This window comes from Salmonella sp. SJTUF15591 (assembly GCF_043356435.1).
Lineage (GTDB): Bacteria > Pseudomonadota > Gammaproteobacteria > Enterobacterales > Enterobacteriaceae > Salmonella > Salmonella enterica.
This window is the reverse complement of the sequence record NZ_JBEUJO010000005.1, coordinates 53636-111306: the sequence shown is the minus strand read 5'-3', so window position 1 is coordinate 111306 and position 57671 is coordinate 53636. Positions and strand designations below refer to the sequence as shown.

General features: G+C 54.8%; 47 protein-coding genes (1 of these 47 cut by a window edge). 14 read left to right on the top strand and 33 right to left on the bottom strand.

Annotated elements, in window-relative coordinates; genetic code table 11:
• Nucleotides 1–61: 61 nt before the first annotated feature.
• The 13 genes from bamB to ABVM99_RS13120 form a co-directional block, all read right to left on the bottom strand.
• Entirely contained in the window at nucleotides 62–1240 is a 1179-nt protein-coding gene (bamB, locus tag ABVM99_RS13180) for an outer membrane protein assembly factor BamB (RefSeq protein WP_001177072.1), read from the bottom strand.
• A gap of 10 nt (nucleotides 1241–1250) precedes the next feature.
• Entirely contained in the window at nucleotides 1251–1871 is a 621-nt protein-coding gene (locus ABVM99_RS13175) for a YfgM family protein (protein WP_000409190.1), read from the bottom strand.
• 13 nt (nucleotides 1872–1884) lie between these two features.
• A complete protein-coding gene (gene hisS, locus ABVM99_RS13170; protein WP_023195324.1) occupies nucleotides 1885–3159 on the bottom strand; it encodes a histidine--tRNA ligase in 1275 nt (424 codons plus the stop codon).
• Nucleotides 3160–3269: 110 nt separating this feature from the next.
• Nucleotides 3270–4388, bottom strand: a complete 1119-nt coding sequence (gene ispG / locus ABVM99_RS13165) for a flavodoxin-dependent (E)-4-hydroxy-3-methylbut-2-enyl-diphosphate synthase (RefSeq protein ID WP_023195323.1) — start codon at nucleotides 4386–4388, stop codon at nucleotides 3270–3272.
• 26 nt (nucleotides 4389–4414) lie between these two features.
• Nucleotides 4415–5419, bottom strand: coding sequence for a cytoskeleton protein RodZ (gene rodZ / locus ABVM99_RS13160; protein ID WP_001090898.1), 1005 nt, complete (start codon nucleotides 5417–5419; stop codon nucleotides 4415–4417).
• A 291-nt stretch (nucleotides 5420–5710) separates the two neighbouring features.
• Nucleotides 5711–6877 (bottom strand): bifunctional tRNA (adenosine(37)-C2)-methyltransferase TrmG/ribosomal RNA large subunit methyltransferase RlmN, encoded by a 1167-nt coding sequence (locus ABVM99_RS13155; protein ID WP_000003206.1) that lies wholly within the window; start codon nucleotides 6875–6877, stop codon nucleotides 5711–5713.
• Between the two features lie 206 nt (nucleotides 6878–7083).
• Nucleotides 7084–7515, bottom strand: a complete 432-nt coding sequence (gene ndk / locus ABVM99_RS13150; protein WP_000963846.1) for a nucleoside-diphosphate kinase — start codon at nucleotides 7513–7515, stop codon at nucleotides 7084–7086.
• 120 nt (nucleotides 7516–7635) lie between these two features.
• Nucleotides 7636–8499 (bottom strand): 4Fe-4S binding protein, encoded by an 864-nt coding sequence (locus ABVM99_RS13145; protein WP_023181203.1) that lies wholly within the window; start codon nucleotides 8497–8499, stop codon nucleotides 7636–7638.
• Nucleotides 8499–9308, bottom strand: coding sequence for a dimethyl sulfoxide reductase anchor subunit family protein (locus ABVM99_RS13140; RefSeq protein ID WP_023195322.1), 810 nt, complete (start codon nucleotides 9306–9308; stop codon nucleotides 8499–8501). Before ABVM99_RS13140 ends, ABVM99_RS13145 begins: the two co-directional genes overlap by 1 nt.
• Entirely contained in the window at nucleotides 9301–9930 is a 630-nt protein-coding gene (locus tag ABVM99_RS13135; RefSeq protein WP_000077437.1) for a DMSO/selenate family reductase complex B subunit, read from the bottom strand. Before ABVM99_RS13135 ends, ABVM99_RS13140 begins: the two co-directional genes overlap by 8 nt.
• Nucleotides 9927–12305 carry a DMSO/selenate family reductase complex A subunit gene (locus ABVM99_RS13130; RefSeq protein WP_058799683.1) on the bottom strand — a complete coding sequence of 793 codons (2379 nt, stop codon included), beginning with the start codon at nucleotides 12303–12305 and terminating at the stop codon, nucleotides 9927–9929. The genes ABVM99_RS13135 and ABVM99_RS13130 overlap by 4 nt, the downstream gene beginning before the upstream one ends.
• Nucleotides 12306–12459: 154 nt before the next feature.
• Nucleotides 12460–14775 (bottom strand): peptidoglycan glycosyltransferase PbpC, encoded by a 2316-nt coding sequence (pbpC, locus tag ABVM99_RS13125; protein WP_052938317.1) that lies wholly within the window; start codon nucleotides 14773–14775, stop codon nucleotides 12460–12462.
• Nucleotides 14776–19710, bottom strand: a complete 4935-nt coding sequence (locus ABVM99_RS13120) for an alpha-2-macroglobulin (RefSeq protein ID WP_023195383.1) — start codon at nucleotides 19708–19710, stop codon at nucleotides 14776–14778.
• A gap of 208 nt (nucleotides 19711–19918) precedes the next feature.
• On the opposite strand from ABVM99_RS13120, the gene sseA reads away from it, so the two are divergent.
• The 3 genes from sseA (at nucleotide 19919) to timP (ending at nucleotide 22207) form a co-directional block, all read left to right on the top strand.
• Nucleotides 19919–20761, top strand: a complete 843-nt coding sequence (gene sseA / locus ABVM99_RS13115) for a 3-mercaptopyruvate sulfurtransferase (protein WP_000205246.1) — start codon at nucleotides 19919–19921, stop codon at nucleotides 20759–20761.
• Between the two features lie 245 nt (nucleotides 20762–21006).
• Complete coding sequence (locus tag ABVM99_RS13110; protein WP_023195384.1) at nucleotides 21007–21675, top strand: DUF5066 family protein; 669 nt, start codon at nucleotides 21007–21009, stop codon at nucleotides 21673–21675.
• A gap of 415 nt (nucleotides 21676–22090) precedes the next feature.
• Nucleotides 22091–22207 (top strand): small toxic inner membrane protein TimP, encoded by a 117-nt coding sequence (timP, locus tag ABVM99_RS13105; protein WP_242618368.1) that lies wholly within the window; start codon nucleotides 22091–22093, stop codon nucleotides 22205–22207.
• 36 nt (nucleotides 22208–22243) lie between these two features.
• On the opposite strand, the gene sseB is transcribed toward timP, so the two are convergent.
• The 11 genes from sseB to trmJ all read right to left on the bottom strand — a co-directional run bounded on the left by sseB (nucleotide 22244) and on the right by trmJ (nucleotide 31136).
• Nucleotides 22244–23020, bottom strand: a complete 777-nt coding sequence (sseB, locus tag ABVM99_RS13100; RefSeq protein ID WP_001662818.1) for an enhanced serine sensitivity protein SseB — start codon at nucleotides 23018–23020, stop codon at nucleotides 22244–22246.
• Between the two features lie 109 nt (nucleotides 23021–23129).
• Nucleotides 23130–24413: an aminopeptidase PepB gene (pepB, locus tag ABVM99_RS13095; protein ID WP_000133546.1), complete on the bottom strand. Its 1284-nt coding sequence runs from the start codon at nucleotides 24411–24413 to the stop codon at nucleotides 23130–23132.
• Between the two features lie 53 nt (nucleotides 24414–24466).
• A complete protein-coding gene (gene iscX, locus ABVM99_RS13090) occupies nucleotides 24467–24667 on the bottom strand; it encodes a Fe-S cluster assembly protein IscX (protein ID WP_000523621.1) in 201 nt (66 codons plus the stop codon).
• Nucleotides 24668–24678: 11 nt separating this feature from the next.
• Nucleotides 24679–25014, bottom strand: coding sequence for an ISC system 2Fe-2S type ferredoxin (fdx, locus tag ABVM99_RS13085; protein WP_001124466.1), 336 nt, complete (start codon nucleotides 25012–25014; stop codon nucleotides 24679–24681).
• Between the two features lies 1 nt (nucleotide 25015).
• Nucleotides 25016–26866, bottom strand: coding sequence for a Fe-S protein assembly chaperone HscA (hscA, locus tag ABVM99_RS13080; protein WP_001196652.1), 1851 nt, complete (start codon nucleotides 26864–26866; stop codon nucleotides 25016–25018).
• Nucleotides 26867–26878: 12 nt separating this feature from the next.
• Nucleotides 26879–27394, bottom strand: coding sequence for a co-chaperone HscB (gene hscB, locus ABVM99_RS13075; RefSeq protein ID WP_000384398.1), 516 nt, complete (start codon nucleotides 27392–27394; stop codon nucleotides 26879–26881).
• A gap of 195 nt (nucleotides 27395–27589) precedes the next feature.
• Entirely contained in the window at nucleotides 27590–27913 is a 324-nt protein-coding gene (gene iscA / locus ABVM99_RS13070; protein ID WP_000028952.1) for an iron-sulfur cluster assembly protein IscA, read from the bottom strand.
• A 28-nt stretch (nucleotides 27914–27941) separates the two neighbouring features.
• Complete coding sequence (gene iscU, locus ABVM99_RS13065) at nucleotides 27942–28328, bottom strand: Fe-S cluster assembly scaffold IscU (RefSeq protein ID WP_000331704.1); 387 nt, start codon at nucleotides 28326–28328, stop codon at nucleotides 27942–27944.
• A gap of 27 nt (nucleotides 28329–28355) precedes the next feature.
• Nucleotides 28356–29570, bottom strand: coding sequence for a cysteine desulfurase (gene iscS / locus ABVM99_RS13060; RefSeq protein ID WP_000775263.1), 1215 nt, complete (start codon nucleotides 29568–29570; stop codon nucleotides 28356–28358).
• 180 nt (nucleotides 29571–29750) lie between these two features.
• A complete protein-coding gene (gene iscR, locus ABVM99_RS13055) occupies nucleotides 29751–30245 on the bottom strand; it encodes a Fe-S cluster assembly transcriptional regulator IscR (protein ID WP_001241346.1) in 495 nt (164 codons plus the stop codon).
• Between the two features lie 159 nt (nucleotides 30246–30404).
• Nucleotides 30405–31136, bottom strand: coding sequence for a tRNA (cytosine(32)/uridine(32)-2'-O)-methyltransferase TrmJ (gene trmJ, locus ABVM99_RS13050; protein WP_000940032.1), 732 nt, complete (start codon nucleotides 31134–31136; stop codon nucleotides 30405–30407).
• A gap of 118 nt (nucleotides 31137–31254) precedes the next feature.
• Here trmJ and suhB point away from each other — a divergent pair, with 118 nt between their 5' ends.
• The 5 genes from suhB to asrC all read left to right on the top strand — a co-directional run bounded on the left by suhB (nucleotide 31255) and on the right by asrC (nucleotide 36152).
• On the top strand, nucleotides 31255–32058 hold the full coding sequence (gene suhB, locus ABVM99_RS13045) for an inositol-1-monophosphatase (RefSeq protein ID WP_000553467.1): 804 nt from the start codon (nucleotides 31255–31257) through the stop codon (nucleotides 32056–32058).
• 144 nt (nucleotides 32059–32202) lie between these two features.
• Nucleotides 32203–33081 (top strand): alpha/beta hydrolase, encoded by an 879-nt coding sequence (locus ABVM99_RS13040; RefSeq protein ID WP_000174944.1) that lies wholly within the window; start codon nucleotides 32203–32205, stop codon nucleotides 33079–33081.
• A gap of 181 nt (nucleotides 33082–33262) precedes the next feature.
• Nucleotides 33263–34306: an anaerobic sulfite reductase subunit AsrA gene (gene asrA / locus ABVM99_RS13035; RefSeq protein ID WP_000985209.1), complete on the top strand. Its 1044-nt coding sequence runs from the start codon at nucleotides 33263–33265 to the stop codon at nucleotides 34304–34306.
• Between the two features lie 3 nt (nucleotides 34307–34309).
• The gene (asrB, locus tag ABVM99_RS13030; RefSeq protein WP_000017587.1) at nucleotides 34310–35128 is read left to right on the top strand and encodes an anaerobic sulfite reductase subunit AsrB; all 819 of its coding nucleotides are present in this window, start codon (nucleotides 34310–34312) and stop codon (nucleotides 35126–35128) included.
• Nucleotides 35129–35138: 10 nt separating this feature from the next.
• On the top strand, nucleotides 35139–36152 hold the full coding sequence (asrC, locus tag ABVM99_RS13025) for a sulfite reductase subunit C (RefSeq protein ID WP_000020685.1): 1014 nt from the start codon (nucleotides 35139–35141) through the stop codon (nucleotides 36150–36152).
• Here the strand turns inward: asrC and ABVM99_RS13020 are convergent, their stop codons facing one another.
• Together ABVM99_RS13020 and ABVM99_RS13015 are read right to left on the bottom strand one after the other, a co-directional pair.
• On the bottom strand, nucleotides 36153–37139 hold the full coding sequence (locus ABVM99_RS13020) for a nickel/cobalt transporter (protein ID WP_023195386.1): 987 nt from the start codon (nucleotides 37137–37139) through the stop codon (nucleotides 36153–36155).
• On the bottom strand, nucleotides 37130–37768 hold the full coding sequence (locus ABVM99_RS13015; protein ID WP_023195387.1) for a DUF1007 family protein: 639 nt from the start codon (nucleotides 37766–37768) through the stop codon (nucleotides 37130–37132). The genes ABVM99_RS13020 and ABVM99_RS13015 overlap by 10 nt, the downstream gene beginning before the upstream one ends.
• A gap of 125 nt (nucleotides 37769–37893) precedes the next feature.
• Here ABVM99_RS13015 and csiE point away from each other — a divergent pair, with 125 nt between their 5' ends.
• Nucleotides 37894–39171 (top strand): stationary phase inducible protein CsiE, encoded by a 1278-nt coding sequence (gene csiE, locus ABVM99_RS13010; protein WP_000982963.1) that lies wholly within the window; start codon nucleotides 37894–37896, stop codon nucleotides 39169–39171.
• Here the strand turns inward: csiE and ABVM99_RS13005 are convergent.
• Together ABVM99_RS13005 and glyA are read right to left on the bottom strand one after the other, a co-directional pair.
• Nucleotides 39166–40305, bottom strand: coding sequence for a 3-phenylpropionate MFS transporter (locus ABVM99_RS13005; RefSeq protein ID WP_001173729.1), 1140 nt, complete (start codon nucleotides 40303–40305; stop codon nucleotides 39166–39168). The genes csiE and ABVM99_RS13005 overlap by 6 nt on opposite strands.
• Before the next feature lie 195 nt (nucleotides 40306–40500).
• Nucleotides 40501–41754, bottom strand: a complete 1254-nt coding sequence (gene glyA, locus ABVM99_RS13000) for a serine hydroxymethyltransferase (RefSeq protein ID WP_000919178.1) — start codon at nucleotides 41752–41754, stop codon at nucleotides 40501–40503.
• A gap of 324 nt (nucleotides 41755–42078) precedes the next feature.
• Here glyA and hmpA point away from each other — a divergent pair, with 324 nt between their 5' ends.
• The 5 genes from hmpA to dtpD all read left to right on the top strand — a co-directional run bounded on the left by hmpA (nucleotide 42079) and on the right by dtpD (nucleotide 50427).
• Complete coding sequence (gene hmpA, locus ABVM99_RS12995) at nucleotides 42079–43269, top strand: NO-inducible flavohemoprotein (protein WP_023195388.1); 1191 nt, start codon at nucleotides 42079–42081, stop codon at nucleotides 43267–43269.
• Between the two features lie 181 nt (nucleotides 43270–43450).
• On the top strand, nucleotides 43451–44992 hold the full coding sequence (gene cadC / locus ABVM99_RS12990) for a lysine decarboxylation/transport transcriptional activator CadC (RefSeq protein ID WP_023195389.1): 1542 nt from the start codon (nucleotides 43451–43453) through the stop codon (nucleotides 44990–44992).
• 360 nt (nucleotides 44993–45352) lie between these two features.
• The gene (gene cadB, locus ABVM99_RS12985; RefSeq protein ID WP_000100008.1) at nucleotides 45353–46684 is read left to right on the top strand and encodes a cadaverine/lysine antiporter; all 1332 of its coding nucleotides are present in this window, start codon (nucleotides 45353–45355) and stop codon (nucleotides 46682–46684) included.
• Nucleotides 46685–46766: 82 nt separating this feature from the next.
• Entirely contained in the window at nucleotides 46767–48911 is a 2145-nt protein-coding gene (gene cadA / locus ABVM99_RS12980; RefSeq protein WP_001100652.1) for a lysine decarboxylase CadA, read from the top strand.
• A 55-nt stretch (nucleotides 48912–48966) separates the two neighbouring features.
• Complete coding sequence (gene dtpD / locus ABVM99_RS12975) at nucleotides 48967–50427, top strand: dipeptide permease DtpD (RefSeq protein ID WP_000856793.1); 1461 nt, start codon at nucleotides 48967–48969, stop codon at nucleotides 50425–50427.
• 48 nt (nucleotides 50428–50475) lie between these two features.
• Here dtpD and glnB read toward each other — a convergent pair whose 3' ends face one another.
• The 5 genes from glnB to purL all read right to left on the bottom strand — a co-directional run.
• The gene (gene glnB, locus ABVM99_RS12970; RefSeq protein ID WP_000717694.1) at nucleotides 50476–50814 is read right to left on the bottom strand and encodes a nitrogen regulatory protein P-II; all 339 of its coding nucleotides are present in this window, start codon (nucleotides 50812–50814) and stop codon (nucleotides 50476–50478) included.
• Between the two features lie 76 nt (nucleotides 50815–50890).
• Complete coding sequence (gene glrR, locus ABVM99_RS12965; protein WP_024145489.1) at nucleotides 50891–52225, bottom strand: two-component system response regulator GlrR; 1335 nt, start codon at nucleotides 52223–52225, stop codon at nucleotides 50891–50893.
• Nucleotides 52225–52989: a two-component system QseEF-associated lipoprotein QseG gene (qseG, locus tag ABVM99_RS12960; protein ID WP_001054239.1), complete on the bottom strand. Its 765-nt coding sequence runs from the start codon at nucleotides 52987–52989 to the stop codon at nucleotides 52225–52227. Before qseG ends, glrR begins: the two co-directional genes overlap by 1 nt.
• 1 nt (nucleotide 52990) lies before the next feature.
• Nucleotides 52991–54421, bottom strand: coding sequence for a two component system sensor histidine kinase QseE/GlrK (qseE, locus tag ABVM99_RS12955; RefSeq protein ID WP_001670672.1), 1431 nt, complete (start codon nucleotides 54419–54421; stop codon nucleotides 52991–52993).
• Nucleotides 54422–55070: 649 nt separating this feature from the next.
• Nucleotides 55071–57671, bottom strand: partial view of a phosphoribosylformylglycinamidine synthase gene (gene purL, locus ABVM99_RS12950; RefSeq protein ID WP_052938316.1) — the 3' portion only. The gene runs 1287 nt beyond the window's last position; the window shows 2601 of its 3888 coding nt (coding positions 1288–3888); its start codon lies beyond the right edge, outside the window — the gene reads right to left on this strand; the stop codon is at nucleotides 55071–55073.

Sequence of the window (57671 nt, the reverse complement as noted above, 5' to 3'; positions counted from 1 at the left end):
TAAAAACAGGAAAACGGCCCCTACACCAGGAGCCGTTTTTTAAAACGCACAACCGTGACGATTAACGCGTAATCGCGTAGACCGTACCGTCTTTGGCCTGGATGAGCAGTTTACCATCCGCCACCGTCGGTTCGGTCAGAAAACCGGAACTGTCTACTTTTTGTTGGGCCACGAAACGCCCGTCATCAACATTAATCCAGTGCAGATAACCTTCGCTATCGCCGACGACTAAATCACCATTATACAGCACCGGGGAGGTCAGCAAACGGTGCAGCAGATCGCTTTGCGTCCACAGCGTTACGCCGCCGTCAGTGGTCAGCGCCAGCACGCGATCGTTCTGATCGACCAGGTAGATACGGTCGCCGTCGACGATAAAGTCATTGACCGAACCCAGCTCGCGTTTCCACATAATCTGACCACTGCGCAGATCCAGCGCCGTTAAGTTACCATTATACGCCAACGCGTAAACAACGCCGTTTACCACAACCGGCGTGGTATCAACGTCGCTCAGACGGTCAATTTCCGTTGGGCCTGTGGCCTGGGAGATACGCTGTTGCCAAATCATCTGGCCTTGTTGCATCAACACGGCGCTGACGCGGCCATTATCACCACCAACAATAGCCGCGCCGAACGCGGTTGCCGGCGCAGATTCGCCGCGCAGCGACAGCGAAGGCATATCCAGGTTCACCGTCCATTTAATAGCGCCATCCGCCTGATTTAGCGCCTGCAACTGACCGTTGCTGGTATGGATAAGGACAATTCCATCACTGACAACCGGGCGAGACAACGCTTCGCCTGCGACCTTCGTCTGCCATGCTGTAGTGCCGTCGCTGGTATTCAGCGCATAAACCTCGGCCTTTTCACTGCCGATATAGACGTGACCGCCCGCGACCGTGACGCCGCCGGACAACAGCGCGGACGAACGAGAGAACCAGCCGTCTTTCTCGCCCAGATTCACAGACCAGATCTCTTTGCCATCATCCGCATTGAGCGCTTTTACCACGCCCGCGCGATCGGCTGCATAGACCACGTTATCTGCCATTACCGGATGAAGGTTAGAATAAAATTCGCCAATTCCGTTACCGACAGAGGTACTCCAGACAGTGGTCGGGGTAAACTGGTTTTCAACCTGCGGTAATGGAGACATCTTGACGACATCTTCTTCGCCGCTAAACAGTGAACAGCCGCTGAGCAGGGTAACGGAAAGCAACCCTGGCAGAAGTAATTTACGCAATTGCATCGGGTCCCTCTCAGATGGACAAATTATTGATTTTCATCTGCATCATTTCGCTCAACGCCGGAGAAGCATCGCTATTGACGCCCGCTTCCCATGCGCTGCGCGCGCCTTTTTTATCACCCTTACTCAGCAACGCTTCGCCGCGCAAATCAGCGACAATGGCCGTCCATCCTTCGCCTTTAACGGCATCCAGAGTTTTCAGCGCGGCGTCAGCTTGCTTAAGCTGTAACTGAACGCGAGCGAGACGCAGATTAATCACCGCTTTGAGATTTTCATCGCTGGTGGCCGCCAACCCCTGCTGCAACTGGGCTTCGGCTTTTTTAAGTTCATTCTTATCCACAAACTGCTGCGCCAGTTCCATAGACGCCAGCGCACCATAGGTATTTTTATTCTCAGCCGCGAATTTTTCAGCGGCGGGAATGCTATCCGGCTTATCGGCGCTTACCGCCGTCACCGCATTTTGATACGCCAGAGAAGCAGCACGCGCGGACTCCGTCTGATGGCTGCTCCAGTAACGCCAGCCAACCAGCGCGCCAACCCCTAAAATCACTCCGACAGCCAGCGCTTTGCCGTTTTCGGCAAAGAAGCGTTTAATCGCATCCACCTGGTCGTGTTCGTTCTCGTAAATTTCCACGCTGTCCTTCTCCTTAGCCCAATAAAGTGCGCAAATGCGCGGCGACGCTGTCCTGCGCCACTGCCGTTTGCTCACCGGAGCGCAAATCCTTCACTACAACAGTCCCATCGGCGACTTCAGATTCGCCAAGAACCAGTGCAATACGGGCGCCCCACTTATCGGCGCGGGCAAACTGTTTCTTAAAGTTGCCGCCGCCGTGGTTTGTCATTAGCTTCACGCCTGGCATTTCATCGCGCAGCCGCTCCGCCAGCGTCATTGCCGCAGACTGCGTTTGTGCGCCGGCAGCTACCAGGTATATATCGACAACAGGAGAGGCAATAAATTCCGGATTAACTGCCTGAACTAACAAAACAAGTCGTTCCAGGCCCATCGCAAAGCCCACTGCCGGGGTAGCGCGACCGCCCAGTTGTTCCACCAGACCGTCATAACGACCACCCGCACAGACGGTGCCTTGTGACCCCAGACTGTTTGTTACCCATTCAAATACGGTGCGGTTGTAGTAATCCAGACCGCGTACCAGACGCTGGTTGACGGTGTAGGCAATTCCCGCCGCGTCCAGCAATTTACACAGGCCGGAAAAGTGCTCGCGTGAATCGTCATCGAGATAGTCGCCGAGAGCGGGCGCGTCGTTGAGCAGCGCCTGCACGTCCGGATTTTTTGAATCCAGCACGCGCAGCGGATTGGTATACATACGGCGTTTGCAGTCTTCGTCCAGCGTCTCTTGATGCTGTTCGAGGAACGCGACCAGCGCATCGCGATAGTTCGCACGCGCCTCTAATGAACCAATAGAGTTCAGCTCCAGGCTAACGTGGTCAGCGATGCCCAGCGCGCGCCACCAGCGGGCGGTCAGCATAATCAGCTCCGCGTCAATATCCGGGCCTTGTAAGCCGAAGACTTCGGCGCCTAGCTGATGGAACTGACGGTAGCGGCCTTTTTGCGGACGCTCATGACGGAACATCGGGCCGATATACCACAAACGCTGTTCCTGATTGTACAGGAGACCATGTTCGATGCCGGCGCGTACACAGCCCGCCGTACCTTCAGGGCGCAATGTCAGGCTATCGCCGTTGCGATCCTCAAAGGTGTACATCTCTTTTTCAACTACGTCAGTAACTTCACCGATCGCACGTTTGAATAACGGGGTCTGCTCTACAATCGGCAAGCGGATTTCACTGTAACCGTAGCTGCCGAGCACGTTTTTGAGTGTGCCTTCAATGCGCTGCCAGATGGCGGTTTCGCCAGGCAGATAATCGTTCATGCCGCGAATGGCTTGAATGTTTTTTGCCACGTTTATTCTCTTTCTGAATATAAAAATGAACCCTCAGCGCTTCCCCGAACGAACCGGGAGCCATGCGGGTTCAATCATACACGGGAAGCGCGCCGCTTCCCATCACGTTCTTATTTTTCAACCTGCAGCACGTCAATCCGACGCGCTTCATCAAGTTGACTTGCTTTCGCGCGAATACGGGATTCAAGCTGCGCGATCATATCGTCGTTATCGAGTCTGTCCTTACGCACGCCGTCTTCATACAGGCCGCTTTTCTTATTGCCGCCCGTCACGCCCAGCGTTGATACCAGCGCTTCGCCCGGCCCGTTCACCACGCAACCGATGATCGAGACGTCCATCGGGGTGATGATATCTTCCAGACGCTGCTCCAGCGCGTTCACCGTGCCGATAACATCGAACTCCTGGCGAGAACAGGTCGGGCAGGCAATGAAATTGATGCCGCGCGCGCGAATGCGCAGCGACTTGAGGATATCGAAACCGACTTTGATCTCTTCCACCGGGTCGGCCGCCAACGATACGCGCAGCGTGTCGCCGATACCTTCCGATAACAGCAGACCTAAACCGATCGCCGACTTGACCGCCCCGCTACGCGCGCCGCCCGCTTCGGTGATCCCCAGATGCAGCGGCTGATCGATCTGTTGAGCCAACAAACGATAAGACTCAACGGCAAGGAATACATCGGACGCTTTTACGCTCACTTTGAACTGATCAAAGTTGAGACGATCGAGATAATCGACATGGCGCATGGCTGATTCCAGCAGCGCCTGCGGCGTCGGCTCACCGTATTTTTCCTGCAGATCTTTTTCCAGCGATCCGGCATTTACGCCGATACGAATAGGGATGTTTTTGTCTCGCGCGCAGTCCACCACCATGCGAATGCGTTCTTCGTTACCGATATTGCCGGGGTTAATACGCAAGCAGTCAACGCCGTATTCCGCCACCTTCAGCGCAATGCGGTAGTCGAAGTGAATATCGGCAACCAGCGGAACTGAAACCTGCTGTTTGATAAGTTTAAACGCTTCGGCGGCGTCCATGGTCGGTACAGAAACACGAACAATATCTGCGCCAACGCGTTCCAGCGCTTTGATCTGATTAACCGTCGCTTCCACGTCAGTGGTACGCGTGTTAGTCATCGACTGGACGGCGATGGGGGCGCCATCGCCAATCGGCACATTCCCAACGTAAATACGTGTCGATTTTCTACGTTGAATCGGAGCCTGGTTATGCATGAAAAATCTCCCGCGTTACCCGTCTGTTACTGCGCCGGTGTCGGTTCGGCATTAAGGGTCAGACGCGCAACCTGATTAGTTCTGATAAAGCGGCTCAGATCGACAGGTTTTCCTTGATACTGGATCTGCACCGCGGCCGGCGCGCCAATTTTAAGTTTATAAGGCGCCTGACCGGTTAGGTTTAAATTACCATCTTTACGCTGCATACCGCTAAACAGCTTTTTACCCGTGGCGTCAGTGACTTCGAGCCAGCAGTCAGCGGTAAAATTCATCACCAGCGCGTTCGGATCGGCAGCAGGCGCCGCTACGCCAGCCTGACTGGTTGGCAGCGCGGACGGCGTTTCCGTTGCCGCTGGCGCGGCAGATGTCGCAGCCGTATCGACATTCGCCTGCGAAGGCGCGACTACCGTATTTTGCGTTGCCGCCGCCGTTGGCGCTGGCGTTTGCGTCGCCGCCGTCGAATCAACCGGCGTCGCAGGAGCCGGAGCCGTTTGCGCTGGCGTCGTATCCTGGCTTGTCGCGTCACGGGTGTCCAGCGGTACGCTTTGGCCGCTGTCCTTATCTGCGTTCAGTTCAGCCGTGCTTTGATCGGCCATTGTCGTGATCTCTTCCTGCTGCGCCTTATGGTTCTGCCACCACCAGGCGCCGGTCAGCCCTACGACCACAAACAGTACCAGCCAGGTAAAAGACATTAACCAGCCGTCGCGTTTTTTACGACGCTTTCCTAATGAGAAACTCTGCATCGGGGCGACTTTGGCGGCGCGCAGCGGGGCCTGCTTTTCCAGCCCCGGCAACAGTTCCTCTTCTGGAACATGCACCAGACGCGCATATGAGCGGATATATCCGCGCAGGAAGGTTGAAGCAAGATCGGACGGCGCCTTATCTTCTTCAATATCGCGTACCGTAGAAACCTTCAGGCAAAGTCGCTCAGCGACAGCCTGCTGGCTGAGTCCGAGTTGTTCACGGGCATTGCGCAGACGAACGCCGGTGGTTTGTGCTTCATTTTGGTCGTGCGTGGCTTCAGTATTCATTCGCTACAGCTACAGGTACGTGTAAATTAGGATTCAGGCGCCGACGAGCCGTAATGCCCGCCCACACCGCGAAACATCAGGTTAGTTAACCTTAGTCAGACAGTATAAGCCTGTCAGGCCGCAGATGACAAAACCGCTAAGACACAAGGCTAAACTCTTGTTGCACCATTACATACTGCCTTAAAGTCGACAAAAACGCACCGTTATTATTGACCAGACAAGTACAACGCCAGACATTATTCAACTGACATTGCGCCACGGTATAATGAATGCCCCGTGGCGCAACTGCTATCAAATAGCCTTGATGTCAATCACCTCTCCCTGCATACGCTTACGCAGAGTACGTTTAGTACGGTCAATCACATCGCCAGCCAACTGTCCGCATGCCGCATCAATGTCATCGCCACGCGTCTTGCGTACGATGGTCGTGAAACCATAACTCATCAAAACTTTAGAAAAGCGATCGATACGGCTGTTAGAGCTGCGGCCATACGGCGCGCCAGGGAACGGGTTCCACGGAATCAGATTAATCTTACAAGGCGTCTCTTTTAATAGCTCCGCCAGTTGATGCGCGTGTTCAGTGCCGTCGTTGACGTGGTCAAGCATCACGTATTCAATCGTCACGCGCCCCTGATTGGCGTTGGATTTCTCCAGATAGCGGCGAACCGCGCCCAGGAACGTTTCGATATTGTATTTTTTGTTGATCGGGACGATTTCGTCGCGAATAGTGTCATTCGGCGCATGTAAGGAGATAGCCAGCGCGACATCTATCATATCGCCCAGTTTATCCAGCGCAGGCACCACGCCGGACGTTGAGAGCGTGACACGACGTTTGGACAGGCCGAAACCAAAGTCATCGAGCATAATTTCCATCGCCGGTACGACATTGGTCAGGTTAAGCAATGGCTCGCCCATCCCCATCATGACCACGTTGGTGATCGGACGCTGGCCGGTGACTTTGGCCGCGCCGACGATTTTCGCCGCACGCCAGACCTGACCGATAATTTCCGATACGCGCAGGTTGCGGTTAAAGCCCTGCTGCGCAGTTGAACAAAACTTGCACTCCAGCGCGCATCCTACCTGTGAAGAGACACACAGCGTAGCGCGGTCGTCTTCCGGGATATAGACCGTTTCAACGCGCTGATCGCCGACAGCAATCGCCCACTTGATGGTGCCGTCTGAGGAACGCTGCTCTTCAACGACCTCCGGCGCGCGGATTTCCGCGACCTCTTTTAATTTGCCGCGCAACACTTTGTTGATGTCGGTCATCTCATCAAAATTATCGCAGCAATAGTGATACATCCATTTCATCACCTGATCGGCGCGGAAAGGCTTTTCACCTAAGTTTTTAAAAAACTCGCGCATCTGCTGACGGTTGAGATCCAGCAGGTTGATTTTTGTTTCGTTGTTAAGAACTACCGGGGTACTGCTTTCAGGTGTGACAATTTGTTCAGACATATGCTATTCCGGCCTCGTTATTACACGTTATGGCCCCTGGAGGGTTGAAAAAAGAAACGCCCCGGTAAGCTTACTGCTCGTCCAGGGGCGCTGCATTGTACAAATTCTGGCGTAAGGATGCCACGTCTGCACGCGGCATTAGCAAAAATAATATTTGAACCGATAATTTATCGCCAACGCATTTACAGCGTGAAAGACGAAGGAGATTAACGGGTGCGCGGGCACACTTCGCCTTCACCGAAGAAAAAGGCGATTTCGCGCTGCGCGGATTCCAGCGAATCCGAACCGTGGGTGCCGTTTTCAGTTAAGCTATCAGCGTAGTCGGCGCGCAGCGTACCCGCCAACGCGTTCGCCGGATTGGTGGCGCCAAGCAGATCGCGGTGACGCTGTACCGCATTTTCACTTTCCAGCACGGATACCACGATAGGGCCAGAGGTCATGAACTCCACCAGACCGTCAAAGAACGGCTTGCCGTCGTGCTCAGCATAGAAGCCGCGCGCCTGCTCAACGGTCAGGTGCAGCATTTTAGTGCCAACAATTTTGAACCCTGCAGCTTCAAAGCGCGCAAAGATGCTGCCAATAACGTTTTTTGCCACCGCGTTGGGTTTAATGATGGAAAAAGTCCGTTCAATAGCCATGTTTACCTCTGAAATATGTTCTGTTGTTATGTCAGGCGCGGATTATAAAGAGCATCCCATCAATTGCCTATGGATGCAGGTAACATTTTTTTAAAATAAAATGAGCATTAGCAACAAAAGTTAAAGGCGCACAGCAAACTCAGGGGACTGACACAGCACGCAGTGCGTGTGTTCAGGCGTGAGAGCATGGAAAGTACGTTTGCAGCTTTCGCAGGTGAGCGTATACGCCGCACTATGCCGCGTTGAGGTGGGTTCCACGTCAAACCGCAGCCGCAGCGCCTGATGCGGACATACCGCCGCACAGCCGCCGCATCCCGTACAACGCGCCGCCACTATCGTCAGGGTATTGTCGTCAAACTGGATAACGTTTTCCGGGCAGCTTCGCCAGCAGGCACCGCACATCCTGCACTCTTGCGGACTGATTTCGGGTACGCATTCGCTGAACGCGGAAAACGCCTGTCTGAGACGCCGTTTCCCCGGCTCGACGGCGCACGGGGTAATGGCGTCGCGCGGAACATGAAACAGAGTGCGCCGCGAGGCGTTAATCTCCGCGCCGACAGCGTGTTTGAAAGACCAGCCCGGCTCGCCGTAGCGGCGCAGCGCTAAATTTAGCCCCGCCAGCGCCATCAGCCACTGCGCCGATCGCTCCACCGCAATATCAATAAAGCGAATACCGTACTGGCTGTGCCAGAGAAGCAGTTCATCGACCGTTGGCGCCTGTAGCGAAAACGGCCCCACCAACGTATCCCCCTGCACAAAGCGTTTAACCGGTTTGATACCGGTAATGGCGTCAACAGGACAGACAAACAGACAGTCGCCACAGGCTATGCAGCGTGTCGTATCTATGCTGACCTGCCCCTGCGCCAGCGAAAACGCCTGCGCCGGACAAACATCGGCGCAAGCGCGGCAGGAAGAAAAACGAAAGCGACGACGGACGCAAGCCTGCGTCACGTCTACCGCCGGATCGATCGTCAGGTTAACCATCAGCTAATACTAAAGAAGACGTAGCGCAGCATAATCTCGCCGATAAGCAGCAATACGCTGCCCGCCACCAGCGTCCCTCTGGCGTTTCGCAGACCGCCTGCGGCAAAGCAGAGCATTCCCGCCGCTGAGACACACCAGCCGAGAAGATAGACGTCGCGCAACTGCGCCAGCGCCTGTAGCGGATGATGCGGGAAAGTGACGACCGTCGTATCCACTGCATTAATATCCGCCAACCATAGCGGCTGCATGATCAGGCGAATCAGCACCATCAGTGCGACCACTACCACAGCGCAGCGCATTGCGGCGCCAGCGTTGCGCAGATAAGCCAGCGCAATGACTACCGAGCCGATAATGCCTGATGTGCCAAAAAACAGCGCCAGCGTGTTGCTATGCTGCCAGGTCGCCACCGAGGCATGGATATAAACCTGCGCCATACAGAATACATCCACCAGCCCGAACGCTGCCGCCAGCGCCAGCAGCGGCTGCCAGCCTGGCTTACGGAAAAACAGCAGCACAACCCCTAGCCCCAGCGCCGCCAGATAAAGGCTGGCAAAGACGATTTCGCGACTCAGCCACGAACTGGCGACATGACGTAACGCGTTTAGCGCATTCAGGGGATAGCCCATGTGCAGCGCGGAAGCAAGCAGCCCTACGCAAGCCAGTACAAACGCCCCCGCCATCGCGGGAAGCGCGCCGCGTGCAGGCACGCGTCCCTCTACGGCGTACTGGCGGCCCAACGCCAGCCACACTGTCACACCCACAGACCCTTGCAAACAGAGCGTAAAAATCAGCAGCGGTAACTCATGCATGGCGTTTACCCTCTTTTTCTGCGCCCTGATGCGCTTTGACAACCAGATTAGGCTTGGTTATGGATGAATCTGGCAGCCCGTTAACGTCGCATACGCTACCGTACTTCGCGCGCAGTTCATCAATCGGGCCAAACTTGATGGCCTCCAGCGGGCAGGTCGCGACACAGACGGGCTGTTCACCTTTCGCCAGTAAATCAACGCACATGTCGCACTTGGACATTTGGCCGGTCTGCTCGTTAAGCTGCGGCGCACCGTAAGGGCAGGACCAGGCGCAATAGCCACAGCCGACGCATTTGTCGGTATCAACGCGCACGATGCCGTCGCCCGGGCGTTTATGCATAGCGGTAGTCGGGCAATTTTTGGTGCAGACAGGGTCCGCACAGTGGTTGCAGGAAATGGAAAGCGTATAAGCAAATACGTTATTGCTGACCCCGCCCTGCCCGGTCGGGATGAAACTTCCGCCCTTGACTTCATAGACGCGGCGGAAACGACGGCCTACTTCCAGATTGTTTTTGTCTTTGCAGGCCACCTGGCAGGCTTTACAACCGGAGCAGCGTGAGGAGTCGATGAAAAACCCCAGTTGTTTATCGCTCACCGGCGGGTAATGTGTAAACTGACTCATGCTTTAGCCACCTCCACCAGCATGGTTTGATGTGAATTTCCCTTCGCCAGCGCGGTAATACGGGCCGAGCTGAGGACGTTCGCACAGCCGCCTTTATCAATACCGTTCTCATCCGGCTGCCACCAGGCGCCGGCCTGCATCGCGACAACGCCAGGAATAATGCGCGGCGTCACTTCCGCCGGGATTTCGCAAATCCCACGTGAGTTATGAATGTGCACCATGTCGCCATGCGTAATGCCGCGCTTTTGCGCATCCTGCGGGTTGATCCACAATGTCTGATGCTGCACTTCAATCAGCCACGGGTTAGCGTATTGCGTTGAGTTGGCGCGGTTTTTTCCTTTCCACGTAATTAACTGGAGCGGAAAATCTTTCGCCAGCGCATCCTCCGGGCCTTCATGCGCGGGAACGTAGTGCGATAACGCCGGGATTTCCGGATGCTGCATGTCGTAGAGGCGCTTCGAGAAGATCTCTATTTTCCCTGACGGCGTCGGGAACGGATGATTTTCCGGATCGCGAATATTGTCTTCAAAGGCGATAAATGGCGCGCTTTTGAACAGATGCTGACGGGTCTTTTGCAGCGTGGCGAAATCCGGCAGATTTTCGTCCGGCATCGCCAGGCGCGTCTGTTCCCAGATGTGTTCAATCCACGCTTTCTCATCGCGCCCCTGGCTAAATTCATTCTCAATGCCTAATTTCGCCGCCACCTCACGTAGCCAGTCGTAGTCGGAGCGCCGCTCAAATTCAGGCTCGATCAGTTTTTCAGAGAGTATCAGGTAGCTTGCCGTACCCCAGGTTTCACCGATGTTCCAGCGTTCCATAAAGCTGGTTTCCGGCAGCAGTAGATCAGCGTATTTCGCGCTCGGCGTCATAAACAGATCGCTGGCGACAATAAACTGGATCTTTGATTCATCCTCCAGTACGCGTACCGCCTGGTGCAGATCGGGGTTCTGATTCGCCAGATAGTTCCCGGCCAGCGAGAACAGAATACGGATGTTACTGTCCAGCTTATCGGCATCTTTCAGCCCCATATCCGGCGTCACTTTGCTGGCGTCGTCTGCGGCCTGCACCCAGTTCATCACCGAAATTTTGGCTTTTACCGGGTTATCCGGCATCTCCGGACCCGCGGCGAATTTACGGTTAGCGCAGCCGCCGTAACCCGCAGCCCAACCGCCTTTGATGCCGACATTACCGGTAATGGTCGCCAGTAGGGTCGAGCCGCGCGCGGTGCGCTCGCCGCAGTTGTGGCGCTGTGGTCCCCCCCCCTGAATCAACGCGGCGGGTTTGGTATTCGCGTAATCACGCGCTAACTGGCGAATGGTTTGCGCCGGCACATGGGTGATCTTTTCCGCCCACTCGGGGGACTTAACGACACTGTCTTTGGCGCCGGTCAGATACGCCACCAGCGATTCGTTAGCCGGTACGCCTTCCGGCATTGAGTCTTCATCAAAACCGATAGCGTAGCGCGCAATAAATGCGCGATCGTGCAGATTCTCGCTGATGATGACGTACATCATCGCGTCCATCAGCGCATTGTCGGTGGTGGGCAGTAGCGGGATCCACTGATCCGCCAGCGACGAAACGGTGTCGGAATAGCGCGGATCGACCACGATAAACCGCGTACCGTTCTGCTTCATCTTCTGCAGGAAATAGTTGGTATGACCAAAAATGGTCTCCGTCGGGTTATGGCCCCACAGAATCACCAGTTTGGTCTCCAAAAGCGTATCCAGCGAACTGCCGCTGGCGGCAATGCCGTAAGTATAAGGCGTCGCGGCCGCCGTGTTGCCCATACTCACAGAATGGTAGCTTTCGAGATAGCCGCCGGTCAGATTCAGCAGGCGACGCGCCATTTTATCGCCGGAAAAGGTGCCGCCGGAAACGGCGGTGCCAACATGAACATAGCGCGAAGCCGGGCCATATTTTTCAGTAATCGATTTTAAATTATCGGCGATTAAGGTTGTCGCTTCATCCCAGGAAATTCGCTCGAACTTTCCTTCACCGCGTTTTCCTACGCGCTTCATGGGATATTTAAGTCTGTCAGGATGATAAACAAATTTACGGTATGCGCGTCCACGAACACAGGCACGCATCACCGGCATTTGCGCATCCAGCGCATTATCCGGTCGCGTTGAAATTCGCGTCACGATACCGTCACTAACATGCGCCCGAATATCGCATTTGCCCCCGCAGTCAAAAGTGCTGCATGTCTGAACGACTTTTTCCGCAGGCCTGTTTTCAGTTGCCGTCACAGCGCGCGCCTGAGCGGTAGCTGGCGAGGAGACAAACGGTAACGCAATAAGCGCGGAGCTGGCCTGGATAAAGTGGCGGCGAGAAATAGCGGGCTGTTCGCCATTTCCCTGGCTTTTTATATTTTTCATGATCCGTCTCGTCAAATAAAAACCCATTCTCGCGTTTTTAAGTGTCAGATCTCTTGATATTTATCAAGCTCCCTCATTAAGGGTAATTCCGGAAAATTAATAATTCTCATTAACTTTAAATTAAATGAAATTCATAATTTATTCTGAAGAGTTGTTAACGTATTAATTCAAAATTAACCGCTGCAACCTGACCGGACTCATCCATTACGACAAGTTGATAACGTCCAGCGATATTGAGTAATAAAGAAAGGCGATTATTTTCGCCATTAACAGGTTCGCCATTTAAAAACCACCAGCGACGCCCTTTACCGCCGGTAGTCGAGACGGGCAGCGTAACGTTTTCCTGGCCTGGCAATTGCCTGATCACCGCGCCATCCCTCACTCCTGACAGCATTAACGGCGCGGCATCATTGCCCTGTAGCGGCGGACAGTGGTCGGACGCCGCGGGCAAGCGGGCGCTACGTCTTTCCGCAGGCGGCAGCCACGGCTCCAGCGGCCGCGGCCAGACGATAAACGTATGCGCACGCGCCTGCGGACAGTCGGCAGCGACACGCCGCCCCGTATCATCCAGCCAGACCGGGAAACGAATACCGTTGATGTCTTCCTGCTCAGGTAACAGCAGCGTGGGCGGCTGGCTGTCATCGAGCAGCCATGTCGCCAGGCGGCGGCGACAGTTGCTGTCTCCGGCAGGCAGAGTCTGTCCGCCCGGCCAGCAAATGACGCCGCGGCTTACCGTCTGCGGACGCGGATCTTCCGGTAGGCGTCCCGTATGCGCCAGTAACAGATTATTGACCTGGTTAAGTAATGGCACCGCGCTGGCAAAACCAAATTGCCCCACCACAGGCGTGCCGTCGGGTCTGCCTGTCCAGATGCCGATGATATAGCGCGCGTTAACGCCAATAGCCCACGCATCGCGATAGCCGTAGCTGGTGCCGGTTTTCCACGCCAACGGCACAATGCGCGGCAGCGCGTTATCCGGCAAGGGTTGCGCTTCATCCGCCATAATCCGTCGAATGATCCACGCCGCTCCCGGCGACATTAATGGTCTTTCCGACAGCGGATCGTCCGGCTGTAACCGTAGTTTCGCCGCTTTCCCATGACGAGCGAACGCGCTGTATGCCGCCGCCATCTCGTCAAGCCGCGCGCCCGCGCCGCCCAGAATCAGCGAAAGATTGGGCGCCGCGCCAGCAGGCAAATATAGCGGCAGGCCGACGTTACGCAGTTTTGCCGCAAATCGTTTCGGCCCATAGGCTTCAAGTACCTGAACGGCAGGCAGATTCAGCGAGCGTACCAGCGCGTCGCTCATGCTGACCGGGCCGTGAAATCCGCTGTCGAAGTTTCCCGGGCGGTAATCTCCGGTGCGGCGCGGAACGTCCTGTAATAATGATGCGGGATGGATCAAGCCGTCATCCAGCGCCAGACCATACACAAAGGGTTTGAGTACCGATCCCGGCGATCGGATCGCCGTTACCATGTCGACATGACCAAAACGGCTGTCGTCATTAAGGTCTACCGATCCTACCCAGCCGCGCACGCTCATATCGGTATGATCGACAACGATCATCGCCAACGAACTGCGTGCAGGCAACCGCCCTTTCCATGCCCGCACCAGATCTTCCAGTTGCCGCTGCAACCCGGCGTCCAGCGTGGTCACAATTTTGTCGTTCTGGCTTTTACTCAACATCATTCGGGCAAAAAGCGGCGCCAGTTGCGGCATTTGACGCGGCGCCAGCCAGACCGGTTCTTCACGCGACTCGCGTACCGTTTCGGCAGGCCAGACGCCCTGCGTCGCCATCCGATCCAGCACTTTATTTCGTGCCGCTTCGGCTCTCGCAGGCCAGCGGTCGGGGCGTAACCGGCTCGGCGCCTGCGGCAATACGGCCAGCAGCGCCGCGTCAGCGTAGCTCAGGCGCGCGGGCGGCTTGCCGAAGTAGGCCCAGCTTGCAGCGCCAATACCCTGTAGCGTGCCGCCGAACGGCGCGCGGTTCAGGTACAGCGTCAGGATATCGCGCTTGGACAAATGCCATTCAAGCTGGAGGGCGCGCCAAAGCTGGCGGATTTTACCGCCGAACGTGCGCGAATGCGGGTCCAGCAGTCTCGCCACCTGCATAGTCAGCGTACTGCCGCCGGAAATAACGCGCCCGGCGGTAAGATCCTGCCATGCCGCGCGCGCGACGGAGAAAGGGTTAACGCCAGGGTGCCGCCAGAACCAGCGATCTTCGTAATTGATTAGGGCCTCCAGGTAGCGGGGAGAGACCTCTTCAATCGTCACCGGATAACGCCAGATCCCCCCGGCGTCGGCAAAGCGCCACAGCGGCGTACCGTCATGGGCTACCACGACCCGCGCAGGATGGACCTCATTGAGCGGCAGCGGCCAAAGTTTATCCGCCGCCCATAACGCCAGAAGAATAAAAAGCGGCGCGCCCGCCAGCCACAGCCAGCGGCCACGTTTACCACGCCAACCGTTCATTTAAGGCGTCACAATCAGCAGCCCCTCGCTCGCGCCGGTTGCCCGCCACTGAGGCGCGTACATCGATTCCACCTGCGGTTGCGCAAGCTGGTACGTCCCCGGCGTTACCGCGCGCGCCAGGTAGACCAGCGTCACGGGCTGGCCCTCATTGACAACGACGGCAGCCACAAACCGATCGTCGCGGAATTCCATATACTGAATATCCGCCTGCTGCATCTGATTAAGCAGATTTTGCACTTCGCTACCGCTCTCCGGCAGGCTGGCGCTGCTGTCAGCCAGATTCTGGTTTTCCAGCTCCAGCCCGGCCGGGAGCAGGTCCACCACCAGCGCATCCGGCACATTGCGATCGGCCACTACCGTTAACCAGACCAGCACCAGTTCGCCGCTACGCAACGAGGACAGCGATTTGCGCTGACCATCGGTCCCCAGTATTTGTCGTTCAATCTGCAAAACGTTGCTGGCAGGCTCAGGCGCAGATGAGGGATAGCCGCTGCTATCCAGACGCAGCCATAGCGGCTGGCTACCGGTGTTCGTCACCTCAAGGGCGGCCAGCTGGTCAGCATCCAGATTACGGGTCAGCGCCTTGTCGCCCGCCAGCGGCTGCGCCTCTAAAGAGGTCTGCGCCTGCCAGGCGCCCGCGCTGGCCTGTCGCGAATGCGCGGCGAGGAACAAGGCATTGTTCTCCTGGGTAGAGAGCCAGCGCTGACCGAAGGCCTGCTCAGAAAGCGAGCTTAATAGCGCGTTTTGCGCGTCCGGTCTGAGATTGTTCTCTTCCAGTAGCGACAACATCAGAGCGTTATCGCGCAGAGAACTGCCGTAATCCGCTATCCATTGCCGTTCGTCCTGACGCGGCGTATTCAGAGCCAGCGTAATGGCCTCTTCGCCGCGTCTGGCATCACCCATCGTGTTTAACGCGATGCCCAATTGCATCAGCGGCAGTCCTGAAGCCGCCTGACTACGGCGCTCCCAGATTTCGCGCAGCGCGCCGAGCGGCGCTTTCTGCTGACGCGCCAGTACCAGCGAGGCGTAAGCCTGAGCGGCAAAAGTACTGGCCTGGGTATTATCGCTATAACGAATCAGCATCGTGCCGGGATCCTGCAGATAGCGCAGCAGTCGCTCATTGCCCCGGTTAATGGCCTCCGGCGGGACGCTATATCCCTGCTCGCCCGCGCGAATGAGGAAATCCATCGCGTAGGCCGTTAGCCAGGGCTCTTCCGCCCCATTTTCATCCCATAGCGCAAAACCGCCGTTATCACGCTGCATCTGTAGTATCCGGGAGATGCCGATATCCACCGCGGCGCGCCGTTTTTCATCGCTATCGCCGCTAATACCGAGCGACTGCAATTGAGCGGCATTGGTATACAGCGCCGGGAATAACCCGCTAGTGGTTTGTTCCAGGCACCCGTACGGATATGCTTTCAGCTCGCGAATGTAGCGCGCCAGATTGAGCGGCGGTTTTCCGCTTAACAGCAGTTGTCCCTGTAACGTGGCTGGCGAGACGTTTGCCAGATGCTGCTCTGGTACATGCCAGCTCTCTCCCGGCGCCAGCGCAATGCCGCTATTTACCGTTTGGGCAGGCCAGGCCGGACGCACGCCGATTTGCCACTGCTTATGCTGCGCGCCGAGGGTTTCTCCCGGCAGATTCAGACCGCTAATGGTCGCCTGGATTTCGCCTTCGCCAAAACCTTCCAGCGCGCGTACCGGAACGAATAAGGTGGTGCGCACGCCCGGCGCCAGGTTGACCGGTTGCGGCTGCTGGCTAAGCAGTTCCAGTAACCCACTGGCGGCGAGCGCAATATTCAGCGTCTGCGGGCGGTCGGTCAGATTGGTGACGTCCAGCACCAGTCGCGAAACATCCCCTCCCGCCAGAAAACGCGGCATATTCAGCTCGGCAATCACTGGCGCGGCGACAACGACTTTGCTTTCGCCACGACCAAAATCGTCCGCTGTCCATGCCTGCGCCATAACCCGCAGTTCGCCGTTAAAGTCGCCAATCGGCAGCGTTACGACCCCTTCGCCCTGCTCATTGAGCGTGATCGGCTGCGCCTGCTGCGCGATGATATTGACATGGTTTACCGGCGGTTTTCCGCCGCGCTTAAGGTCGTCGCCATCGCCGCCAAAACGCAACGCCGCCAGCCGCCCCTGCCCTTCAATGACCTGGCCGTAAATATCGTAGATATCCGCACCGTAGCGTTTTTGACCGAAGAACGCCTGCCACGGGTCCGGCGTCGCGTAATCGGTGATATTCAATACACCGCTATCGACCGCGGAGACCAGCACGTTGATCTGTTTTGGTATTTCGCCGTGTTTAACGCTGGCTTTCACCCTGACGGTGAGCGGCTGATTCGGGCGCATTTTAGCCGGGCTTTCCAGCGCCAGATCGAGGCGGCGATTTTCATCCCCCAGCGGTAGGTGTAGTAACCCCACGGCGCGTTTTGGCGTCGCGGAACGAGATTTATCGCCGGGACGCACCACCAGCGTACTGAGATAGAGATCGTGGCGATTCCAGGTTTTATCCACCGGAATCGTGAGCTCCAGCCCCTGCGCCGGCACATCGATCGCCTGCCACCACAGCGGACCGTCGCTGGACTCCACCATCGCATAACCTTTACCGGCGACCGGCGCGGCGATATGCAATTTCATGGTGTCGCCTGGACGATAACTCGCTTTATCCAGTTTGAGGGTGACGCGATCCGGACGCGCCGCGCCGCTACCGTCGCTGTTATCCTGCCAGCTATAGCCGGCCCAGAAACGAACGCTGCTGACCGTCTCATTCGGCGCTTTGACCTCCAGACGGTACGCGCCCCATTCCACCGGGAAGCTGACTTTTCCGGTTTCATCCGCGTTCAGATTCAGCGTCTGCTCGCCCTCCACCAGATCTTTTTGATCAAACTGCGACTGCCAGCCTTCGCTTTCCGACCAGTTCCAGTAATAGTCGCGACGCTCGCGGATGAGCCGCACCTGTAAACCGGACACCGCTTTTTTCTCGCCCTGCGCGTTGGCGTAAACAATATCGAATGCGGCGTTGCTGTCTTCGTCGACAATCGGTTGATTAACGGTGGTATCCGTACGGTAGTCGTATACCGCTTTGGCGGCGAACTGTGGACGAATTCCCGGTAACGTATCGGCAGGCCAAATCGCCTGCTCTACGCGACGAGTGACCGGACGGCCGCCAGACTCCAGCAGGCTGGCCTGTAAAATCACCTGCAGCGGCGAATGCGCTTCTTGCCACTGGCTGGCAGCACTCACTTCACCACGTCCGCCTTTATCCAACGTCAGTTGAACTTCGTCCAGGCTGCGCGAAAGATTCTCTTCAGCAATATTGCCGAACTGGAAGCCAGGCAAGGCCGCGACAGCGTCGCGCAGCGGACGCAGGAAAAGTTGCCCTTGCAGGGTATTGCCGTTAGCAGGCGCGCCATACAAGTAATAGCCGACAACGGAGAATTTCACCTCATCCGCAGGCGCCAGAGGTGTTTTTTGCGCCGTCAGGTTGAGCGCCATCCGCTCCGGCATAAAGTCTTCCACGTGGAAATCCCAACTCCGCAGCAAATTATCGCCGGTGTTGGCGCGGACATGCCACAAGCCGGTCGGCGCGTTGATATCCAGCGGATAATTCAAACGGTATAGCCCGTTTTCCGGCTGGCTGACGATGGTACGCATCACCTGTCCGTCTGGTTTTACCACTTCCAGCTTAACGGGTTGATCGGGCAGCGTTTTACCGTCGCTATCGCGCAGTAATCCGTTGAGGATAACCGTTTCGCCCGGTCGGTAGAGATCGCGCGGGCCGAACATAAAGAACTGCTTGCTGTAGCCGGGCGCGCCAGCGACATTAAATTCCGACAGATCCAGAGCCGGAAGCGTGAGATCGAGCAGCGTGGTCTGCTCCTCTTTACGCGCCAGTAATAGCGCCGCCGTTTTATCAGCCTCCAGTTGCACATGTCCCTGCGCGTCGCTCGTCGCCTGCGCCAGCGTCTGACCTTTATCATTCAGAAGAACGATCTCAATTCCCGACTGCGCCGCGCCGTTTTCCAGGCTTTGCGTAAAGATATCCAGCCGATTATGGTAACGGTGCGCGGACACGCCGATATCGCTAAGGGTAAACAACGTAGCGGCATTACTATAGTTGTAGTGTCCAGCCTGATTCATTACCGCCACATATACGCCCGCCTGTTGCAGCGGCTTAATATCGCTTAATGGCAGCAGCAGTTTCTCACGCGTATTGCGCGCCGGATTAAGATCAAAACGACCGGTATAAACCAGATCCGCCATTTTCAGCAGATTGTCGGACTCCCAGTTAGAGAGAGAACTACGGTACTCCCACTGGCTGACAAATGACGCCAGCGATCCGGGCTTAACGCGGAAAAAGTTCACATCAACGTGGTTGACGTTAAGCGCCATGACCGGCAGTCCTTCCGCGATTTTCCCCGGTAGCAGCGATCCCCGACTGGCAAAGCCGACGCTGGGCTGGACATCACGCGTGGTAATCGTTTTTTCATAAGACTTGCCGAAGGTGGCGTTATTCAGCGCCTTAACGGCGGGATCAACCGTGACCACCAGCACGCGCTCAGGTTCCAGATGACGTAACCTTAGCTCTTTTAAATTTGGCGCCAGCTCCCATGCGCCGTCAACGCTGCCGCTTTTCTTATCAACCACGTGAACCACACGGGAGAAATCCTGTTCAGGATCTAAAGGAATTGAAAACGTCAGCACCAGCGTCGCCGCGCCGTCGAGCTGCGCTTCGGAGGCGTCTAATAGCGTGAGCGCTTTGCCCTGGCTTTGCTGCGCCAGCTTTTGTAGCTGTGCCGGGTCTTGCGCGGGCGAGGGCTGCGCTACGGCTGGCGCTTCGCTTTTAGTCGTCGGGGCGGTTTTATCGTTGTTATCGCATCCCGCCAGCGCCAGCATGATCATGCAGGCCACCACGCGTAAATGTTTCATCTTTCATCCCTGGCCTTAACGGCCTGTCAGCAACGGTTGATGAGATATTATGCGCGAGAAATTTTATTGTGTAAGTCCGTATTACTGTGATGATGCGAAAATTTTACGCAGAAATGTGGTTTCGCCAGCCAAAACAGCCTCTTCTACTTGTCCCTTTTCGGGAAACGTCCGACAATTTGACCATAATCAGGTAACAATGGAGATGCCCATGACCACCGCCTTTTTTGTCGCCGCCGACTGGCTTGCCGAACATATTGATGATCCGGAAATACAGATTCTTGACGCCCGTATGGCGCCGCCAGGACAGGAACATCGTGATATGGCGGGCGAATATCGCGCCGGACATATTCCCGGCGCGCTGTTTTTTGATATTGAAGCGCTTTCCGATCGCGCATCGCCGTTGCCGCATATGATGCCGCGCCCGGAAGCGTTTGCGGTGGCCATGCGTGAACTGGGTGTTCGTCAGGATAAACACCTGGTCATATACGATGAAGGCAATCTGTTCTCCGCTCCGCGGGCATGGTGGATGCTGCGCACGTTCGGTGCCGAGAAAGTGTCCATTCTGGCGGGCGGGCTGGCGGGCTGGCAGCGCGACGAATGGCTATTGCGCGAAGGCGAGGAAGCGCATGAAGGAGGCGAGTTTGAGGCGAAATTCATGCCGCAAGCCGTGGTGCGCCTCACCGACGTATTGCTGGCAAGCCATGAAAAAACCGCGCAAATCGTTGACGCGCGTCCGGCGGCGCGTTTTAACGCTCAGGCTGATGAACCGCGTCCGGGACTGAGGCGCGGACACATTCCTGGCGCGCTAAACGTCCCGTGGACGGAACTGGTGTATGAGGGCGAATTAAAGACCACTGACGAACTGAATGAGGTTTTTTTCAGCCACGGCGTGAGTTTCGACAGACCGATTATCGCCAGTTGCGGTTCCGGCGTGACGGCCGCGGTCGTGGTGCTGGCGCTCGCCACGCTGGATGTGCCTGACGTCACGCTTTACGACGGCGCGTGGAGCGAATGGGGCGCGCGTACCGATTTACCGGTTGAACCCGCTTAATATCCGCCATGCCGGATGGCGCTCACGCTTATCCGGCCTACCGTTCAGGCTGATGTAAAACGATTTACAGACATTGTTTTTATTCAGCTCTTTTCCACTGTCCTGCAAACGGGCATTATTTTCTCTTAATAAAATCCTATTTTTTATCGGTAAATACTTTACGCCGGGTATAAGGAGTATCATCACCGCTGTTTTGGTTTTCACCGGGAAATAACTCCTGTAAATATAATTTTTAAGGATGGAAAATGGATATTTCACGCGCTAATTTAATTGAGTTGGTTAAAAAGGTTAACCGTAATAAGGTACCTAATCCTATGCCTGCCGAGGAAATAAGTCGTCTGCGAGTGCGTAAGTATCGCGATCCGCAAAATACGGAAACCACTGAGTTGCCTGAAAGCCTGAAGGCGCTACTGGCCTACGACCGCGATCTACTTAGCAATTATAATATGCCTGTGATTGAAACATTACAAAGATCTATTGATAAAGAGGGAGTAATTCATTCTTACTCCCCTGATGAAGAGGCGTATTACGGCGCTGGCATGGATAGCTCAGGTATTGATATTGAAGATCTGATGCCTGTCTGGAGTAACGATCCCCGTCTTCCGGCATTAATTCGTATCGATCATGTCGGCGATCAGGCCATTTTTATCTATATCACAGAACGGGATGCCAACGGCGAATACCCTATTGCCCGCATGGAACGAAATGAATTCTGGCTGGCGGAGTCTTCCCTGGTGGAATATCTCTATAATATTATTTCGGGCGCTAAAGACATTGGCTTTACCGAAGAGGATTTACATCTTTCGCAATGGAAGGCACAGCAAAAAATGAATGAACAACGCGATGCCGCTTTACTTGACCTGGAGGATTATCATGAGGCGTTTTGGGCAAAACTGGACGCGCTCGTCGATTAATCGACATACTGTCGGGTGGCGCTCACGCTTATCCAGCCTACCGTTCAGGCTGATTTAAAACGAATCTACATAAATACTGTTTAAGTAGGCCACAAAAAAACCGCTCAGTTGAGCGGTTTTTTTGTGCTGGTCCGGTTCGCGGCCTTTCCAGCAGGCTTTGTTGCCATAGCAACGCAGGCACACCGTAGGGGATTAATACTCCCTTTTAAGGGAGCAAATGTCAATATGATTTACCGGGAAACTATTCAACATTTGAGGTATTATCTTTCCCGGCCCTTTCCGCCGTCTCGCAAACGGGCGCTGGCTTCAGGAGAGGATAACCCATGGCCGTAAGCGCAGGCACACCGTAGTGCCTGCTATCACGGCATTATCGCCAGCGGTGCTGCCGTGATGCGGTCTTCGCAAGGACCGCAACATGAAGGTACGATGCTTTTGTGTCGTGCTTCTTGTTTCTGGCACGTTGTGTCTTCACGCAGACAGAAGCCACCCAGGTAGCTCTGTTCCCGTAACGCTCAACGTCCAGAGCAGGTAAGCCAGGAGGCCGCCCTGTTGGGCGGCTTTCTTTTCTTCAGATGATGCGGTTCTGTTTAAAATCGCGCAGGAACCCGCCCCAGCGGCGCTCGTAGAACGGCGCGATATGCTCGGTGATAAAGTGGCTGATACCCTGCTCGCCCTTTCTCACCTGACAAATATCGATCGGTTCGTCCCCCGGTAACGTGTCGGTCGCCACATTGCCCGCTGCGTGAATGATCTCTTCAATCTCGCCGTCAGCCTCAATGCCAATCAGCAGATTGGGTTGGGCGTCCGCATGTTCTTTAATCGCGCAGAGAAACGCGCGTTTCACCGGTTTGATGGTTTTAAACAGCGTAGTGAGGGAATCAATCATCTGCGACGGCGGCTCGGCCACTTCGGATAAAATAAGCGACTCGCCGCCTTCCAGCACTTCCTGCGTACTTAATGGGCTGCTTTCCTCAGCGAGAAGCAGGCTGATTTCACGCGGCATAAACTCTTTGCCGGTCGGCAATTTAGCGTTGAGGAATAGCGTTTCGCCAAGCGTCATTTCAAACAGCGTGCGCGCCGGCATCACCACAAACGCCTGTTCGTCTTCCACGGCCTGCTGCAGCGCCTCCAGAGAAGTAAAGAAGGGAATGACGGTCGTGCCGTCTTCTTTTTCCCAGTGCTGCAAATCCAGAGCGCTGTCTTCCACTATCGCCTCGCCTTCGGCAGCGCTGCCCGGCACCCAGACGGTGGACTCCAGTAAGGTACGGAAAAATGCCGGACGATGCGCGGGCTCAGTCGCCGCTTTCTCCAGCAAGATTTCTAATTCATTTTTAGTTTCGGACATAGGAATCACAAATTATGTATATGGGTTGTAGGCCTGATAAGACGCACGGCGTCGCCATCAGACAAAATGCCGGGTGGCGCTTCGCTTACCCGGCCTACAAAAACACCGTTCAGGCGGTCAGCAAATTCGCGATGGTGCGCACACCCAGACCGGTTGCCCCGGCAGCCCACTGCTCAACCGGCGCTTTGCGATAAGTGGCGGAACAGTCAATGTGCAGCCAGCCTTCGCGGTAATTTTCAACAAAGTGCGACAGAAAACCCGCGGCGGTGCTTGCCCCAGCGGGATACGCCGCGCTGCCGGTGTTGTTCAGTTCCGCAAAGTTAGACGGCAGCTGGTTACGGTGGAACTCCGCCAGCGGCAGACGCCAGAACGGTTCATTCTCTTGCGCCGCGCTGGTCAGCAAGCGCCCCGCCAGCGTATCGTCAAAACTGAATAGCGCATGGTAGTCGTTACCCAGCGCCGTTTTCGCCGCGCCGGTTAACGTCGCCATATCAATGATTAGCTGCGGGTGTTGCGCGCTGGCGTCAATCAGGCCATCCGCCAGTACCAGTCGCCCTTCCGCATCGGTATTCATGACTTCGACATTCTTACCATTACGGTAGCGAATAATATCGCCCAGTTTAAACGCATTGCCGCTGATCAGATTATCGGCGCAGCACAGGAACAGTTTTACGCGTTTATTCAGCCCACGGGTAATGGCGAACGCCAGCGCGCCTGTTACTGTCGCCGCGCCGCCCATATCGGATTTCATTGAGTCCATAAAAGCGCTTTGTTTGATACTGTAGCCGCCGGAGTCAAAGGTAATACCTTTACCGACCAGGCAGGCATAAACCGGCGCATCTTTGTCTCCCGTCGGGTTGTAATCCAGCGCCAGCAGCACCGGCGGACGCTCAGAACCACGGCCTACGGTATGCAACCCCATATAGTTCTGCTCGCGCAGATCTTCGCCTTTGGTGATACGGTAAGTGACGCTATCGCACGCGACGCTACACAGCAGATCCACCGAGCGCTGCGCCAGTTGCTCCGGCCCAAGCTCTTCCGCCGGAGCATTAATGGTGTCGCGCACCCAGTCAATAATAGTCAGGCGGTTATCCAGCTCCTGACGTTGGGCATCGTCTAAATCCGGCCACATTACGGTACGGACGCCTTTTGGTCCTTTGTAACCCGCCCAGAATGCCCAACAACGCTCGGTATCCCATCCTTCGCCTGTCAGCGCGACCTGTTTTATTCCCAGGCCGTCGATTTTACGCGCCGCACGCTGGATCAACCCCAGATCGTCTTTACCGTTAAGATGCAAGGTAATACCATCGTTATTAATACTGTAAGTGGCTTTATCGCCCCAGCGCGCATCGGCAGGCTGCGTGGAAAGCGTAATTTTCATGGCTTCTGTCATTGTTATTTTCCTTATTAGCAAACGGGCCGCCGTAGGGCAGCCCGTTATTTGACTTACTCTGCTTCATCCAACCAGACTAGCAGAATCGCCTCCAGAATTTTTTCATTGGATGCGTTAGGGTCGTCGTCAAAATCGTCCAGTTCGCAGATCCACTGATGCAGATCGGTGAAACGAACGGTTTTAGGATCGACATCAGGATATGCGTCGTATAACGCTTCGCCGATCTCGCGGCTATCGGTCCACTTGAGTCCCATACTACCCTCTGTTAATGCTCACGCGCATGGTTGATTGTGTAACGTGGAATTTCGATAACCAGATCGTCGTCGGTAACGCGGGCCTGGCAGCTCAGTCGACTTTCCGGCTCCAGCCCCCACGCTTTATCCAGCATATCGTCTTCTTCTTCCGAACTTTCCGGCAAGGAGTCGAAGCCTTCACGTACAATACAGTGACAGGTAGTGCAGGCGCACGATTTCTCACAGGCGTGTTCAATCTCGATGCCGTTGCGCAGCGCAACGTCAAGAATGGTTTCACCGGTCTCAGCTTCCAGAACTGCGCCATCCGGACAAAGATCCTGATGAGGCAGAATAACAATCTTCGGCATGTTAAACCTCGTCTACGGAATGGCCTTTCAACGCGCGACGAACCGACTGGTCCATGCGGCGAGCGGCAAATTCCTGGGTTTGTTTATCTACGTTTTTAATGGCTTGTTCTATGGCGTCAACATCATCGCCTTGTGCGACCGCGCTTAAATGTGCGGCGGCATCATCAATGCATTGACGTTCTGCGGCGCTTAACAGCGCGGCGTCGGCAGTTAGCGCGCCGGTCAAACTTTCCAGCACGCGCGCGGCTTCGACTTTTTGCTCCGCCAGCATACGCGCTTTCACGTCCTGCTCGGCAAAACTCATGGAATCCTTGATCATCGAGGCGATTTCGCTATCGGTCAGGCCATAGGAAGGTTTGACCTGAATGGAGGCCTCGACGCCGGTGGATTTTTCCATTGCGGTGACGCTCAACAGGCCATCGGCGTCTACCTGGAAGGTCACACGAATATGCGCCCCGCCCGCCGGCAGCGGCGGAATCCCGCGCAGCGCAAAGCGCGCCAGCGAGCGGCAGTCCTGCACCAGTTCGCGTTCGCCCTGCATCACATGGATAGACATCGCGGTCTGGCCGTCTTTGAAGGTGGTGAAATCCTGCGCGCGCGCCACCGGGATAGTGGTGTTGCGCGGAATGACTTTTTCCACCAGGCCGCCCATCGTTTCCAGCCCAAGAGAGAGTGGAATCACGTCCAGCAGCAGCATTTCGCTGTCCGGCTTGTTGCCGACCAGAATATCGGCCTGAATCGCTGCGCCAATAGCGACCACTTTATCCGGGTCGATAGCGGTTAACGGTGTGCGGCCAAAAAATTCGCCCACCCGCTCACGAACCAGCGGTACACGGGTCGAACCGCCGACCATGACCACTTCCAGAACGTCCTGGGGATCAACGCCGGCATCTTTCAATGCGCGACGGCAGGCCAATAGCGTGCGCTTAACCAGCGCGGAAATGAGATCGTTAAACTGCTCGCGAGTGATCTCCCCCTGCCAGCCCGCAACGTTAACGCGAACGGTATCGGCATCGCTTAAGGCAATTTTCGCCGCAATCGCGGCATCCAGCAATTCGCGCTGAACGCGATTGTCGCTACGATCGGCAATTCCCGCCTGCTCGCGAATATAGTCCGCCAGCAGATGGTCAAAGTCGTCGCCGCCGAGCGCAGAATCACCGCCCGTCGCCAGCACTTCAAACACCCCGCGGCTCAGGCGTAAGATAGAGATATCGAAGGTACCGCCGCCGAGATCGTAAACAGCAATAACGCCTTCTTTGCCTGAGTCCAGACCGTAGGCAATCGCCGCCGCCGTCGGTTCGTTGAGCAGACGCAGTACATGCAGGCCCGCCAGCCGCGCGGCGTCTTTCGTCCCCTGACGTTGGGCATCATCGAAATAGGCGGGAACGGTAATCACCACGCCATCCAGCTCGCCGGAGAGCGATTCGCTAGCCCGCGCGGCCAGCGCTTTGAGAATATCAGCCGATACGCGTACCGGATTGAGCAATCCAGCCGCCGTGTCAATCATCGGCAGCCCATTAACGCTTGCCTTAAACCGGTAAGGCAGATGCGGATAGCGCGCCTGGATATCCGCCAGCGAGCGTCCCATCATGCGTTTCACAGAGCTGATAGTGTTGGCCGTATCCTGCGCGGCATTGTCACGCGCAGCGTAACCGACCGTATGGCCCTGCTGCTGATAGTGAACCACTGAAGGCAACAGGTGGCGCCCTTCGTGGTCAGGCAGAGTTTCCGCCTGGCCGCTGCGAACCGTCGCAACCAGAGAGTTGGTAGTGCCTAAGTCGATGCCCGCCGCCAGACGACGCTGATGCGGCGCGGCGCTCAGACCAGGCTCACTAATTTGTAATAAGGCCATGTTAGATTCCAGTTAAAAATCGAGCAGCTTTTCTTCGAGTTGTTCTGCGCTGCTTCGCAGTTTATCGAGAAACCGCAGTTTGCGCACCGTATCCGCCGCCGCGTCCCACGCGGCGTTGTCCAACTGTTCCACCATTTGCTGAAGACGAGCATCAAACATCTTTTGTACGCGTTTGATGAAGCTTTCCAGCCGCACGTCGTCTTTTGATTGTTCGATATCGTCCAGCTCTTCGCGAAGCGTGAGTTGTTCCATCAGAAACGCGGTGTCGCGTACCGTATGTTGCTCGCTGGCCAGATCGAACCCGTGTAAGGAAAGCAGATACTCCGCGCGCGTCAAAGGGTGACGCAGCGTTTGCCAGGCCTGGTTGATCGTGGCGGATTGCTGGACGGCGGCAAGCTGCTGCGCCTGAGTGCCGTTGGCAAATTTGTCAGGGTGATACTGGCGTTGCAGATCCTGAAAACGAAGGCTCAGCGCCTGGGTGTCAATCTGATAACGGGCTGGTAAGCCAAAGAGGGTGAAGTAATCCATAACATTCTCAGGGATAGCCTGTCAGAACAAACCCCACACGCAGGCGACCACGGTGGGGTTATACCTTCTTACTTCGCGCCGCAGATGCGTTGTCTGCGCGGGTTCCCCCAGTCATTTACTCAAGTAAGCGCCTGGGGATTCACTCGCTTGCCGCTTTTCTACAGCACGAATGCTCGGTATAACAGCGGAACACGGTTACACGTGGAAGCTTTCGCCGCAACCACACTCATCTTTCACATTCGGGTTGGAGAATTTAAACCCTTCGTTCAGACCTTCTTTTACGAAGTCCAGCTGTGTACCGTCCAGAAATTGCAGGCTCTTGCCGTCAACCACTACCTTAACGCCTTTGTCTTCAAACACGGTGTCTTCCGCCGTTGGCTCGTCAACAAATTCCAGTACATAAGCCATACCTGAGCAGCCGGAGGTTCTCACGCCCAGACGCAGACCAAACCCTTTACCACGGTTGGCCAGGAAGGTATTAACTCGCGCTGCTGCACTGTCGCTAAGTGTAATCGACATAACAAAACCTCAATGTTAACGTTCTATTTTATTTCGCTTCGCGTTTGCTTTTGTAATCCGCAATAGCGGCTTTAATCGCGTCTTCCGCCAGAATAGAGCAGTGAATTTTCACCGGCGGCAGCTCCAGTTCGTCTGCAATGTCGGTGTTTTTAATCGCCTGCGCTTCGTCCAGGGATTTCCCTTTCACCCACTCCGTTACCAGAGAACTGGAGGCAATAGCGGAACCGCAGCCGTAAGTCTTGAAGCGCGCGTCTTCAATGATACCTTCATCGTTAACTTTAATCTGCAACTTCATGACGTCGCCGCAGGCCGGCGCGCCAACCATGCCGCTTCCCACGTTATCGTCGTTGTTGTCAAACGACCCTACGTTACGCGGGTTCTCATAGTGATCGATTACTTTTTCGCTGTAAGCCATTATAAATTCTCCTGATTCCGATACCGATTAATGATGTGCCCATTCGATGCTGTTCAGATCCACACCCTGCTTGTACATTTCCCACAGTGGAGAAAGGTCACGCAGACGGCCAATGGATTTACGTACCAGATCAATGGTGTAGTCGATCTCTTCTTCAGTGGTAAAACGACCTAAAGAGAAACGGATAGAGCTATGCGCCAGCTCGTCATTCATGCCCAACGCGCGCAGCACGTAGGACGGTTCCAGACTGGCGGAGGTGCAGGCGGAACCGGAAGAGACCGCCAGGTCTTTCAGCGCCATGATCAGCGACTCGCCTTCAACGTAGTTAAAGCTCACGTTGAGAATGTTTGGCGCGCCCTGCTCAAGGTCGCCGTTCAGGTAAACTTCTTCAATATCTTTGATGCCGTTCCACAGACGGTTACGCAGACCGCGCAGACGGGCCATTTCGGTCTCCATCTCTTCTTTCGCGATACGGTAAGCTTCGCCCATGCCGACGATCTGGTGGACAGGCAGAGTACCAGAGCGCATACCGCGTTCGTGCCCGCCGCCATGCATCTGCGCTTCAATGCGAATACGCGGCTTACGACGCACATACAGCGCGCCAATGCCTTTCGGGCCATAAATTTTATGACCGGAGAAGGACATCAGATCCACTTTCAGTTGGCTCAGGTCGATAGGCAGTTTGCCCACGCTCTGGGTGGCGTCAACGTGGTAGATGATACCGCGCGCGCGGCACATTTCGCCGATGGTCGCGATATCCTGCACCACGCCGATTTCGTTGTTCACGTGCATGATGGAAACCAGAATGGTGTCGTCACGCATCGCTGCTTCGAGCTCGTTGAGATCGATGATGCCGTTGCGCTGCGGCGCCAGGTAGGTCACTTCAAACCCTTCGCGCTCAAGCTGACGGCAGGTGTCCAGCACCGCTTTGTGCTCGGTCTTGCTGGTGATGATGTGCTTGCCTTTTTTCTGATAAAAGTTGGCAGCGCCTTTGATCGCCAGGTTATCGGACTCCGTCGCCCCTGAGGTAAAGACGATTTCACGCGGGTCGGCGCCGACCAGTTCAGCAATCTGGTTGCGGGCAATATCGACGGCTTCTTCAGCCTGCCAGCCAAAACGGTGTGAACGAGACGCCGGGTTCCCAAAGGTTCCGTCCAGGGTCAGAAACTGCATCATTTTCTCGGCAACACGCGGGTCCACCGGCGTGGTTGCGGAGTAGTCGAGATAAATCGGTAATTTCATTGCTCTTAAACTCCGTACATCACTCAATGCAAGGAATCAGGCAACCGGCTGGATGTACGACCGTGTTGACGGGACGTCCGCGTCCCGGCCTGATTCTGAATTCTTTTTTACGCTTCATCTTTCAGACGACCGCGGCATTCACCGCATGAGGCCGCCAGAAGAGATGGCGTAATATTTTAATTAAGCGCGTAATTTAACGTCGATAGCGTCCTGCGCACGACCGCTGGCGCGCGGCGCGTCATGCGTGTGCTGGCGACCAGACACATCCAGAACTTCCTGGTTATTCACCAGCTCGCCTAAGGTAATATTGTTGAGAAAACCGGTCAGACGATCGCTTAAATCACGCCACAGCGCATGGGTCAGGCATTTATCGCCGCCCTGGCAGCCGCCTTTCCCCTGGCAACGGGTCGCGTCAACGGATTCATCAACCGCGCTGATCACTTCGCCGACCGCGATACTGCCAGCATCTTTACCCAGCAGATAACCGCCGCCCGGCCCGCGTACGCTGGAAACCAGACCGTTTTTACGTAAACGGGAAAATAGCTGTTCCAGATAAGAAAGGGAAATCCCCTGACGTTCAGAAATATCAGCCAACGGTACCGGGCCCGCTTCGGAGTTGAGCGCAACGTCTAACATTGCGGTCACGGCATAACGCCCTTTAGATGTCAGTCTCATGTCTTACTTAACCTCAAACTCGCCCCTGCCCGGGGTTTTTTATTGTAAAATGGGGGTATTGCATAGCAGGGACAAGTCTGACATTCCCGAGTAATTTGGTCAACTATTTACTTGAGTAAATTAGTCAGGTATTTAGCGTTCCGTGCGGCATTAACGCGGTTACTTGCCTTTATTCTGCTGCTCAATAGACGCCAGAATCCCACGCAGAATATTCAACTCCTGGCTTTCCGGGCGGGCGCGGGTAAACAGACGGCGCAATTTATTCATCACCTGCCCCGGATGGTTTTCGCGAATAAAGCCAGTGGAGAGCAACGTCTGCTCCAGATGGCCGTAAAAACGTTCAAGATCGTCCACCAGCGGATACGGCGTCTCTTCATGATCTGCTGCGTCGCCGTTTTCCTGCGTCGCCAGCCAGGCCATACGGACTTCATACGCGATGACCTGTACCGCCATCGCCAGATTCAACGAGCTGTACTCCGGGTTAGCGGCAATCGCGACGTGATAATGGCATTTTTGCAACTCATCGTTAGTCAGCCCGACACGCTCACGACCAAAAACCAGCGCAACCGGCGTATTTGCCGCTTCCGCCACGCTTTTTAAGCCGCACTCGCGCGGATCAAGCATCGGCCACGGCAGAGTGCGGGAACGGGCGCTGGTGCCGACCACCAGGCTACAGCCAGCCAACGCTTCATCCAGCGTATCGACGATCTGCGCATTACCGATCACATCGCTGGCGCCTGCCGCCAGGGCGATGGCCTGGGAGTCCGGTTTCACCAACGGGTTTACCAGCCACAGGTTAGTTAAGCCCATGGTTTTCATAGCGCGAGCCACAGAGCCCATATTGCCGGTGTGGGAGGTTTCCACCAGCACAATTCGAATGTTTTGCAGCATTGTCTTTCTTCAGCTAAAGATTATTCTGACATCTTACCATAAAACCAAGACAGATTCCGATCTCGCTGCTATACTCTGCGCCGTTTTCCCGTTCTTTAACATCCAGTGAGAGAGACCGATGCATCCGATGCTGACCATCGCCGTGCGCGCAGCGCGCAAGGCGGGTAATGTAATTGCCAAAAACTATGAAACTCCGGACGCTGTAGAAGCGAGCCAAAAAGGCAGTAACGATTTTGTGACCAACGTAGATAAGGCCGCTGAAGCGGTAATTATCGACACCATTCGCAAATCTTACCCGCAACACACTATTATCACCGAAGAAAGCGGTGAGCACGTTGGCACAGATCAGGATGTTCAATGGGTTATCGATCCGCTGGATGGCACCACCAACTTCATCAAACGTCTGCCACACTTCGCTGTTTCCATTGCTGTACGCATTAAAGGCCGTACTGAAGTGGCTGTCGTGTACGATCCGATGCGTAACGAACTGTTCACCGCCACCCGCGGTCAGGGCGCGCAGCTGAACGGCTACCGTCTGCGCGGCAGTACCGCTCGCGATCTGGACGGCACTATCCTCGCTACTGGCTTCCCGTTCAAAGCCAAACAATACGCGACCACCTACATTAATATTATCGGCAAGCTGTTCACCGAATGCGCCGATTTCCGCCGCACCGGTTCCGCCGCGCTGGATCTGGCCTATGTGGCTGCAGGTCGTGTCGATGGTTTCTTTGAAATTGGCCTTCGTCCGTGGGATTTCGCCGCGGGCGAACTGCTGGTTCGTGAAGCGGGCGGTATCGTCAGCGATTTCACCGGCGGTCATAACTACATGATGACCGGTAATATCGTGGCGGGGAATCCGCGCGTCGTTAAAGCCATGCTGGCGAATATGCGCGACGAACTGAGCGATGCGCTGAAGCGCTAAGTCTCTTCGGCGGATGGGGCCACTCATCCGCCGTGCCTTTTCAGGCGTTTTTCCTAAACACAGCCTCATCGCTTTACTTGCCTGCATGTTTTTGTACGATCGCTCCCTGCTCCGCTATTGGCATAAAGCGGCAAGGAAGCGAACATGACCCTTCAACATACCCGACGCATCGTCAAATCCCTTTTTATTCTGTTTATCATTGTGGTCTGTATTTACCTGCTACCCCGCGTAGCGATCAATGCCTTTTATTACCCGGACAATAAAGTCTATGGGCCAACCCCTGCCGAAGCTGAATCCATTACCTTTACCGCCAAAGATGGCACGCATCTGCACGGCTGGTTTATTCCCACTGCTTTCGGCAGGCCGGAAAACGCCGTCGCGACGGTGATTCATGTCCATGGCAACGCCGGAAATATGTCGGCGCACTGGCCGTTAGTCAGCTGGCTGCCAGAACGCAACGTAAACCTGTTTATGTTTGATTACCGTGGTTTTGGCGAATCGGAGGGTACCCCATCACAAGAGGGGCTACTGGACGATACGAAAAGCGCGATAGATTATGTGCGGCATCGCGCCGACGTTAACCCCGAGCGCCTGGTACTGCTGGGGCAGAGCCTGGGCGGAAATAATGTGCTGGCCGCCGTAGGCCACTGCGTAGGCTGCGCAAATATGCGCTACGCCGACCAGGCGGGCATACGTGCGATTATCCTCGACTCAACGTTTTTATCCTATTCCTCCATCGCCAACCAGATGATCCCGGGCAGCGGCTATTTGCTTGATGACCGCTATAGCGCGGATCGCAATATCGCCAGCGTCAGCCCCATTCCGGTATTGATTCTTCATGGCACGGCAGACCATGTTATTCCCTGGCAGGACAGTGAGAAATTGTATGCCCTCGCCCGGGAGCCCAAACAAAAAATCTTCATTCCTGACGGCGATCACATTGATGCTTTTTCCGGACGTTATGCAAACCTTTACCGTGATGCAATGATTAAATTTATTCAGACCGCGCTATCCGCTAAATAGCGCGACGCTGTATATATGCATATTTTATGATTAAGAATATATTTATTATACCGATAGTAAAAACCATTTTTTCCCGTTAGCGAAGGCGATGGATTAGCGCTAGCGTAACAGTAATATTCAACTGATTTTTATAACAATTTATTTTCATTTGTTTTTCCTGAATATTACTGTGGAGTATGTGATGGCTATCAAAATTACGCCTGACGAGTTTAGTTTGCTTATCCAGCGATTAAACAAAAAATGGCGCGTGTTTGCCCCGTCCGCAGAGTTTCGCGGCGGACGTTTTTCCGACACTGACAACATTATTTATCAACGGATTAGCGGCTGGCGCGATCTCATCTGGCACGAGAAATCGCACATGTCGCCGAATACCATTATCGCCCCTATCACCGAAACGCTCTTTTATTTCGATAAAGACACCATTCAAATTGCCGAGACAGACACTTCCCCGATAATCATCTTTGCCCGCGCCTGCGACATTAACGCCATGTCGCGGCTGGATTATATGTATTTATCAAATGGGAATAATTCCGATTACAGTTATCAACTGCTACGGGAGCATATTCGTTTCGTCCTTATTGAGTGTGAAGAAAGCTTCGAAAATTGTTTCTGCGTCTCAATGGGTACTAATAAAACTGACTGTTATAGCGCCGCCATGCGTTTTAGCGATGAGGGCGCGCTTGTCAGCATCCGCGATCCCTTTATCGAGGCGGCGATACAAGGTCTGGGGCAGGAGGCTGACTATACCCCCTCTTTCGTCAGCGAAAACCGGGAAACCGTCGTCACGCCGGACAGCGTTTGCCGCGATCCGCAAAAAATTCGCGACATTCTCACCCGCCACCCGCTATGGGACGCTTACGACAGCCGCTGCATCAGTTGTGGCCGCTGCACTACCGGGTGCCCAACCTGTACCTGCTATAGCGTCTTTGACGTCGCCTATGATGAAAATCCGCAGCGCGGCGAACGCCGTCGCCAGTGGGCAAGCTGCATGGTGCCGGGCTTTAGCGACATGGCCGGCGGTCATGGTTTTCGCGAAAAACCCGGCGAGCGTCTGCGCTACCGCGCCCTGCATAAGGTCAATGACTACAAAGCGCGCAACGGCATTGAACATATGTGCGTCGGCTGCGGCCGCTGCGACGATCGCTGCCCGCAATACATCAAATTTTCTTTGATTATCAATAAAATGACCGCTGCCGTTCGGCAGGCGCTGGCAGAGGAGGCATAACGCATGTCACATTGTTCCTGTCATGATAAACCGCAGCACAGTTTGCTGCCTGCGGCGTACCGCATCCTCAGTATTACTCGCCACACGCCGCTGGAGTGGAATTTCCGCGTGGCCGTCGATTTTCCCGCGCACTGGGGGCAATTTGTTGAGGTGTCGCTGCCGCGCGTCGGCGAAGCGCCCATCTCCGTTTCCGACTATGGCGACGGCTGGATAGATCTGCTGATTCGTAATGTCGGAAAAGTGACCAGCGCCCTCTTTACGCTGAAAGAAGGCGACAACGTGTGGCTACGCGGCTGCTATGGCAATGGCTATCCGGTCGATACGCTGCGCCATAAACCCTTACTGGTTGTCGCAGGCGGCACGGGCGTCGCGCCGGTGAAAGGCTTAATGCGCTATTTCGTTGAGAATCCCCAGGAAATTGGTCAACTGGATATGATTCTCGGCTATAAAAATCGCGATTGCGTGCTGTACAAAGAAGAAATGGCGACGTGGCGCGGCAAACATAATCTGGTGCTCACGCTGGATGAAGGCGAGGCTGATGACCGTTACCAGATTGGCCGGGTGACCGATCGGCTTGCCGACATGACGCTTAGCGATATCGACACCATGCAGGCCATCGTCGTTGGGCCGCCAATAATGATTACCTTTACCGTAAAAATGCTGCTGCAAAAAGGGCTCAAGCCGGAGCAAATTTGGGTGGACTACGAACGCCGGATGGCCTGCTCCGTCGGGAAGTGCGGCCACTGCCGTATGGGCGAAGTGTATGTCTGCACCGACGGCCCGATATTTAACTACGCCGTCGCGCAACGTTTTGCCGATTAAGGAGAACATCATGAGCATTGATATTGATATCATTAAAGCCCGTGCGAAAAACGAATATCGCCTGTCAAAAGTGCGCGGCGAAGCCATGATCAGCGTCCGCATTCCCGGCGGTATTTTGCCCGCGCATTTGCTAACGGTGGCGCGTGACATCGCCGAAACCTGGGGCAACGGACAAATTCACCTCACTACCCGCCAGAAGCTGGCGATGCCGGGTATCCGTTACGAAGATATCGACAACGTGAACGCCGCGCTGGAGCCGTTTCTTCGCGAGATTGAAATAGAACTGTGCGACGTCCAGGTTGAGGATACCAAAGCGGGCTATCTCGCTATTGGCGGGCGAAATATTGTCGCCTGTCAGGGGAACCGCATTTGCCAGAAAGCCAACACTGACACGACCGGTCTGTCCCGTCGTCTTGAAAAACTGGTCTATCCCAGCCCTTATCATCTCAAAACGGTCATCGTCGGCTGCCCGAATGATTGCGCGAAGGCGTCAATGGCCGATCTGGGAATTATTGGCGTGGCGAAAATGCGCTTCACTGCCGATCGTTGTATCGGCTGCGGCGCCTGCGTGAAGGCCTGTAGTCACCACGCGGTAGGCTGCCTGGCGCTGAAGAACGGCAAAGCGGTCAAAGAAGAGTCCGCCTGTATCGGCTGCGGCGAGTGCGTGCTGGCCTGTCCGACGCTGGCCTGGCAACGTAAGCCGGATCAGCTCTGGCAAGTCCGTCTGGGCGGACGCACCAGTAAAAAGACGCCGCGCGTCGGCAAGCTCTTCCTCAACTGGGTGACTGAAGATGTGATAAAGCAGGTGATCGTTAACCTGTATGAATTTGAAAAAGAGATGCTCGGCGGAAAACCGATCTATCTACATATGGGCCATCTGATCGACAAAGGCGGCTACCTGCGTTTTAAAGAACGGGTACTGCGCGGCGTTCAGCTCAATCCGGAAGCGATGGTCGCCGAACGCATTTACTGGGCCGAAGACGAATCCGTCGCGCGGATGCATCTCAAACCCGCCGGGCACTAATCAACCACGCCATGGCCGCAGCCCGCCCACAGGCTGCGGCACGCTAAACCACATGACCAGCGCCGCGACAAGCAGTATGACCCCTCCGGCCAGCGCCAGCGTTGACCAGCCTACCTGCCGCCATAACGCCGGCGCTTCGTTTCCACTGAGCTTCACCGCCAGAGCACGAAAAGTGTGTACCAGCAGCGCCAGCGAGGTAATCGTTAGCGAGGTTCCCGCCGCCATTGCCAGTACCGACGCCATTCCCCAGCTAAAAACGCCAATCACTTTACTGAATAACAGCACCATTATCGCGCCGGAACAGGGCCGCATCCCCATAGACAGTACGATCATGAGTCGCGCGCGCCAGTCATCGCCGCTATGCAATTGTTCCTGCGTCGGTAGATGCTGATGTCCGCAGCCGCATTTTTCATGGTGAACATGGCGCGGCGTAAAAGCGATAAAGACAGGTTTACGTAGCAGCGCGCGTAACCTTTTTATCGCCCGCCAGCACAGCAAGATGCCCAGCCCGCCAACTAACGCATAGCTCCCCTTTTCCAGCCAGAAACCACTCAGATGGAGCTGCCTGGCCGGAAGTTGCAATACGGTCAGCACGCCCACCACCAACCCGATAGCCACGAGCCCCTGCAATAACGCGGCGGCGAGGGTTAACACGATACTCGATTTCAGCTTCGAAGGATGCGTCGCCAGCCATGTCGCGATCACCACTTTGCCGTGTCCCGGCCCCAGCGCATGAAGCACGCCATACATAAAACTCAGCAGAAGCAACGATCCGCCCGCCCGCTCAGGATGCGTCGCCACCGCGTTAAGCAGCGCGCTCAACTGCTGATTTACGTCCCGCTGCCAAAGAGCGCTTTTCAACATCACCTGCGGCCAGGCCTGCCATATCCACAGACCGCCAACCAGCATCAGCAGCAGGAATAACACCAGTGGCCACAGCGAGAGCCAGCGTCGCCCCGGAGCGCGTTGAGAAAAAATTACTGACATTGCAAGGTCACCGTTTGGGCAAACTGTTTACCTAAATCCATATCCTCCGGCGGCGCGTCCTCTTTATCCAGCGACTGGGCGAAACGTAGCGTCTCTTCGCCGGGCGCAGGAGTATAAACCTGAATCCGACACTTTTCGCGCAGCGGTTCCGGCATCGTGATATCGCTGTCCTGGTCATAATGCATATCGACATAATAAGAGGGATCAAACGTTGAAAAGGTATAAGTCTGTCCGCTTAACGGCTGCAGTTCAGCCAGCGGCAGCGTAAAGGTCAATACCGCCTGATGCGCGTCACGCGTCATACCGTATTCTGTCGGCCTGTTTTTAAACTTCACTTTCGCGCCATTGCGCCACACTTCTGTAAAGTAGTGCTGCCCAAGTACGTTAGCCATCACTTCCGCCGCCAACTTTTTCCATATTTCTGACCCCGGCGCCGCGTTTCCGGCGTCATACAGCAGATCTGCGGACGTCAGCGCGTCCATTGTCCAGCGCATTTTTAACGCCACAAATTGCTCATTTTCACTGACCACCTGCGTTTGCAGACGGATGAAGCTGTGCGGATGCGCCGCCGCCACGAAAGATAAAACGGCAAGAAATAGTGTTAAGGCGCTGCGTTTCACTGGCTTCATCTGTTCCTCGCGATAAAAATTCTGTGACGTTCCTCAGCATTCCTGGCCTAAAAGCACGCTTATCACATTTTTCACGCGCAAACTTTAGCTATCCTTACCAGACAAACTAACGGGAGACCTGACAGATGATGCCGACAATTGCCCCACCATCTGTACTTTCCGCTCCCCAGCGCCGCTGTCAGGTATTGCTGACGCTTTTCCAGCCGGAGCCAATTGCCACGGTGGAAATCTTCAGCGCGCTTAATGGCGTTGATGATGATACTGCCCGTGAGGATATCACTGAGACAAGCCTGGAGATCCAGCGCTATCATCGCCTTGCCATCACAACATGCCAGAACGGTTGCTATCGGATCGAAGGTACAGCACTCGATCAGCGCCTTTGCCTTTTACACTGGCTCAGGCGCGGCCTGCGTTTATGCCCGACCTTCGTCACGCAACAGTTTACCCCGGCCTTAAAAAACGCGCTAAAGCAGCGCGGTATCGCGCGTCCGCTGTATGACGATATTAATCTGCACGCGCTCATCAATCTGTGCGCCCGCCGGTTGCAAAAACCATTTGAACATCGCGACGTGCAGTTCCTGCGTCTCTTTTTACAGTATTGTCTGCTACAACACCATGCCGGCATCACCCCGGAGTTCAACCCTGTACAGCAGATTTGGGCGCAGTCGTGCGCGGAATATCCACTCGCCCAGGAAATTGGTCGTCACTGGCAGCGCCACGTGATGCAGGCCGCACCGCTCAATGAAGCGCTGTTTATGGCGTTACTGTTTTCAATGATTCGCCTCCCCGACCCGATTCGCGACACGCATCAACGGGCGCAGCAACTGCGACTGGAGGTGGCGCGGCTGGTGCTGCGCTTTCGAGAGAAAGGGAACGTACGCTTCAGCGACGAACAAGGGCTTAACGATCAGCTGTATGTCCATCTCGCCCAGGCGCTGAACCGAAGTTTATTCACGATTGGCATCGATAATACGCTTCCGGAAGAGTTCAACCGTCTTTATCCGCGTCTGGTTCGCACCACACGTGAGGCGCTCGCCGGGTTTGAAGCCGAATATGGTATCCACTTTTCCGAGGAAGAGACGGGGCTGGTGGCAGTGATTTTCGGCGCCTGGCTAATGCAGGATAACGATTTGCATGAGAGACAGATCGTATTGTTAGCGGATAAAAATGATGCGCTGGAGACGCATATTGAGCAGCAACTGCGTGAACTGACCTTATTGCCGCTGAATATCAGACGGATATCGCTCCAGGCGTTTCAAAAAGAGGGATGCCCGCGCGGCGTAGCGCTGATTGTTACCCCTTACGCCACGCCGCTACCGCTCTTCTCACCGCCATTAATTCATGCGGATCGCACCCTCACAGAGCACCAGCAGCAGCAGATCCGCAAGATCCTGGAATCATGACGCGGCAACCACTTTGGGCCGAAGGAAGATAGCGGGCAATGCCACCAGCGCCATAATCCAGAATACGCCGCCGCCCAGATGTTGATACAGAAAACCGGCAAATACCGTCATAATCGCGATACTGCCGCCCATCGCCACAGCGGAATAGACGGCCTGCAAACGAATCACCTCGCTTCCCTGACGCGCAGCGATATAGCGCATGGCGGCCAGATGGCAAACGGTAAACGTGCCACAGTGCAGGATTTGTATCACAATCAGCCACGGCAACGCCGTACTCCAGCCCATCAGTCCCCAGCGTACCACCCCGCACACAGCGGAAAGCAACAGCAAGTCGCGGGCGCTAAACCGGCGAAATAGCTTTTTACTCAGGGCGAAAATGATCACTTCCGCCACCACGCCCAACGACCATAAATAGCCGACCGCCGATGCTGAATAGCCAGCCCCCTGCCAGTAGATGGCGCTAAAACCGTAGTAGGCGGCGTGCGCCCCTTGCAGCAAACAGACGCAGGCGAGAAAACGCCAACTTTGTGCCACCAGCGTACGCCAGGCGGGCCAGCCTGCGCTCTCCTGCTGACGGCTTTCCCCTTGCGGCGGCACGCTGGGACGTAACAACATACCCAGCAACATCGAGGCGACGCCGAGCGTCAGTAGCGCCAGAATCGCCTGGTAATCGTATAAACTCACCAGCTTACCGGTCAGCGCCGACCCTATCACGAAGGCGATGGACCCCCACAGCCGCACCCGACCATAGTCCAGGGTAATTTGCTTTTGCCAGGTATTGGCCAGTGCATCGGTCAGCGGCACCAGTGGTGAAAAGAAGAGGTTAAACCCAACCATCACCACCATTAGCCACGCGACATGCGTTCCTGCCCAAAATGCCAGCGCAAATACCAGCGTCAGCAATGCCAGTACGCGCAGCGCGGAGATCAACCGCGAAGGATCGCTTACGCGAGGCGCAATGAGCAGACTACCGAGAAAACGCGCGACCAGACCCACGCCCAGAAGAAGACCGATGGTTTCCGGCGTTAGCCCAAGACCTTTGAGCCAGACGCTCCAGAAGGGCAGAAAAATACCGTAACTAAAGAAGTAGGTGAAATAACTGAGCGCCAGCCAGCGCGTGGAATGCAATGCCATGATTCCCTCCCGTTTGGAGGCGATAGTCTGGCGGTAAACGGTTGCGCTGGCAAGGGTAACATAAGGTTAACAGGCGGAGGGAGAAGTTCAAACGGCAACGCCGCCGGATAATGACTTCCGGCGGCGTCACGTTATGGCGCATAAGTAATGCCCGACAGACGCAGCGCCATCGGGACATTTACACAACACAAACGCTTACGCGTAAACCGGGAAGCGGGCGCAGATATCCAGTACTTTCGCTTTCACGCGTTCAATGGTGGCTTCATCATTGATGTTGTCCAGCACGTCACACATCCAGCCAGCCAGCTCTTTCACTTCCGCTTCTTTGAAGCCGCGACGAGTGACCGCCGGAGAACCGATACGGATACCGGAAGTCACGAACGGGCTCTTCGGATCGTTCGGCACGCTGTTTTTGTTCACCGTGATGTTAGCACGGCCCAGCGCGGCGTCAGCTTCTTTACCGGTCAGGTTTTTATCCACCAGGTCCAGCAGGAACAGGTGGTTCTCAGTGCCGCCAGACACCACTTTGTAGCCGCGGTTCAGGAACACTTCTACCATCGCTTTGGCGTTTTTCGCCACCTGCTGCTGGTAAACTTTGAACTCCGGCTCCATCGCTTCTTTCAGTGCTACCGCTTTACCGGCGATCACGTGCATCAGCGGGCCGCCCTGCGCGCTTGGGAAGACGGCGGAGTTCAGTTTTTTGTACAGCTCTTCATCGCCGCCCTTCGCCAGGATCAGGCCGCCGCGCGGACCCGCCAGGGTTTTGTGGGTGGTGGTGGTGACAACGTGAGCGTGCGGAACCGGGTTCGGGTAAACGCCTGCGGCAATCAGGCCCGCCACGTGCGCCATGTCGACAAACAGGTATGCGCCGATGCTGTCAGCGATTTCACGCATTTTTGCCCAGTCAACCACGCCGGAGTAGGCAGAGAAGCCACCGATAATCATCTTCGGCTTGTGCTCTTTGGCCAGCTTCGCCATCTCGTCATAGTCAATTTTACCGGACTCATCGATACCGTAAGGTACGATGTTGTACAGTTTACCGGAGAAGTTAACCGGGGAGCCGTGAGTCAGGTGACCACCCTGCGCCAGGTTCATACCCAGAACGGTGTCGCCCGGCTGCAGCAGCGCGGTGTAAACAGCGAAGTTAGCCTGAGAACCGGAGTGCGGCTGCACGTTAGCGTAGTCAGCGCCGAACAGTTCTTTCGCGCGGTCGATAGCCAGTTGCTCTACGACATCAACGTATTCGCAACCGCCGTAGTAGCGCTTGCCCGGATAACCTTCAGCGTATTTGTTGGTCAGCTGAGACCCCTGCGCCTGCATCACGCGCGGGCTGGTGTAGTTTTCGGAGGCGATCAGTTCGATGTGCTCTTCCTGACGTACTTTTTCCTGCTCCATAGCCTGCCACAACTCGGCATCATAATCGGCAATGTTCATTTCACGCTTTAACATCCGCATCTCCTGACTCAGCTAACAATAAAATTTGTGCCTGAAAAGGCAGTCCGTGGGACTTCGGCCAACAGTATAACCGAATCATTCTTCGATAACAGGTCTTGACAAAGGTTTTTACGCAAACGATTACCTATGCGTCAGATAAGGGTTTCCTGAACGAGAGCCTGACGAATTTCAACGGATTTCTTTTCAGCTTTGTGATGCAGATTTTTCACGTTGTTACATCCATAACGTAAAGCAGAGAAGATCCATTTACAATGCAAGGGTATTTTTATAAGATGCATTTGATATACATCATTAGATTTTCACATAAAGGAAGCACGTATGCTTGACGCACAAACCATCGCTACAGTAAAGGCCACCATTCCCCTGCTGGTTGAAACAGGACCGAAACTGACCGCCCACTTCTACGACCGTATGTTTACGCATAACCCGGAGCTCAAAGAAATCTTCAATATGAGCAACCAGCGTAACGGCGATCAGCGCGAAGCCCTGTTTAATGCTATCGCGGCCTACGCCAGCAATATCGAAAATTTACCGGCGTTGCTGCCGGCGGTAGAAAAAATCGCGCAGAAGCACACCAGCTTCCAGATTAAGCCGGAGCAGTACAACATCGTCGGGACGCATCTGCTGGCGACGCTGGACGAAATGTTCAACCCAGGCCAGGAAGTGCTGGACGCGTGGGGCAAAGCCTATGGCGTACTGGCTAACGTCTTTATTCATCGGGAAGCCGAGATTTATCACGAGAACGCCAGCAAAGACGGCGGCTGGGAAGGCACGCGCCCCTTCCGCATCGTTGCGAAAACCCCGCGTAGCGCACTGATCACCAGCTTTGAGTTTGAACCGGTCGACGGCGGTACGGTGGCGGAATACCGTCCCGGGCAGTATCTGGGTGTCTGGCTGAAGCCGGAAGGTTTTGCGCATCAGGAGATCCGCCAATATTCACTGACCCGTAAACCCGATGGCAAAGGGTACCGGATTGCCGTGAAGCGTGAAGACGGCGGCCAGGTATCAAACTGGTTACACAATCACGCCAGCGTAGGCGATGTGGTGCATCTGGCTGCGCCGGCAGGTGACTTCTTTATGAATGTCGCCGCTGATACCCCCGTTTCGCTGATTTCCGCTGGCGTCGGCCAGACGCCGATGTTGGCGATGCTCGATACGCTGGCGAAAGGACAGCATACCGCGCAGGTGAACTGGTTCCACGCGGCGGAGAACGGCGACGTTCATGCGTTTGCCGACGAAGTGAGCGAGCTGGGCCGTACACTGCCGCGTTTCACTGCCCATACCTGGTACCGCGAGCCGACCGAGGCCGATCACGCCCAACGCCTCTTCGACAGCGAAGGGCTGATGGATTTAAGCAAACTGGAAGCCGCGATCAGCGATCCGGCAATGCAGTTCTATCTTTGCGGCCCGGTAGGCTTTATGCAGTTTGCCGCAAAACAACTGGTTTCCCTTGGCGTGAATCACGAAAACATTCATTACGAATGCTTCGGCCCGCATAAAGTGCTGTAATTGCAAGAAATCCTCTGAAAAAACGGGCGTTATCGTTAAGGCGAACGCCCGTTTTCCTCCCCGTTCCCCTGCTTATTGCGCTGCTTTTTATGCCTTTCTTTTACAAAAAAGGGGAATAAAAAAAGTCTGTGCAAATCGTGTTATTATTAACGTTTGACTTAGCTCGTTAGGGCATCTTTTTATGCAGCAACCTGTTGTACGCATTGGAGAGTGGCTGGTTACACCTTCTGTTAATCAGATCAGTCGTCAGGGACGCCAGATTACTCTTGAACCACGGCTGATCGATCTTCTGATGTATTTTGCGCATCATCCGGATGAAGTGTTAAGCCGGGATAACATTATTGATCATGTCTGGATGCGCACCATCGTGACCAACCATGTTGTCACCCAAAGCATTTCTGAACTACGCAAATCATTAAGAGATGGCGGAGACAGCAATGCTGAATACATCGTTACCGTACCTAAACGCGGCTATAAGCTGACGGCGCCGGTTATCTGGTGCGAAGAAAATAGCGATGAGATCGATAATTCATCAACGTCGCCGCCGCCGATCGCAGCGACGAATGCAGAACCGACGGAGGGGGTTACTGCCGCTACGCCTGTGCCGCCCGCCTCTTTGCAAACGCCGACTAAAAAGGCGAAAAAGCCGCGTATCGCCGCTTTCTGGACGTGGGTAATGTTCCTACTCTCGCTGGCAACGCTGGTGGTGTTTATCGTGATGTCGGTGGTAGATCATAATGCCGCGGTAACAAAAACGCGGTTATTACTTAACCCACGAGATATAGATGTTCGTTTTGAAGGCGGCAATTCCTGTAATAACTGGGTCTCGCAGGAGTCCTACGCCATCGGTCTGGGCGGCTTAATCACCGACCTGCTGAACACCTACTCGACCTTTATGGTGCACGATAAAACCAATTACCGGGTCAATGAGCCAAGCAGCTCCGGTAAGACGTTAACCATTCAGTTTGTCAATCAGCGCCACTATCGGGCGCAGCAGTGCTTTATGTCTGTGGTGCTCATTGATAACGCCGATGGTTCAACCATGCTGGATAAGCGTTATTTCGTCACCAATACTAACCAGTTGTCCATCCAGGATGATCTGTTTAATAGCCTGTCTTTCGTTTTAACACAGCCCTGGCCTAATCGTATGCGAGAACAACTGGCCCTGTTCAGAACGCCGCAAAATACTGCGCTGATGCGTTTTTATGAGGCGCGCCAGCTTATTCTGAGCGGCGATGCGCAGGCGCTAGGTAAAGCCAGCGATATTCTGAATGGCATTATTAAGGAAACGCCTGATTTCAACTATGCCTATGAATATAAAGTGCTGGTAGATGTATTACGGCAATCACAACAGCCGTTTGATAAAGAACAAGTGGCCGCACTGAACGAAGAGTTTAAACAAATAGATCAAATTCCGGGCGTTGAGAAAACGTCTGTTTATTATAAAATCAAGACCGTCGATCTGTTAGGCAAAGGTGATATCGATGCAGCGTATGAGGAAATCAATAAAAGCATCGAGCTTGAAATGTCGTGGTTTAACTATGTCCTGTTGGGGAAAGTTTACGAAATGAAAGGTGAGAATCGTCTGGCCGCTGATGCCTATCTGACCGCCTTTAATTTACGTCCAGGTGAAAACACTCTGTACTGGATCGAGAACGGCGTATTTCAGACATCCGTTCAGAAAATTGTCCCTTATCTGAATAGTTTTCTGGCAGAAGATTAAATTTAACGCTGAACCATGACAAATAAAAGCGAAAAGATATTAAATTTTTCGCTTTTATTTTGTGAAAAACATGTTGCCAAAAATAGCTTATGTTAATTTTGGCAACATGTTCATCGCAAAGATATGTAAATATAACTCTTTGTAATTAAACGATATTTATCCTTTCATGATATTTTTCATGATATTTATATGTTAATTCAAAAAAATCAATCTATCAGTTTTTTCATGTTTGTGTTTATTTCACTTTTTCTTTAGGACTTATCTCAACCCATTCGTTAATCTTGTCGACAGTTGAACGGGCACGCAGCATATATGAAGCATAAGCCCGGTTCTTAAAAATACAGCTCAGGAGAAATGAACATGAGTTCTGTCAAAAAGATCGGGCTATTTGCCTGTACTGGCGTCGTTGCCGGTAATATGATGGGGAGCGGGATTGCATTATTACCCGCCAACCTTGCCAGTATTGGTGGCATTGCCATCTGGGGCTGGGTAATTTCTATTATTGGGGCAATGTCGCTGGCTTATGTTTATGCGAGGCTGGCAACCAAAAACCCGCAACAGGGTGGCCCTATCGCTTATGCTGGGGAAATATCTCCGGCGTTTGGTTTCCAGACCGGCGTTCTTTATTATCACGCAAACTGGATTGGTAACTTAGCCATCGGTATTACCGCTGTTTCTTATCTTTCTACATTCTTCCCGGCATTAAATAATCCAATACCGGCAGGTATTGCCTGTATTGCTATCGTCTGGCTGTTCACCTTTATTAATATGCTGGGCGGGGCCTGGGTCAGCCGCTTAACAACGATTGGCCTATTCCTGGTGCTGATCCCGGTAGTCTTGACCGCAGTCGCCGGCTGGCATTGGTTCGATATCGCGACCTATCACGCGAACTGGAACACGTCTACGACGACCGACTCTCACGCCATTGTTAAAAGTATTCTGCTCTGCCTGTGGGCGTTCGTTGGCGTTGAGTCTGCCGCCGTCAGCACCGGCATGGTGAAAAACCCGAAACGCACCGTACCGCTGGCAACCATGCTGGGTACCGCGCTGGCAGGCATCATCTATATCGCTGCGACTCAGGTTATCGCCGGGATGTTCCCAGCTTCCGTTATGGCCTCTTCCGGCGCGCCGTTCGCTATCAGTACCTCCACGATTCTGGGTGGCTGGGCTGCGCCGCTGGTTTCCGCCTTTACCGCTTTCGCCTGCCTGACGTCTCTGGGCTCCTGGATGATGCTGGTCGGCCAGGCTGGGGTTCGCGCCGCCAACGACGGCAACTTCCCGAAAATTTACGGCGAAATGGATAAAAACGGTATTCCGAAAAAAGGTCTGCTGTTGGCTGCGGTGAAAATGACGGCGCTGATGATTCTGATCACCATCATGAACTCCAGCGGCGGTAAAGCGTCCGACCTGTTCGGCGAACTGACCGGGATTGCCGTACTGCTTACCATGCTGCCGTACTTCTACTCCTGTGTTGACCTGATTCGCTTCGAAGGGTTCAACATCCGTAACTCGGTAAGCCTGATTTGTTCTGTACTGGGCTGCGCATTTTGCTTCATCGCACTGATGGGCGCCAGCTCCTTCGAACTCTCCGGCACCTTTATCGTCAGTCTGATCATCCTGATGTTCTACGGTCGCAAAATGCACCAGCGCCAGAACAACGACAGCGACAACAATACGGCTGAAGCGCTTTAACCGCTAACTCCTTTTTCTCAAAGCCCCTTTCGTCACCTGCTATAGCGTAGCGGGAGGGGCCCACTTTACCAGGAACAAGACTATGAACGTTATTGCTATCATGAACCACATGGGCGTCTACTTTAAAGAAGAGCCTATTCGTGAACTGCATCGTGCACTGGAAGGTTTAAATTTCCGTATCGTCTATCCAAACGACCGAGAAGACCTGCTGAAGCTGATTGAAAATAACTCCCGCCTTTGCGGCGTCATTTTCGACTGGGATAAATATAACCTTGAGCTTTGCGAAGAGATTAGCAAGCTGAACGAGTATATGCCGCTGTACGCCTTCGCCAACAGCTACTCTACGCTGGACGTCAGCCTCAACGATCTGAGAATGCAGGTTCGCTTCTTTGAATATGCTTTAGGCGCCGCAGCCGATATCGCGGCGAAAATTCGCCAGAATACCGATGAATACATCGACAATATTCTGCCGCCGCTGACAAAAGCACTGTTCAAATATGTGCGCGAAGGGAAATATACTTTCTGTACGCCTGGCCACATGGGCGGGACCGCTTTCCAGAAAAGCCCCGTCGGCAGCATCTTTTATGATTTCTTCGGCCCGAACACGATGAAATCCGATATTTCGATTTCCGTTTCCGAACTGGGTTCGCTGCTGGACCACTCCGGCCCGCATAAAGAAGCGGAAGAGTATATCGCCCGCGTCTTTAACGCCGAACGTAGCTACATGGTGACGAACGGCACCTCTACGGCGAACAAAATCGTCGGTATGTACTCCGCGCCGGCAGGCAGCACGGTACTGATTGACCGTAACTGCCATAAATCGCTGACCCATCTGATGATGATGAGCGACATTACGCCGATTTATTTCCGCCCAACCCGTAACGCCTACGGTATTCTTGGCGGTATCCCGCAAAGCGAGTTCCAGCACGCCACTATCGCTAAACGGGTAAAAGAGACGCCTAACGCAACCTGGCCGGTCCATGCTGTTATTACTAACTCAACCTATGACGGTCTGTTGTATAACACTGACTACATCAAGAAAACTCTGGATGTGAAGTCCATTCATTTTGACTCCGCCTGGGTGCCTTATACCAATTTCTCCCCTATTTATCAGGGTAAATGCGGTATGAGCGGCGACCGTGTAGAAGGCAAAATCATTTATGAAACCCAGTCCACGCATAAACTGCTGGCGGCGTTTTCACAGGCATCCATGATTCATGTTAAAGGCGACATTAACGAAGAAACCTTTAACGAAGCCTACATGATGCATACCACCACTTCTCCGCACTACGGTATCGTAGCGTCTACTGAAACCGCAGCGGCGATGATGAAAGGTAATGCGGGTAAACGCCTGATTAACGGCTCTATTGAACGTGCGATTAAATTCCGTAAAGAAATTAAACGTCTGAAAAGCGAATCTGACGGCTGGTTCTTTGACGTATGGCAGCCGGAACATATCGATGGGGCTGAGTGCTGGCCGCTGCGTTCAGATAGCGCATGGCATGGCTTCAAAAATATCGATAACGAACACATGTACCTCGACCCGATCAAAGTCACTATCCTGACGCCGGGGATGAAGAAAGACGGTACGATGGATGAGTTCGGTATTCCGGCAAGTCTGGTCGCCAAATATCTCGATGAACGCGGCATCATCGTAGAAAAAACCGGTCCATACAACCTGCTGTTCCTGTTCAGCATTGGTATCGACAAAACCAAAGCTCTGAGCCTGCTGCGCGCGCTCACTGAATTTAAACGCGCCTTTGACCTGAACCTGCGCGTCAAAAACATTCTGCCTGCACTGTACCGCGAAGCGCCTGAGTTTTATGAAAATATGCGCATCCAGGAACTGGCGCAGAATATTCATAAACTGGTCGAACATCATAATCTGCCGGACTTAATGTACCGTGCGTTTGAAGTGCTGCCGAAAATGGTGATGACGCCGTATACTGCGTTCCAGAAAGAGCTGCATGGCGAAACGGAAGAGGTGTATCTTGAAGAGATGGTTGGACGCGTCAACGCCAACATGATCCTTCCTTACCCTCCGGGAGTGCCGCTGGTGATGCCTGGTGAAATGATCACTGAGGAAAGCCGTCCGGTACTGGAATTCCTGCAAATGCTGTGCGAAATCGGCGCTCACTATCCGGGCTTCGAAACAGATATCCACGGCGCCTATCGTCAGGCAGACGGACGTTACACCGTTAAGGTGCTGAAAGAAAATACGAAATAAGTACCAAAGGGAAGTGGCTTGCCACTTCCCTTTTTTCACGCAGCAAGGAGACTTTATGAAAACACCCTCACAACCGCGCGCGATTTTTTACATCGTGGCGATTCAAATTTGGGAATACTTCAGCTTTTACGGCATGCGTGCCTTACTCATCCTTTATCTTACCCACCAGCTTGGTTTTAATGACAGCCACGCGATCAACCTCTTCAGCGCCTACGCCTCTTTAGTTTACGTTACCCCTATTCTTGGCGGCTGGCTTGCCGACCGCCTGCTTGGCAACCGCGTGGCGGTTATCACCGGCGCCTTATTGATGACGCTGGGTCATGTGGTATTGGGCTTAGAATCTGATTCAACGCTGAGTTTATATGCGGCGCTGGCCATTATTATCTGCGGCTACGGCTTGTTTAAATCCAATATTAGCTGTCTGCTGGGCGAACTTTACGCCCCTGATGACAACCGCCGCGACGGGGGATTCTCGCTGCTCTACGCCGCCGGGAATATTGGATCGATAGCCGCGCCGATCGCCTGTGGTCTGGCGGCGCAGTGGTATGGCTGGCATGTCGGCTTTGCGCTGGCGGGCGTCGGAATGTTCATCGGCCTGCTCATCTTTTTAAGCGGTCATCGCCACTTTCAGCAGACGCGCGGTGTTAATCGCCCCGCGCTGCGGGCGGTTAAATTCGCCCTTCCAACCTGGGGTTGGCTGGTATTAATGCTGTGTATCGCGCCGGTATTCTTCACCCTCCTGCTGGAAAATAACTGGTCTGGCTATGTGCTGGCCATTGTCTGCGTCTTCGCGGCGCAACTTATTGCCCGTATTATGGTTAAATTTCCCGAACACCGTCGCGCCTTGTGGCAAATCGTTCTGTTAATGATCACCGGCACTCTCTTCTGGGTTCTGGCGCAGCAGGGCGGAAGTTCGATCAGTTTATTCATCGACCGTTTTGTCAACCGCCACTGGCTGAATATGACCGTCCCCACCGCATTGTTCCAGTCGGTCAATGCGATTGCGGTGATGGCGGCGGGCGTGGTGCTGGCGTGGCTGAGCAGCCCGAAAGAGAGCGCCCGCTCGGTGCTGCGCGTCTGGCTTAAATTTGCCGTGGGGCTGGTATTAATGGGCGGCGGTTTTATGCTGCTGGCGCTAAACGCGCATCAGGCCCGGTTAGACGGGCAGGCATCAATGGGAATGATGATCGCAGGGCTGGCGCTGATGGGCTTTGCGGAGCTGTTTATTGATCCGGTCGCGATGGCGCAAATTACCCGCCTCAACCTGCCTGGCGTCACGGGCGTACTAACCGGTATTTATATGCTGGCGACCGGCGCGGTCGCTAACTGGCTGGCTGGCGTCGTCGCGCAACAAACCACGGAATCGCAAATTAGTGATACGGCGGTAGCCGCCTACGGACACTTTTTCTCGCAAATGGGCGAGTGGACGCTAAGTTGCGTGGCGCTGATCGTCGCCATTGTCGGCCTGAGATGGGTTTGCACCCGGACTACATCGGCGCTACCGCAGGGCGATTAAACGGTGGTTCGCTGCCCACAAGGAGGAGACGGGCAGCGAATCGGCACATCAGATAGCCGCGTCGTCTTCTTCGCCAGTACGGATACGAATAACGCGGGCGACATCAAAGACAAAGATCTTACCGTCGCCGATTTTCCCCGTCTGCGCGGTACGAATGATGGTATCAACACAGGTATCCACGATGTCGTCAGGCACAACGATTTCAATTTTTACCTTCGGCAGAAAATCCACCATATATTCCGCGCCGCGATACAGTTCGGTGTGGCCTTTTTGACGGCCAAAGCCTTTGACTTCAGTGACCGTCATGCCGGTAATACCTACCTCGGCCAGCGCTTCACGGACATCGTCCAGCTTGAAGGGTTTAATAATCGCATCAATCTTTTTCATGCTATTCCTTGAAAAGGTCGCCTGTGTTTTGATCGGTTAAACGTAACATATTTCGCGCTACTTTACGGCATGAAAACTACTCTTTGAAATCATTCGCATCCAGTTCGTGACGGGAGAGTAGCTTATAGAATTCCGTGCGGTTGCGCCCCGCCATCCTTGCCGCGTGCGTCACGTTACCTTTGGTAATTTGCAGTAACTTGCGCAGATAGTTCAGTTCAAATTGGTTTCGCGCTTCGGCAAAGGTGGGCAGCGCGGTGTTTTCGCCTTCCAGCGCCTGTTCGACCAACGCATCGCTGATCACCGGCGAAGAGGTTAACGCCACGCATTGTTCAATGACGTTGACCAGTTGGCGCACGTTGCCCGGCCAGCTTGCCGTCATCAGCCGTTTCATTGCATCAGTAGAAAAGGCGCGAACAAACGGTTTATGCCGCTGTGCCGACTGTCTGAGCATATGATTAGCCAGCAGCGGAATATCCTCGGTACGCTCCGCCAGCGCCGGAATTTTCAGGCTCACGACATTCAGCCGGTAGTACAAATCTTCACGAAATTCGCCCCGCGCCATCGCCTTCGGCAGATCGCGGTGCGTCGCGGAAATAATTCGCACGTCGATATCAATATCGCGATTGCTGCCCAGCGGCCTGACTTTGCGCTCCTGTAACACCCGCAGCAGCTTCACCTGTAACGGCGCGGGCATATCGCCAATTTCATCCAGAAACAGCGTGCCGCCTTCCGCCGCCTGGAACAACCCTTCACGATTGCTCACTGCGCCGGTAAAGGCGCCGCGCGCATGGCCGAATAATTCGGACTCCAGCAACTGTTCCGGTAACGCGCCGCAGTTGATGGCGACAAACGGCTTGTTACTGCGCGGGCTGGCATTATGAATCGCCTGTGCGAAAATCTCTTTTCCGGTGCCGCTTTGTCCGTTAATCAATACGCTGACATCCGACTGCGCGACCATGCGCGCCTGTTCAAGCAGTCGCAGCATCAGCGGGCTACGGGTAACGATAGCGTTGCGCCAGCTATCGTCCGTCGCGGGAGCGGACTGCTCCAGCGCTTCATCTATCGCTTTATATAACGCGTCTCTGTCGATCGGCTTCGTCAAAAAGCTGAATACGCCTTTCTGGGTAGCGGCCACCGCATCCGGAATAGAACCATGCGCCGTCAGAATGATAACCGGCATTCCCGGCTGTACTTTCTGAATTTCTGTGAACAGTTGCATACCATCCATTTCGTCCATGCGCAGGTCGCTTATTACCAGATCCACTTTTTCCCGATGCAGTACCCGCAGTCCTTCCTGGCCGCTCTCTGCAGTCACGACGCTGTATCCTTCACTGGTCAGGCGCATACCGAGCAATTTCAGTAACCCGGGATCGTCATCGACCAGCAGCAGGTGCGCCGGTTTACGGCTTATCATGGCGTTACCTCATCTTGTGACGGCGACGGCGCCGCGCCATCTTCAGACGTCGCGGGTTTGTCATTCGTATGCGGCGTATCGGCGTTGTAATTCCCTGCCGGTTTTCGTGTCGAAAGCTGGCGCTCAATATCGGTTAAACTCTCCAGCTTACGGGTGGTAAGATCGAGCTGCGTTTGCAAGGCCTGTTGCTGCTGGCGCAGCGCATCCAGCTCACTATCTGACGTTTGCTGGAGTTTGCTATAACGCTGACGTTCGGCAGAAAGCGCCAGTTGCAGCGCCTGACCGTCATGCCAGATTTGGTAGACGGGCCGTACCTGAGCCGGTATTTGCGCGCTTAACGCCTCCAGACGGGTCACTATGGCGCGCCGCTCCGGCGGCGTAATTTTTGCATCCGCCAGTAAGATCCCGCGCCTGAAGGCATTCTGCCAGTTATCATCCGTCAACGCGCGCGCCTCTGCGCGCGACTGAACCGGCATCAGACGATCGGCGCAGTCAATCGTGCGTAGCCAGTACAGCGGATTCGTCTCCACCGCCTGCCCGCGTAGCGACCAGATATCCGCGCACGCCGTCGGGAGATAATCCGCCAGTTGATAATGGGGGAGCGTGTCCTGCGCTGCGCTACCGGGCAGTTGCTGTGAAGCATGGGGAACACATGCGGTCAGCGCCAGACACGATATACCCACCGGTATTCCCCACCGCAAAAGGCATCGTTTAATAGTTTGGACAAAAACGTGTGACATACGCACCAGGCTTAAATTCATATTAGTGTTTGTCAGATGCAGGCAGCGGCAGCGAGATGCGAAAACAGACTTCCTGCGCGTTGTCATCCACCAGTTGGATCTCTCCCTGCATTCGACGAATACAATCTCTGGCGATACTCAGCCCTAACCCACTGCCTTTTACCGCCCCTTTTCGCTGGTGGCTTCCCTGGAAAAAAGGCTCAAAAATCATTTCTCTTTCGGTTTGCGGAATCGGCTCGCCGCTATTAACCACATCGATATAAACCGTGGAGCCCTGAGAGCGGCTACGGATACAAATGTTACCGGATTCAGCGCCATAGTGCACCGCGTTGGAATAGAGATTATCCAGCACGCTCATCAGCAACATGGGCTCTGCTATGCAGCGTTCGGCCTCCAGGTCGACATCGGTATGCATCATTTTAGCGCGGGCAGGCAAACTGTGGGCGGAAACCACCATATCCACAAGCGGCGCGATATCGACCGCTTCCAGCTCTGTGGCACTGTCTACCAGTTTCCGGTTGTAATCAAGCAATTGCTCAATCAATTTTTGTAAATTACGACTGCTGTCATCCAGAATATCGACCACCTCTTTTTGCTCCGGCGTCAGCGGCCCAACCACCTGATCGGCCAGCAGCTCTGTCCCCTCGCGCATACTGGCCAGCGGGGTTTTCAGCTCATGGGACAAGTGACGTAGAAACTGATGGCGCTGGGATTCCAGCCACGCCAGACGCTCACTCAGCCAGATAATGCGCTGCCCCACCGATCGTAATTCACGCGGACCGGTAAAGGTGACGGTATTCCCCAAAGAACGGCCTTCGCCCAGGCGATTAATCATCCGTTCAATTCCTTTCACCGGCCCGATAATCATGCGGGTAAAAAGTAGCACCATCGCCAGACTCACCAGAAATAGCACCAGCGCCTGCCAGCCGAAAAATTGTCCGCGCTCGGCGATTTCTTGTTGTAACTGCTGCCCGCGCGAGTAAACCACAGTACGCGTCGCCTGCACCATTTCCGTATTCGCGTTGGCAAAGGCCTCCAGGCGCGCGGCCGCTGCCGCTTCCGGGCCGCTATCTTTACACTGCAATTGCGCCAGCGCATTTAAATCCTGGCGTAACGCCTGATACAACTTATCATCAGGCAAGACGCCGGCATGGGCGTCCAGCATATCGCTATAGCGCTTACGCTGGCTTTGATACACTTTTGCCAGCGTCGGATCGTCAAGCACGCAATACTGTCGGTAGCTTCGCTCCATCTCCAGCGCGACGTTGGTCATCGCCTCGCTGCGCCGGGCGTCAATAAGCGTGCTGCGGTTAGTCACCGCAGCCTGATCGCTTAACGCGTTAAGGCTTTGCCACGCCTGCCAGGCCAGAACCAGCAACGGCAGCAGGATTAGCAAAAAGGCCAGCATGACCAATTGTCGTAAAGAACGGGGGAAAACAGACCAGCGCTTCAACGTGTCGCTCACATAAAAGAAGAATAAAAAAGATGCTAACCGAGGGAAGCGCCAGATACAACAAAGCCGGGCTAAACCCGGCTTTGTTATGGAATAAGGCGGTGCCTAACTCGACGTTTCGCCCGGAGGTTGATAAAGCTACGCTATTATCAGAAGTTGGACGGCAGGCACCTTGTTGTGCGTCATTCGAAGTTTATGTAGCGCGTCCCTAAGGGGCTGACATAAGAAGGTGAATGAGCCACTGGTTATCATTATGCAGTAATTGTGCCAACATTCAAAAGACTTTGTTAACACAATGATAGATATGAAAAATATCGTTATTCATGCTAAAAATGGCTCTGTCTGTTTTTTGCCCTTTCTGTCGCCAATCAGCAACACCTGTAACACCTAAAAATAAAACAATTTAAAATCAAATAGTTAAATGTCTCTTTTTGGCGACAACCTATCCCCCACTCATGTCGGGATTTCCCGACACTTTAATCTTGCGGCATAAGCACTAGTTTATTGCCGGATGGCGGCGTAAACGCCTTATCCGGCCTACCGCTTGACGTTCAAGACGGTAGCTTCAACCGCGCTTCCCCGTGGGCCTGATAAGCGCCGTCTACAAAAAAGCCCCTCGTGAAGAGGGGCTTAATGGCTATCGGGCTAATTAACCTAGCTGCTTACGCGCATTACGGAAGATACGCATCCACGGGCTATCCTCGCCCCAGTTTTCCGGGTGCCAGGAGTTGGCGACGGTGCGGAATACGCGTTCCGGATGCGGCATCATAATCGTCACCCGACCATTTTCGGTCGTCACCGCCGTGATGCCGTTCGGCGAACCGTTCGGGTTAGCCGGGTAGGTTTCGGTCACCTTACCAAAGTTATCAACGTAGCGCAGGGCGACCAGGCCTTTGCTCTCAAGCGCGGCAAGATGCGCATCGTCCCGCACCTCAACGCGCCCTTCCCCATGGGAAACCGCAATCGGCATCTGTGAGCCTACCATTCCTTGCAGCAGCAGCGATGGGCTTTGCGTCACTTCCACCAGGCTGAAGCGGGCTTCGAAGCGGTCAGAATGGTTACGTACAAAACGCGGCCACAGTTCGCTGCCCGGGATCAGTTCGCGCAGATTCGACATCATCTGGCAACCGTTGCACACGCCCAGCGCCAGCGTCTGCGGACGATGGAAGAAGGTTTCGAATTCGTCGCGCACCCGATGGTTAAACAGAATGGATTTCGCCCAGCCTTCGCCCGCCCCCAGCACGTCGCCGTAGGAAAAGCCGCCGCAAGCCACCAGCGCATGGAAGTTGCCCAGACCGATACGACCGCCCAGCAGGTCGCTCATATGGACGTCAATCGCGTCAAAGCCCGCACGATGGAACGCCGCCGCCATCTCCACGTGAGAGTTCACCCCCTGCTCGCGCAGTACAGCGACTTTCGGTCGTGCGCCTGTCGCAATGTACGGCGCGGCGATATCTTCATTAATATCAAACGACAGCTTCACGTTGAGGCCCGGATCGGCATCATTCGCTTTCTCCTCGTGTTCCTGGTCTGCACATTGCGGATTGTCGCGCAGACGCTGCATCTGCCAGGTCGTTTCCGCCCACCAGACACGCAGCGTAGTGCGGCTTTCGCTGAATACCGTCTGGTCATTAGCGGTAATCACAAAGCGATCGCCAGCCAGGGCCTGACCAAGGTAGTGGACGCAGTCAGCAAGGCCGTACTGCGCCAACAGCGCTTCGACCGCGTCTCTGTCTTCAGCGCGTACCTGAATCACGCCGCCCAGCTCCTCGTTGAACAGTGCGGCCAGATGGTCATCGCCCAGCGCGGCGATATCGACCTGCACGCCGCAGTGGCCGGCAAAGGCCATCTCGGCCAGCGTCACCAGCAGACCGCCGTCGGAACGGTCGTGCCAGGCCAGTAATTTACGCGCAGCGACCAGCGCCTGCATGGCGTCATAGAAGCCTTTCAGTTGCGCGACGTCACGCACGTCCGCGGGTTTGTCGCCAAGCTGACGATAGACCTGCGCCAGCGCCGTTGCGCCCAGCGCGTTGTGGCCCTTGCCAAGATCGATCAGCAGCAAGGCGTTATCTTCCGTTGACAGCTGCGGCGTAAGGGTGTGACGCACGTCTTCCACGCGGGCAAACGCGGAAATCACCAGCGACAGCGGCGAGGTCATTTCGCGCTGTTCGTTACCTTCCTGCCAGCGGGTTTTCATCGACATCGAATCTTTGCCCACCGGAATCGTCAGGCCAAGCTGCGGACAGAGTTCCTCTCCCACCGCTTTAACCGCGTCATACAAACCAGCATCTTCGCCAGGATGACCGGCTGCCGCCATCCAGTTAGCGGAAAGCTTGATGCGCTTGATATCGCCAATCTGCGTCGCGGCAATGTTAGTCAACGCTTCACCGACGGCCAGACGGGCGGAGGCGGCAAAGTCCAGCAGCGCCACCGGCGCGCGCTCGCCAATCGACATCGCTTCGCCGTAGTAGCTGTCGAGGCTGGCGGTAGTGACCGCGCAGTCAGCTACCGGGATCTGCCACGGGCCAACCATCTGGTCACGCGCCACCATACCGGTGACGGTACGGTCGCCAATAGTGACAAGGAAGGTTTTTTCCGCCACGGTCGGCAGATGCAGAACACGCTTTACCGCGTCGGCAATCGTGATATCCGCGCGGTTCAGCGCATCGCCTTTCGCCTTCAATGTTTGCACATCGCGGGTCATTTTCGGCGTTTTGCCCAGCAGGACATCCAGCGGCAGGTCGATCGGCTGATTGTCGAAATGGTTATCATGCAACGAGAGATGCTGTTCTTCGGTAGCGTCGCCAATGACCGCATACGGCGCGCGTTCGCGCTTACACAGTTCATCGAACAGCGGCAACTGGTCAGCCGCGACCGCCAGTACGTAGCGCTCCTGGGATTCGTTACACCAGATTTCCAGCGGGCTCATGCCCGGCTCGTCGCTAAGAATGTCGCGCAGTTCGAATTTCCCGCCGCGCCCGCCGTCGCTCACCAGCTCCGGCATCGCATTGGAGAGACCGCCCGCGCCCACATCATGGATAAACAAGATTGGGTTAGCGTCGCCCAACTGCCAGCAGCGGTCGATCACTTCCTGGCAGCGGCGTTCCATTTCCGGGTTGTCGCGCTGAACAGAGGCAAAATCGAGATCCGCATCAGACTGGCCGGAAGCCATTGACGATGCCGCGCCGCCGCCGAGGCCGATATTCATCGCCGGGCCGCCAAGGACGATCAGCTTCGCGCCCACGACGAT

What these genes read in the sequence shown, in the direction of transcription:
- bamB (WP_001177072.1), bottom strand. Translation starts at nt 1,240, where the DNA reads ATGCAATTGCGTAAATTACTTCTGCCAGGGTTGCTTTCCGTTACCCTG.
- ispG (WP_023195323.1), bottom strand. Translation starts at nt 4,388, where the DNA reads ATGCATAACCAGGCTCCGATTCAACGTAGAAAATCGACACGTATTTAC.
- rodZ (WP_001090898.1), bottom strand. Translation starts at nt 5,419, where the DNA reads ATGAATACTGAAGCCACGCACGACCAAAATGAAGCACAAACCACCGGC.
- ABVM99_RS13155 (WP_000003206.1), bottom strand. Translation starts at nt 6,877, where the DNA reads ATGTCTGAACAAATTGTCACACCTGAAAGCAGTACCCCGGTAGTTCTT.
- ndk (WP_000963846.1), bottom strand. Translation starts at nt 7,515, where the DNA reads ATGGCTATTGAACGGACTTTTTCCATCATTAAACCCAACGCGGTGGCA.
- ABVM99_RS13145 (WP_023181203.1), bottom strand. Translation starts at nt 8,499, where the DNA reads ATGGTTAACCTGACGATCGATCCGGCGGTAGACGTGACGCAGGCTTGC.
- ABVM99_RS13140 (WP_023195322.1), bottom strand. Translation starts at nt 9,308, where the DNA reads ATGCATGAGTTACCGCTGCTGATTTTTACGCTCTGTTTGCAAGGGTCT.
- ABVM99_RS13135 (WP_000077437.1), bottom strand. Translation starts at nt 9,930, where the DNA reads ATGAGTCAGTTTACACATTACCCGCCGGTGAGCGATAAACAACTGGGG.
- ABVM99_RS13130 (WP_058799683.1), bottom strand. Translation starts at nt 12,305, where the DNA reads ATGAAAAATATAAAAAGCCAGGGAAATGGCGAACAGCCCGCTATTTCT.
- pbpC (WP_052938317.1), bottom strand. Translation starts at nt 14,775, where the DNA reads ATGAACGGTTGGCGTGGTAAACGTGGCCGCTGGCTGTGGCTGGCGGGC.
- ABVM99_RS13120 (WP_023195383.1), bottom strand. Translation starts at nt 19,710, where the DNA reads ATGAAACATTTACGCGTGGTGGCCTGCATGATCATGCTGGCGCTGGCG.
- sseA (WP_000205246.1), top strand. Translation starts at nt 19,919, where the DNA reads ATGACCACCGCCTTTTTTGTCGCCGCCGACTGGCTTGCCGAACATATT.
- ABVM99_RS13110 (WP_023195384.1), top strand. Translation starts at nt 21,007, where the DNA reads ATGGATATTTCACGCGCTAATTTAATTGAGTTGGTTAAAAAGGTTAAC.
- timP (WP_242618368.1), top strand. Translation starts at nt 22,091, where the DNA reads ATGAAGGTACGATGCTTTTGTGTCGTGCTTCTTGTTTCTGGCACGTTG.
- sseB (WP_001662818.1), bottom strand. Translation starts at nt 23,020, where the DNA reads ATGTCCGAAACTAAAAATGAATTAGAAATCTTGCTGGAGAAAGCGGCG.
- pepB (WP_000133546.1), bottom strand. Translation starts at nt 24,413, where the DNA reads ATGACAGAAGCCATGAAAATTACGCTTTCCACGCAGCCTGCCGATGCG.
- iscX (WP_000523621.1), bottom strand. Translation starts at nt 24,667, where the DNA reads ATGGGACTCAAGTGGACCGATAGCCGCGAGATCGGCGAAGCGTTATAC.
- fdx (WP_001124466.1), bottom strand. Translation starts at nt 25,014, where the DNA reads ATGCCGAAGATTGTTATTCTGCCTCATCAGGATCTTTGTCCGGATGGC.
- hscA (WP_001196652.1), bottom strand. Translation starts at nt 26,866, where the DNA reads ATGGCCTTATTACAAATTAGTGAGCCTGGTCTGAGCGCCGCGCCGCAT.
- hscB (WP_000384398.1), bottom strand. Translation starts at nt 27,394, where the DNA reads ATGGATTACTTCACCCTCTTTGGCTTACCAGCCCGTTATCAGATTGAC.
- iscA (WP_000028952.1), bottom strand. Translation starts at nt 27,913, where the DNA reads ATGTCGATTACACTTAGCGACAGTGCAGCAGCGCGAGTTAATACCTTC.
- iscU (WP_000331704.1), bottom strand. Translation starts at nt 28,328, where the DNA reads ATGGCTTACAGCGAAAAAGTAATCGATCACTATGAGAACCCGCGTAAC.
- iscS (WP_000775263.1), bottom strand. Translation starts at nt 29,570, where the DNA reads ATGAAATTACCGATTTATCTCGACTACTCCGCAACCACGCCGGTGGAC.
- iscR (WP_001241346.1), bottom strand. Translation starts at nt 30,245, where the DNA reads ATGAGACTGACATCTAAAGGGCGTTATGCCGTGACCGCAATGTTAGAC.
- trmJ (WP_000940032.1), bottom strand. Translation starts at nt 31,136, where the DNA reads ATGCTGCAAAACATTCGAATTGTGCTGGTGGAAACCTCCCACACCGGC.
- suhB (WP_000553467.1), top strand. Translation starts at nt 31,255, where the DNA reads ATGCATCCGATGCTGACCATCGCCGTGCGCGCAGCGCGCAAGGCGGGT.
- ABVM99_RS13040 (WP_000174944.1), top strand. Translation starts at nt 32,203, where the DNA reads ATGACCCTTCAACATACCCGACGCATCGTCAAATCCCTTTTTATTCTG.
- asrA (WP_000985209.1), top strand. Translation starts at nt 33,263, where the DNA reads ATGGCTATCAAAATTACGCCTGACGAGTTTAGTTTGCTTATCCAGCGA.
- asrB (WP_000017587.1), top strand. Translation starts at nt 34,310, where the DNA reads ATGTCACATTGTTCCTGTCATGATAAACCGCAGCACAGTTTGCTGCCT.
- asrC (WP_000020685.1), top strand. Translation starts at nt 35,139, where the DNA reads ATGAGCATTGATATTGATATCATTAAAGCCCGTGCGAAAAACGAATAT.
- ABVM99_RS13020 (WP_023195386.1), bottom strand. Translation starts at nt 37,139, where the DNA reads ATGTCAGTAATTTTTTCTCAACGCGCTCCGGGGCGACGCTGGCTCTCG.
- ABVM99_RS13015 (WP_023195387.1), bottom strand. Translation starts at nt 37,768, where the DNA reads ATGAAGCCAGTGAAACGCAGCGCCTTAACACTATTTCTTGCCGTTTTA.
- csiE (WP_000982963.1), top strand. Translation starts at nt 37,894, where the DNA reads ATGATGCCGACAATTGCCCCACCATCTGTACTTTCCGCTCCCCAGCGC.
- ABVM99_RS13005 (WP_001173729.1), bottom strand. Translation starts at nt 40,305, where the DNA reads ATGGCATTGCATTCCACGCGCTGGCTGGCGCTCAGTTATTTCACCTAC.
- glyA (WP_000919178.1), bottom strand. Translation starts at nt 41,754, where the DNA reads ATGTTAAAGCGTGAAATGAACATTGCCGATTATGATGCCGAGTTGTGG.
- hmpA (WP_023195388.1), top strand. Translation starts at nt 42,079, where the DNA reads ATGCTTGACGCACAAACCATCGCTACAGTAAAGGCCACCATTCCCCTG.
- cadC (WP_023195389.1), top strand. Translation starts at nt 43,451, where the DNA reads ATGCAGCAACCTGTTGTACGCATTGGAGAGTGGCTGGTTACACCTTCT.
- cadB (WP_000100008.1), top strand. Translation starts at nt 45,353, where the DNA reads ATGAGTTCTGTCAAAAAGATCGGGCTATTTGCCTGTACTGGCGTCGTT.
- cadA (WP_001100652.1), top strand. Translation starts at nt 46,767, where the DNA reads ATGAACGTTATTGCTATCATGAACCACATGGGCGTCTACTTTAAAGAA.
- dtpD (WP_000856793.1), top strand. Translation starts at nt 48,967, where the DNA reads ATGAAAACACCCTCACAACCGCGCGCGATTTTTTACATCGTGGCGATT.
- glnB (WP_000717694.1), bottom strand. Translation starts at nt 50,814, where the DNA reads ATGAAAAAGATTGATGCGATTATTAAACCCTTCAAGCTGGACGATGTC.
- qseG (WP_001054239.1), bottom strand. Translation starts at nt 52,989, where the DNA reads ATGAATTTAAGCCTGGTGCGTATGTCACACGTTTTTGTCCAAACTATT.